52 protein-coding genes and 1 tRNA gene (1 of these 53 running past the window's edge) are annotated in these 57,056 nt (G+C 64.1%); 33 read left to right on the plus strand and 20 right to left on the minus strand.

The window, feature by feature from the left end; all coding sequences use genetic code 11:
* From IGW04_RS18660 to IGW04_RS18690, 7 genes are all read right to left on the minus strand, one after another.
* On the minus strand, positions 1-185 hold a 185-nt coding region (locus IGW04_RS18660; RefSeq protein ID WP_194714602.1), incomplete at its 3' end, for an SDR family NAD(P)-dependent oxidoreductase.
* 52 nt (positions 186-237) lie between these two features.
* Complete coding sequence (locus IGW04_RS18665) at positions 238-1,413, minus strand: acetyl-CoA C-acetyltransferase (RefSeq protein WP_194714603.1); 1,176 nt, start codon at positions 1,411-1,413, stop codon at positions 238-240.
* A gap of 196 nt (positions 1,414-1,609) precedes the next feature.
* A complete protein-coding gene (ypfJ, locus tag IGW04_RS18670; protein WP_194714604.1) occupies positions 1,610-2,479 on the minus strand; it encodes a KPN_02809 family neutral zinc metallopeptidase in 870 nt (289 codons plus the stop codon).
* Between the two features lie 87 nt (positions 2,480-2,566).
* Positions 2,567-3,271 carry a cysteate racemase gene (gene cuyB, locus IGW04_RS18675; protein WP_194714605.1) on the minus strand — a complete coding sequence of 235 codons (705 nt, stop codon included), beginning with the start codon at positions 3,269-3,271 and terminating at the stop codon, positions 2,567-2,569.
* Entirely contained in the window at positions 3,268-4,266 is a 999-nt protein-coding gene (gene cuyA / locus IGW04_RS18680; RefSeq protein WP_194714606.1) for a D-cysteate sulfo-lyase, read from the minus strand. The genes cuyB and cuyA overlap by 4 nt, the downstream gene beginning before the upstream one ends.
* A 203-nt stretch (positions 4,267-4,469) precedes the next feature.
* Positions 4,470-5,105, minus strand: a complete 636-nt coding sequence (locus IGW04_RS18685; RefSeq protein ID WP_194714607.1) for an alpha-ketoglutarate-dependent dioxygenase AlkB family protein — start codon at positions 5,103-5,105, stop codon at positions 4,470-4,472.
* An 18-nt stretch (positions 5,106-5,123) separates the two neighbouring features.
* On the minus strand, positions 5,124-5,339 hold the full coding sequence (locus IGW04_RS18690) for an RNA-binding S4 domain-containing protein (protein ID WP_194714608.1): 216 nt from the start codon (positions 5,337-5,339) through the stop codon (positions 5,124-5,126).
* Positions 5,340-5,564: 225 nt separating this feature from the next.
* Between IGW04_RS18690 and IGW04_RS18695 the strand changes: the two genes are divergently transcribed.
* The 4 genes from IGW04_RS18695 (at position 5,565) to IGW04_RS18710 (ending at position 9,722) form a co-directional block, all read left to right on the plus strand.
* Positions 5,565-5,960, plus strand: a complete 396-nt coding sequence (locus IGW04_RS18695) for a hypothetical protein (protein WP_194714609.1) — start codon at positions 5,565-5,567, stop codon at positions 5,958-5,960.
* A gap of 205 nt (positions 5,961-6,165) precedes the next feature.
* Positions 6,166-7,497: an NTP/NDP exchange transporter gene (locus tag IGW04_RS18700; RefSeq protein ID WP_194714610.1), complete on the plus strand. Its 1,332-nt coding sequence runs from the start codon at positions 6,166-6,168 to the stop codon at positions 7,495-7,497.
* Between the two features lie 7 nt (positions 7,498-7,504).
* Positions 7,505-8,431: an aldo/keto reductase gene (locus IGW04_RS18705; protein WP_228527202.1), complete on the plus strand. Its 927-nt coding sequence runs from the start codon at positions 7,505-7,507 to the stop codon at positions 8,429-8,431.
* Positions 8,432-8,546: 115 nt separating this feature from the next.
* The gene (locus IGW04_RS18710) at positions 8,547-9,722 is read left to right on the plus strand and encodes a YbfB/YjiJ family MFS transporter (RefSeq protein WP_194714612.1); all 1,176 of its coding nucleotides are present in this window, start codon (positions 8,547-8,549) and stop codon (positions 9,720-9,722) included.
* Positions 9,723-9,756: 34 nt separating this feature from the next.
* On the opposite strand, the gene IGW04_RS18715 is transcribed toward IGW04_RS18710, so the two are convergent.
* On the minus strand, positions 9,757-10,467 hold the full coding sequence (locus IGW04_RS18715) for a FadR/GntR family transcriptional regulator (RefSeq protein ID WP_194714613.1): 711 nt from the start codon (positions 10,465-10,467) through the stop codon (positions 9,757-9,759).
* A gap of 208 nt (positions 10,468-10,675) precedes the next feature.
* On the opposite strand from IGW04_RS18715, the gene IGW04_RS18720 reads away from it, so the two are divergent.
* The 9 genes from IGW04_RS18720 to msbA all read left to right on the plus strand — a co-directional run bounded on the left by IGW04_RS18720 (position 10,676) and on the right by msbA (position 20,446).
* Positions 10,676-11,359, plus strand: coding sequence for an amino acid ABC transporter permease (locus tag IGW04_RS18720; protein ID WP_194714614.1), 684 nt, complete (start codon positions 10,676-10,678; stop codon positions 11,357-11,359).
* Positions 11,360-11,370: 11 nt separating this feature from the next.
* Positions 11,371-12,021, plus strand: a complete 651-nt coding sequence (locus IGW04_RS18725; protein ID WP_194714615.1) for an amino acid ABC transporter permease — start codon at positions 11,371-11,373, stop codon at positions 12,019-12,021.
* Positions 12,022-12,088: 67 nt separating this feature from the next.
* Complete coding sequence (locus IGW04_RS18730; RefSeq protein WP_194714659.1) at positions 12,089-12,817, plus strand: amino acid ABC transporter ATP-binding protein; 729 nt, start codon at positions 12,089-12,091, stop codon at positions 12,815-12,817.
* A gap of 52 nt (positions 12,818-12,869) precedes the next feature.
* A complete protein-coding gene (locus tag IGW04_RS18735; protein ID WP_194714616.1) occupies positions 12,870-13,643 on the plus strand; it encodes a transporter substrate-binding domain-containing protein in 774 nt (257 codons plus the stop codon).
* 30 nt (positions 13,644-13,673) lie between these two features.
* On the plus strand, positions 13,674-14,684 hold the full coding sequence (locus IGW04_RS18740) for a zinc-binding alcohol dehydrogenase family protein (protein WP_194714617.1): 1,011 nt from the start codon (positions 13,674-13,676) through the stop codon (positions 14,682-14,684).
* 5 nt (positions 14,685-14,689) lie between these two features.
* Positions 14,690-15,826, plus strand: coding sequence for a mannitol dehydrogenase family protein (locus IGW04_RS18745; RefSeq protein ID WP_194714618.1), 1,137 nt, complete (start codon positions 14,690-14,692; stop codon positions 15,824-15,826).
* Positions 15,827-15,851: 25 nt separating this feature from the next.
* Positions 15,852-17,381, plus strand: coding sequence for a UxaA family hydrolase (locus IGW04_RS18750; RefSeq protein ID WP_194714619.1), 1,530 nt, complete (start codon positions 15,852-15,854; stop codon positions 17,379-17,381).
* A 14-nt stretch (positions 17,382-17,395) separates the two neighbouring features.
* Positions 17,396-18,361, plus strand: coding sequence for a sugar kinase (locus tag IGW04_RS18755; RefSeq protein ID WP_194714660.1), 966 nt, complete (start codon positions 17,396-17,398; stop codon positions 18,359-18,361).
* A 345-nt stretch (positions 18,362-18,706) separates the two neighbouring features.
* Positions 18,707-20,446, plus strand: a complete 1,740-nt coding sequence (gene msbA, locus IGW04_RS18760) for a lipid A export permease/ATP-binding protein MsbA (RefSeq protein ID WP_194714620.1) — start codon at positions 18,707-18,709, stop codon at positions 20,444-20,446.
* Between the two features lie 37 nt (positions 20,447-20,483).
* Here the strand turns inward: msbA and rng are convergent, their stop codons facing one another.
* From rng to IGW04_RS18805, 9 genes are all read right to left on the minus strand, one after another.
* Positions 20,484-21,947, minus strand: coding sequence for a ribonuclease G (gene rng, locus IGW04_RS18765; protein ID WP_194714621.1), 1,464 nt, complete (start codon positions 21,945-21,947; stop codon positions 20,484-20,486).
* Complete coding sequence (locus IGW04_RS18770) at positions 21,944-22,564, minus strand: Maf family protein (protein ID WP_194714622.1); 621 nt, start codon at positions 22,562-22,564, stop codon at positions 21,944-21,946. Before IGW04_RS18770 ends, rng begins: the two co-directional genes overlap by 4 nt.
* Before the next feature lie 42 nt (positions 22,565-22,606).
* Positions 22,607-23,077, minus strand: a complete 471-nt coding sequence (gene rlmH / locus IGW04_RS18775; protein WP_194714623.1) for a 23S rRNA (pseudouridine(1915)-N(3))-methyltransferase RlmH — start codon at positions 23,075-23,077, stop codon at positions 22,607-22,609.
* 12 nt (positions 23,078-23,089) lie between these two features.
* On the minus strand, positions 23,090-23,710 hold the full coding sequence (gene rsfS, locus IGW04_RS18780; RefSeq protein WP_194714624.1) for a ribosome silencing factor: 621 nt from the start codon (positions 23,708-23,710) through the stop codon (positions 23,090-23,092).
* Complete coding sequence (locus IGW04_RS18785) at positions 23,710-24,366, minus strand: nicotinate-nucleotide adenylyltransferase (protein ID WP_228527203.1); 657 nt, start codon at positions 24,364-24,366, stop codon at positions 23,710-23,712. Before IGW04_RS18785 ends, rsfS begins: the two co-directional genes overlap by 1 nt.
* Entirely contained in the window at positions 24,354-25,268 is a 915-nt protein-coding gene (gene hemF, locus IGW04_RS18790) for an oxygen-dependent coproporphyrinogen oxidase (protein ID WP_323744880.1), read from the minus strand. Before hemF ends, IGW04_RS18785 begins: the two co-directional genes overlap by 13 nt.
* Positions 25,269-25,888: 620 nt before the next feature.
* Entirely contained in the window at positions 25,889-26,269 is a 381-nt protein-coding gene (locus tag IGW04_RS18795; protein ID WP_194714627.1) for a hypothetical protein, read from the minus strand.
* A gap of 508 nt (positions 26,270-26,777) precedes the next feature.
* Positions 26,778-28,052 (minus strand): phosphoribosylamine--glycine ligase, encoded by a 1,275-nt coding sequence (gene purD, locus IGW04_RS18800; RefSeq protein ID WP_194714628.1) that lies wholly within the window; start codon positions 28,050-28,052, stop codon positions 26,778-26,780.
* 93 nt (positions 28,053-28,145) lie between these two features.
* A complete protein-coding gene (locus tag IGW04_RS18805) occupies positions 28,146-28,871 on the minus strand; it encodes a YebC/PmpR family DNA-binding transcriptional regulator (protein WP_194714629.1) in 726 nt (241 codons plus the stop codon).
* Between the two features lie 151 nt (positions 28,872-29,022).
* Between IGW04_RS18805 and IGW04_RS18810 the strand changes: the two genes are divergently transcribed.
* The 5 genes from IGW04_RS18810 to IGW04_RS18830 all read left to right on the plus strand — a co-directional run bounded on the left by IGW04_RS18810 (position 29,023) and on the right by IGW04_RS18830 (position 33,513).
* Positions 29,023-30,552 carry a helicase HerA-like C-terminal domain-containing protein gene (locus IGW04_RS18810; RefSeq protein WP_194714630.1) on the plus strand — a complete coding sequence of 510 codons (1,530 nt, stop codon included), beginning with the start codon at positions 29,023-29,025 and terminating at the stop codon, positions 30,550-30,552.
* A 90-nt stretch (positions 30,553-30,642) separates the two neighbouring features.
* A complete protein-coding gene (locus IGW04_RS18815) occupies positions 30,643-31,557 on the plus strand; it encodes a DMT family transporter (protein WP_194714631.1) in 915 nt (304 codons plus the stop codon).
* An 8-nt stretch (positions 31,558-31,565) separates the two neighbouring features.
* Positions 31,566-32,345 (plus strand): SDR family oxidoreductase, encoded by a 780-nt coding sequence (locus IGW04_RS18820; RefSeq protein ID WP_194714632.1) that lies wholly within the window; start codon positions 31,566-31,568, stop codon positions 32,343-32,345.
* Between the two features lie 15 nt (positions 32,346-32,360).
* A complete protein-coding gene (locus tag IGW04_RS18825) occupies positions 32,361-33,335 on the plus strand; it encodes a quinone oxidoreductase family protein (protein ID WP_194714633.1) in 975 nt (324 codons plus the stop codon).
* 7 nt (positions 33,336-33,342) lie between these two features.
* Positions 33,343-33,513 (plus strand): hypothetical protein, encoded by a 171-nt coding sequence (locus IGW04_RS18830; protein ID WP_194714634.1) that lies wholly within the window; start codon positions 33,343-33,345, stop codon positions 33,511-33,513.
* Between the two features lie 27 nt (positions 33,514-33,540).
* Here IGW04_RS18830 and IGW04_RS18835 read toward each other — a convergent pair whose 3' ends face one another.
* Both IGW04_RS18835 and IGW04_RS18840 read right to left on the minus strand, forming a co-directional pair.
* Positions 33,541-35,244 carry a bifunctional protein-serine/threonine kinase/phosphatase gene (locus IGW04_RS18835; RefSeq protein ID WP_194714635.1) on the minus strand — a complete coding sequence of 568 codons (1,704 nt, stop codon included), beginning with the start codon at positions 35,242-35,244 and terminating at the stop codon, positions 33,541-33,543.
* Between the two features lie 103 nt (positions 35,245-35,347).
* The gene (locus tag IGW04_RS18840; RefSeq protein ID WP_194714636.1) at positions 35,348-36,562 is read right to left on the minus strand and encodes a nitrate/nitrite transporter; all 1,215 of its coding nucleotides are present in this window, start codon (positions 36,560-36,562) and stop codon (positions 35,348-35,350) included.
* Between the two features lie 272 nt (positions 36,563-36,834).
* Between IGW04_RS18840 and nirB the strand changes: the two genes are divergently transcribed.
* The 10 genes from nirB to dnaG all read left to right on the plus strand — a co-directional run bounded on the left by nirB (position 36,835) and on the right by dnaG (position 49,823).
* Positions 36,835-39,273, plus strand: a complete 2,439-nt coding sequence (gene nirB / locus IGW04_RS18845) for a nitrite reductase large subunit NirB (RefSeq protein WP_194714637.1) — start codon at positions 36,835-36,837, stop codon at positions 39,271-39,273.
* A gap of 32 nt (positions 39,274-39,305) precedes the next feature.
* Entirely contained in the window at positions 39,306-39,653 is a 348-nt protein-coding gene (gene nirD / locus IGW04_RS18850) for a nitrite reductase small subunit NirD (protein WP_194714638.1), read from the plus strand.
* Positions 39,650-42,451 (plus strand): nitrate reductase, encoded by a 2,802-nt coding sequence (locus IGW04_RS18855; protein WP_228527200.1) that lies wholly within the window; start codon positions 39,650-39,652, stop codon positions 42,449-42,451. Before nirD ends, IGW04_RS18855 begins: the two co-directional genes overlap by 4 nt.
* 78 nt (positions 42,452-42,529) lie before the next feature.
* On the plus strand, positions 42,530-44,035 hold the full coding sequence (locus IGW04_RS18860; protein ID WP_194714639.1) for a leucine-rich repeat domain-containing protein: 1,506 nt from the start codon (positions 42,530-42,532) through the stop codon (positions 44,033-44,035).
* 74 nt (positions 44,036-44,109) lie between these two features.
* Positions 44,110-45,108, plus strand: coding sequence for a DNA-binding protein YbiB (gene ybiB / locus IGW04_RS18865; protein ID WP_194714640.1), 999 nt, complete (start codon positions 44,110-44,112; stop codon positions 45,106-45,108).
* Positions 45,080-45,856 carry a uroporphyrinogen-III C-methyltransferase gene (gene cobA / locus IGW04_RS18870; RefSeq protein WP_407672147.1) on the plus strand — a complete coding sequence of 259 codons (777 nt, stop codon included), beginning with the start codon at positions 45,080-45,082 and terminating at the stop codon, positions 45,854-45,856. The genes ybiB and cobA overlap by 29 nt, the downstream gene beginning before the upstream one ends.
* An 86-nt stretch (positions 45,857-45,942) precedes the next feature.
* The gene (locus tag IGW04_RS18875; RefSeq protein ID WP_194714641.1) at positions 45,943-47,139 is read left to right on the plus strand and encodes a BaiN/RdsA family NAD(P)/FAD-dependent oxidoreductase; all 1,197 of its coding nucleotides are present in this window, start codon (positions 45,943-45,945) and stop codon (positions 47,137-47,139) included.
* 79 nt (positions 47,140-47,218) lie between these two features.
* Complete coding sequence (gene rpsU, locus IGW04_RS18880; protein ID WP_005665410.1) at positions 47,219-47,431, plus strand: 30S ribosomal protein S21; 213 nt, start codon at positions 47,219-47,221, stop codon at positions 47,429-47,431.
* Positions 47,432-47,537: 106 nt separating this feature from the next.
* Complete coding sequence (locus tag IGW04_RS18885; protein ID WP_194714642.1) at positions 47,538-47,987, plus strand: GatB/YqeY domain-containing protein; 450 nt, start codon at positions 47,538-47,540, stop codon at positions 47,985-47,987.
* 30 nt (positions 47,988-48,017) lie between these two features.
* On the plus strand, positions 48,018-49,823 hold the full coding sequence (dnaG, locus tag IGW04_RS18890; protein WP_194714643.1) for a DNA primase: 1,806 nt from the start codon (positions 48,018-48,020) through the stop codon (positions 49,821-49,823).
* A gap of 95 nt (positions 49,824-49,918) precedes the next feature.
* Here dnaG and IGW04_RS26155 read toward each other — a convergent pair whose 3' ends face one another.
* Positions 49,919-50,257: a hypothetical protein gene (locus IGW04_RS26155; RefSeq protein WP_323744881.1), complete on the minus strand. Its 339-nt coding sequence runs from the start codon at positions 50,255-50,257 to the stop codon at positions 49,919-49,921.
* 31 nt (positions 50,258-50,288) lie between these two features.
* Between IGW04_RS26155 and rpoD the strand changes: the two genes are divergently transcribed.
* From rpoD to IGW04_RS26160, 5 genes are all read left to right on the plus strand, one after another.
* On the plus strand, positions 50,289-52,529 hold the full coding sequence (gene rpoD, locus IGW04_RS18895) for an RNA polymerase sigma factor RpoD (RefSeq protein ID WP_323744882.1): 2,241 nt from the start codon (positions 50,289-50,291) through the stop codon (positions 52,527-52,529).
* Between the two features lie 83 nt (positions 52,530-52,612).
* Positions 52,613-52,691: transfer RNA gene (locus tag IGW04_RS18900), tRNA-Ile, on the plus strand.
* Between the two features lie 360 nt (positions 52,692-53,051).
* On the plus strand, positions 53,052-53,942 hold the full coding sequence (locus tag IGW04_RS18905; RefSeq protein ID WP_194714645.1) for a hypothetical protein: 891 nt from the start codon (positions 53,052-53,054) through the stop codon (positions 53,940-53,942).
* A 409-nt stretch (positions 53,943-54,351) separates the two neighbouring features.
* Positions 54,352-55,779, plus strand: a complete 1,428-nt coding sequence (locus IGW04_RS18910) for a hypothetical protein (protein ID WP_194714646.1) — start codon at positions 54,352-54,354, stop codon at positions 55,777-55,779.
* A 339-nt stretch (positions 55,780-56,118) separates the two neighbouring features.
* On the plus strand, positions 56,119-57,056 hold the 5' portion of the coding sequence (locus tag IGW04_RS26160; RefSeq protein ID WP_323744883.1) for an HNH endonuclease. 208 nt of this gene lie beyond the right edge of the window; the window shows 938 of its 1,146 coding nt (coding positions 1-938); the start codon lies at positions 56,119-56,121; its stop codon lies off the right edge, out of view.

The raw sequence follows: 57,056 nt of genomic DNA on the forward strand, positions 1-57,056 counted from the left end.
GCAACGTCGCATGGATAGGCATAGAACTTGTAGCCCTGCTGTTCCATGCTGGACAACCATTCGGCGGACTTGGTGTTGCCCGGCGAGTAGGTTGTCACCACCTGGTAGCCGAGCGCCGCCATCTTCACGCACACCGCTTCGCCGAGGCCGCCCATGCCGCCCGTAATCAATGCAATCCTAGCCATGTCTGCTCCTGTCTTGAATGACGAACCAAAAAGTTGAGGTTGCCGCCGCGTCTCAGCGCTCGACCGCCAGTGCTACGCCCATGCCGCCGCCGATGCACAGGCTGGCCAGCCCGCGCTTGGCATCGCGCCTGACCATTTCATGCAGCAGCGATACCAGGATGCGGCAGCCGGAAGCGCCGATCGGATGGCCCAGCGCGATTGCGCCGCCATTGACGTTGATCTTGCTGGTGTCCCAGCCCATCTGGCGATTGACCGCGATGGCCTGGGCGGCAAAGGCTTCGTTGATTTCCATCAGGTCCAGGTCTTCATGGGTCCAGCCGGCCTTCTGCAGGCACAGCTTGGTGGCTGACACCGGGCCCATGCCCATGATGCTGGGGTCGAGGCCGGCCGAGGAATAGGCCTTGATGCGTGCCAGCGGCGTCAGGCCCAGCTGCTCCGCCCGCCGGGCCGACATCATCATCACCGCGGCGGCGCCGTCGTTCAGGCCGGAGGCATTGCCGGCGGTGACGGTGCCTTCCTTGTTGAAGGCCGGGCGCAGCGCGGCCAGCGATTCCAGCGTGGTGCCATGCTTGGGATACTCGTCGGTGTCGAAGGTGATCGCGCCTTTCTTCTGCGCGATCTGCAGCGGCACGATCTCGTCCTTGAAGCGGCCGGCTTTCTGGGCGGCTTCGGCCTTGTTCTGCGAGGCCATCGCGAACGCGTCCTGGTCCTGGCGCGAGACTTCGTATTTCTTCGCCACGTTCTCGGCTGTGACGCCCATGTGGTACTGGTTATAGACGTCCCACAGGCCGTCCACGATCATGGTGTCTACCAGCTTGGCGTCGCCCATGCGGAAGCCTTCGCGGGAATTGTTGAGCACATGCGGCGATGCGCTCATGTTTTCCTGGCCGCCGGCGATGATGATGTCGGCGTCGCCGCAGCGTATCGCCTGGGTCGCCAGGTGGGTGGCCTTCAGGCCGCTGCCGCAGACCTTGTTGATGGTAAAGCCGGGGATGGCGTCGGGAAGGCCGGCCTTGATGACCGCCTGTCGGGCTGGATTCTGGCCCACGCCGGCGGTCAGCACCTGGCCCATGATCACTTCGCTGATGGCAGCGGGGTCCACGCCGGTCTGCTCGAGCAGCGCCTTGATGACGCTGGCGCCCATGTCGGCGGCGGGAATCTTGGATAGCGTGCCGCCGAATTTGCCGACCGCTGTTCTCAATGCTGCAACAATAACGACATCGTCCATATCTGTCTCCATGAGGTACGGCAAAAGAAACCGTCATGCTGAGGATGACGGTTGCAAATATGATATCCGTACTGCTACAGCGGGTGTGCAGATTTTTTCGATGATCAGTTGATATAGGTAAAGCGCTGCCTATTGCCCTGCTGTTAGGAGATGGTTAATGGAGCCATGCCGGGCCGCCATCCGATGCTGATGAAATTCAGAGCGTACGGGCATCGAAGGTATTGCACGCACTGACCTGGCCGCTTTCCAGCCCGCGTCTGAACCAGCGTACCCGCTGGGCCGAACTGCCGTGGGTGAAGGAGTCGGGCACCACATAGCCCTGCGCCTGCTTCTGCAGGGCGTCGTCGCCGATGGCGGTGGCGGCGTTGAGGGCCGACTCGACGTCGCCGCTTTCAAGGATGCTGCGCGCCTTGTCGGCATTCTTGGCCCACACGCCGGCAAAGCAGTCGGCCTGCAGTTCGACCCGCACCGACAGCGCATTGGCCTGGGTCTGCGACGCATTGCGGCGCAACTGGTCAACCTTGTCCATGATACCCATCAGGTTCTGCACATGGTGGCCCACCTCATGCGCGATCACATAAGCCTGCGCGAATTCGCCGCTGACGCCGAATCGCTGCTGCATGGTCCGGTAGAAGGAGAGGTCGATATAGATCTTGCGGTCGCCAGGGCAATAAAACGGGCCGGACGCAGTCTGGCCGGTGCCGCACGCGGTCTGGGTGCGGCCGGTGAAGAGCACCAGCCGCGGCTTTGCATACGTCTGCCCGGCCTTCTGGAAGATAGTCGTCCAGGTGTCCTCGGTATCGGCCAGCACGGTGGAGACGAAACGGGCTTCCCGGTCGTCCGCCGGCGGCGCCTTGGCGGGGCCCTGGGTGGCTTCCGGGCCGGGGCCGGCGCCGTTGAGCACATTGATCACCGTGCCCGGGCTGACCCCGAAAAAGTAGGAAGCCACCAGCGCGATCACGACGGTGCCGATGCCGACCGAAGCGCCGCCGACACCAAAACCACCGCCCCCGCCGCCGCGGCGGTCTTCCACATTGTCGCTCTCGCGATTGCCTTCCCATTTCATGATCTGTCTCCAGTAAGGCCAGCTATTGCCGCAGTGTAGTCGGGCAAGCGCGATCGGACTGTACGGCACGCCACACAGCAAAGGCGGCTAGGGCTGTTCATGCCAGTGCGCAATGCAGGCCTGCGCCAGCGCCAGCGTCGGGTCGATGCACAGCGGCAGCAGCGGGGAAAGAATGCGCTCCAGGCCAACCGGCACTTCGGTGCAGGCCAGCACCAGCCTGGCAGCGCCAGCCGCCACCAGTGCTTCCCCCATGGTCTGCAGCATGCGGCCGCCGGCATCGAGCTCGCCGCGCTTGACCGCATAGCAGCCCGGAACGAAGAGGGAAGCCATCTGTTCGTGGTCGGGCGTGATACAGGCGATGCCGGCCGGCTCCAGCAGGTCCTGGTACAGCCGGGCCTGCAGCGTTCCCTGGGTGGCGATCAGGCCGACCGGGCCGCTGCCGTGCATATCGCTGCGCAGCGCTTCCAGCGTCACCTGCGCGATATGCAGGATGGGCGCCGCGCTCTGCGCCTGCAGCGCGTCATACCAGTGATGGGCCGTATTGCAGGCAATCGCGATGCAGGTGGCGCCGGCCCGGTTCAGATGGGCTATGCCTTCCAGCATCGCAGGCAGGGGCGACGGTCCGTCGCCGGCCAGCGCGCGCTGCCGGTCCGGCACCTGCGGCACATTCCAGGCCACCACCGGCACATGGTCCTGGTCGCGTGCGGCCGGCGTGTTGACGATGATCTTGGTCATCAGGTCCACCGTCGCCAGCGGGCCCATGCCGCCCAGAATGCCTATCCTGCGGCTCACGGCGCAAACACCCCGCGATAGCCAAACAGGCCGACCGAGCCGCCGGTATGGACGAACACGATGTTCTCGTCCTTGCGGAAATGGCCGCGGCGGATCAGGTCGATCAGGCCGGCCATGCCCTTGCCCGAGTACACCGGGTCGAGGAGGATGCCTTCCATCTGTGCCATCAGCTGCACCGCTTCGATCATGCCCGGCGTCGGTATGCCATAACCCGCGCCGACGTAGTCGCAGTTGGCCTGCACGGTGTCGCGGGCAAGCTGGCCGGGCAGGCCGAGATGGTTCCAGGTGGCCTGCGCCAGCGCATGCACATTGGCTTCCTGCTTCTCGCGCGGCGCGCGCACGCCGATGCCCAGCACCGGTATGCCGCTGTTCATGCCCTGCAGGCCCACCACCAGGCCGGCCTGGGTGCCGCAGCTGCCGGTGGCATGCACGACATGGTCGAGGCGCAACTGGCGCTCGTTGGCCTGCACCAGCAATTCCTGCGCGCAGACCACGTAGCCGAGCGCGCCGATCGCATTGGAGCCGCCGCCCGGAATCAGGTAGGGCTTGTCGCCCTGCTGGCGCAGGCGCTCGCCTACGGCGACGAGTTCATTGTTCATGTCCAGGCCGGCATCGCGGGTTTCCAGCGTGCAGTTGAAGATCCGGTCGAGCAGCACATTGCCATTGTTGTAGTACTCGGGTGCGCCGTCGGCGACGCGCTTTTCCAGCAGGGCGGTGCATTTGAGGCCGAATTTCGCGGCTGCGGCCGCGGTCTGGCGCACGTGGTTGGACTGGGTTGCGCCCTGCGTCACGAGATGGGTCGCGCCCTGCGCCAGCGCATCGCCCACCAGGAACTCGAGCTTGCGGGTCTTGTTGCCGCCGCTGGCAAGGCCGGTGCAGTCGTCGCGCTTGATGTAGATGGTGGGGCCGCCCAGATGCTGCGACAGGCGGGTCAGGGGTTCAAGCGGCGTGGGCGCGTGGGACAGGGTGACGCGCGGAAAGCGGGACAGATGCATGGGTATGAGCCTTTCGAAAAGGAATGGTGGCGGGCGGCTATTTTAGAGCAGATTCGGCCTGACTTAGCTCGCCGATGCCGGCCGTATTGCCCCTGGCACGGCGTTGCGACTCCTCGCCGTAGCCCCGCTACGACTCGTCGTCGCGCCTTGTTCCAGGGGCAATGCGGCTCGGCCCCGACTGAGCCAGTCAGGCCGAATCCGCTCTAATCACCGCGCGCCGATTGTGCGATCTGGCGGAAGGTGAGATTGATGCGCGGCCCCTTTTCACGCCGCTCCTTCGGGATCGCGTGCTGCCAGTTGCGCTGGGTGGCGCCGGCCATCAGCAGCAGGCTGCCGTCGGTAAGGTCTATGCTGACCGGCGCATGTTTGCGCTCGCGGTGCCGCAAGCGGAAGCTGCGCGTCTCGCCCAGGCTCAGGGAAGCGATCACGGGCATGCGCCCCAGCTCGCGTTCATTGTCGCTATGCCAGCCAACGCCATCATGCTGGTCGCGGTAGAGATTGAGCAGCACGCTGTTGTAGCGGTGGCCGGTGGCTTCCTCGATATCGCTGCGCAGGCGCGACAGCAGCGGCGTCCAGGGGCAGGTCGCCAGGGTGACGCCCGAGTAGGTGTAGTCGGTGCCGGGATCGCCATGCCATGAGGTCAGGCGCGGCTGGTCATGGACCTTGCCCCACACTTCGATGCGCTCCTGTCGCCATGGGGTTTCCTCCAGCAGGGTCGCCAGCAGGCTGGTGCATTCACCGGGTGGGTAAAAGCCATGCATGAAGCGCAGGTCGGCATCGGGAATGGCCAGCGGCTCAAGCCCAGATGAAGCGCCGAACAGATCGCTGATGACAGCCATGGCCGCTTCCTGCCTGTGTCAGCCTGTCACCCGTATCACGATGCCGGCCAGGGTGACGACCTGGCCCGCGCGTATCTTGCAGGTCTTGCGCAACTCGGTCTTGCCGTCGACCTTCACGTCGCCGCTGGCAACGATCATCTTGCCGGCGCCGCCGCTGTCGCACAGGCCGCTTAACTTGAGGAGCTGATTGAGCTCGACGTATTCGCCCTCTAGGCGGAAGTCTATGGTTTGCATCGCCGGATTATAAGCCCGTGCCGGGCCGCGGGTGTCTGGCATCGCCAGCGTTCGCGCAGTGCTGGCGTGCTAATTCGCCAAGTGTTCGCTATCGCACCGACATCGCTGGCTTGACTGCGTATCGTTCGTCCTCAAGGTGAACGCATCAACGCGTTTGTATTTTTCGGATCAGCACGCCGCGGCACTGCTGCGGCCTTCCGTAACCAACATAAGGAAATCCCACTGATGAAGAACGTACGCAACCTGATTCTTGCCGCCACCATGATGGCCTGTTCCGCTTCCGTACTGGCGCAAGCCAACCAGGCGCCCAACCCGGTCGGCCCGCCGACCACCGGCACCGGCGCAACCACCACCCCTACCCGCGGCACCGGCGCCCCCTTGTCCACTCCCAATGCCGTGAATGCGACCGCGGTCCAGAGCTCGGGCCAGTCCAACGACCCGTATGTGCAGAAGCGCCAGTCGGACTCGGAAGCCAAGGCCGAATACAAGGAGCGCAAGGCAGAAGCCAAGCGCCAGGCCAAGATGGAAAAGCGCGAAGCCAAGGCTGACCTGAAGGCTGAAAAGCGCGCCTCGACCGCCGAGCGCAATGAAGCGCTGGCGCCGGCCGCCGCAGTCAGGTAACGCAGTTGCAGCGCGGGCGCATGCCCGCGTTCAACCGGATGTAGCCAGGCCGCCGCCTGTCGCAGCAATCGCTGCGGCAGGCGGTGGCCTTTTGTCTTTGGCCGGGACGATATGTGCTGCATGAGGTCGACTGCGGCATCGCCGGGCCGCCGGTATCATGCATGCCATGCCCGCAGTCCCGCCCCCTGACCGCCAAGCTTCCGCGATGCCGCTGCGACTGCTGCGCCGGCTGGTGGAAGTGCGGCCCGGCGAAGCTGCCGCGCTCTTTGCGGGCTTTGCCTATTTCTTCTGCCTGCTCTGCGGCTACTACCTGTTGCGGCCCTTGCGCGATGCGCTCGGCCTGGCCGGCGGCCCGGGTCAGCTGCAATGGCTGTTTACCGCGGCCTTCATCGTGATGCTGCTGCTGGTGCCCGTGTTCGGCCTGCTGGCGCAGCGCTGGCCGCCGCGCCGCTTCGTCGCCGTCATCTACCGCTTCTTTGCGCTGAACATGCTCGGCTTCGGCGCGCTGTTTGCGCTCGGCGTGCAGGAGCTGGCAGTGGCCCGGGTGTTCTTCGTCTGGATCAGCGTCTACAACCTGTTCGTGGTCAGCATCTTCTGGAGCGTGCTGGCCGAGCATTTCAGCAGCGAGCAGGGCCGACGGTTGTTTGGCTTCATTGCCGCCGGCGGTACGGCCGGCGCATTGGTCGGGCCTGCCATGGCTGCGTTGCTGTCCGGCGTGGGCGTGTCTTGGCTAGCCCTGCTTGCCGCGCTGTTGCTTGAGCTGGCGCTGCAATGCTGCCGATGGCTGCAGCGCATGGCGCCGGGCAGCGGCCAGGCAATGCGGCGCCGGCAGCCGCTGGGCGGCGACGTGCTGGCCGGCGCCAGGCTGATCGTGCGCGATCCTTACCTGCGCGGCATCGTGGCCTATCTGCTGCTGCACAGCTTCGCGTCGACTTTCCTGTATTTCGAGCAGGGCCGTATCGTGGCTGCCAGCCTGGCCGATACGGCTGCCCGTACCCGGCTGTTCGCCAGCGCCGACCTGGCGGTGTCCTGCCTGTCGCTGCTGCTACAGGTGGCTGTCACCGGCCGGCTGCTGCGCCGCTTTGGCGTGATGGCTGGCTTGTTGCTGTTGCCGGCGGCCGGCATGGCGGCCTTTGCGGCCATCGCGTTCTGGCCGACGCTGGCGGTGCTGGTGGCGGCGCAGAGCCTGCGGCGGGCGGTTGACTATGCCTTGTCGCGGCCGGCGCGCGAAGTGCTGTTTACGGTGCTGAGCCGGGAAGCCAAGTACAAGGCCAAGAGCGTGATCGAGACCGTGGTCTACCGCGGCGGCGATGCGCTCAGCGGCTGGCTGGCGGCCCTGGCCGCATCGGCCGGCATCGGATTCGGCGGCGTGGCGCTGCTATGGCTGGCGCCCAGCGCCGGCTGGGCCGCGCTGTCGGCCTGGCTGGCGCGCCGGCAGGAACGACTGGCCGCGGCCGGCATCGAACAGGCAGCCATCGAACCCGGCGCGGTCATTCCGCCCGCCACCAGGAGTCCAGATGAAAAACCGACCGCATGAATCCGGCATGAGCCGTGCCCGCTTTCTGCGCCTGGCGGCGGGCGCCACCGCCGCCCTGGCCATCGGCCCCTTGCCATCCCGGGCCGCGTCAACCAGAAAGGAAGACAAGATGCAGACCCGTCCCATACCGTCCAGCGGCGAGCTGTTGGGCATCATCGGCTGCGGCACCTGGCAGACCTTCGATGTTGGCAGCGCCGAAGCGGACCGGCAGCGGCTGGCCGAGGTGCTGCAGGTCCTGTTCGATGCCGGTGGCTCGGTGGTCGACAGCTCGCCCATGTACGGCCGCTCGGAAGCCGTGACCGGCGACCTGCTGAGCCGCCTGCATGCGCACGAGCGGGCCTTCGTCGCGACCAAGGTCTGGACCCGCGGCGGCGACGCCGGCGTGCGCCAGATGGAAGAGTCGATGCGCCTGCTGCAGCATCCGCGCATCGAGCTGATGCAGATCCATAATCTGCTGGACTGGCGCACCCATCTGAAGACCCTGCGCGCATGGAAGGAAGCGGGGCGCATCAAATACCTGGGCATCACCCATTACACCGTCAGCGCATTCGATGAACTGGAAGCCATCATGCGCGCCGAGAAGCTCGATTTCGTGCAGCTGAACTATTCGCTGGACGATCGCGCCGCCGAAGCCAGGCTATTGCCGCTGGCGGCGGAACGCGGCATCGCGGTGCTGGTCAACCAGCCGTTTGGCGGCGGCGGCCTGCTGCGCTCGCTGGCCGGCGCGCCGCTGCCGGCATGGGCAGCCGATATCGGTTGCGCCAGCTGGGCGCAGGTGCTGCTGAAGTATGTGGTCTGCCATCCGGCCGTGACCTGCGCCATCCCCGGCACCAGCCGGCCGCAGCACATGCGCGAGAATGTGGCCGCCGGCATGGGCGCGATGCCGGACGAGGCAATGCGGCGGCGCATGGTGGCCGACTGGCCCAGGCGATGAGCATGGACAGGCGCGGCCCCGCATGCAGGGGCGGCCGGTTCATGCCATCATGCCGTGCTTCAAAAATGGCAAGCACAACAAGTACAACAAGTACAACAAGCGGGGACATTTCTTCATGATCAAAGCTTCATGGGCCGGCTGGGCGCCGTTGGCGCTGTCGGGCCTGCTGGCCAATATGGTCGGCATAGGCATAGGCCGTTTTTCCTATGTGCCGCTGCTGCCGCTGATGATAGACGGCGGCTGGGCCAGCGCCAGCGGCGCGGCGCAACTGGCGGCAGCCAACCTGATCGGCTATCTGCTGGGCGCGCTGGCCGCCCATCCGCTGGCGGTAAGGCTGGGCGGGTCAAGGGTGATACGCGGCGCGATGCTGGCGCTGCTCTTGAGCCTGCTGGGCTGCGCGCCGCAGCCGGCGCTGCCCTGGCTGTGGCTGTGGCGCTGCCTGGCCGGCGCCGCCGGCGGCGTGCTGATCATCCTGGCTGCGCCGCATGTGCTGGGACGGGTGCCGGCCGCGATGCGGGGCCGCGCTGTCGGCATGGTGTTCGCCGGCATCGGCGTGGGCGCCGTGTTTTCCGGCTTCGTGGTGCCGGCCTTCGGCGCTAGCCGGCTGCAGGATGCCTGGCTGGCGCTGGCGGCCTGTTCGGCGCTGGCCATCCTGTATGCCTGGCCCAGGTTCGCCAGCGACGATCTGCCGCGTCCGGCCGCGGGCGGCTCGCTGCTGCCGCGCGGCGCGATGCTGGCGCTGCTGTGCGCCTATCCGCTCGATGCGATCGGCTATCTGCCGCATACGGTGTTCTGGGTGGAGTACCTGGTGCACGGCCTGTCGCTGCCAGCCACCGTGGGCGGCGCCTTCTGGGCCGTGTTCGGCGCCGGCGCGGCGCTCGGTCCGCTGCTGACGGGCATGGTGGCCGACCGCATCGGATTTCGCATGACCGTGGTGGGCTGCATGGCCTGCAAGGCCGCGGCGGTGGCGCTGCCGCTGCTGTCGGCCTCCTTGCCGGCGCTGTTCGTGTCGTCCTTCATGGTGGGGGCCCTGACGCCCGGCCTGGTGGCCGTGGCCTCGGGCCGGGTGGTGGAAATCGTCGGGCCGGCCGCGCATCAGCGCAACTGGGCGATGATGACCTTCCTGTATGCGCTGATGCAGGCCCTGGGCGGCTATGCGATGGCGGCGCTGTACGGCGCGCTGCATTCCTTCAACCTGCTGTTCGCCATCGGCGCCTCGGTGCTGGCGCTGGCGGCATTGATTGCCGCACTGGGCGGCAGGGCCAGCATGCAGGCCAGCGTTCGCGGCTGATCGCGGCCTGTCACGATGCGTGTCACAACGCCTGTCACGACCACTCCTGGCGATTGCTTTCCACCCAGCGGACCTGCGATGCGTGCAGGTGCATGCGCATCGCGGCCAGGGCGTCGAGCGCGTCGCGGCGCTGCAGGGCGCCCAGGATGGCTTCATGTTCGCGCAGCGCCTCGTTCCAGGTCTGGCTGCTCTCGGAGCGCACCCGCAGCTGCGATGAAATCGGGCTGTGCCGCTCGTCGAACAATTCCCGCACCAGCCTCTCCAGCACCGAGTTGCCCGTCATGCCGGCAATGAGCAGATGAAATTCGCGGTCGTGCGCGAGGGGAGAGCGGTTCTGCACGATGGCCGAGCGCATGTCCTTCAATGCGCGCTGCAGGGCAGCCAGCGCTTCCTCCGTCACGCGGGCAGAGGCAAGCATGACCACCGTGCCTTCCAGCGCCGCGCGGGCCTGCATCAGTTCGGTCGGGCTTTCGCCCATCGCGGCGGTGGCATGCGGCGCCTGCTCCAGCGGCGCGCACACATAGACGCCGGCTCCCATGCGCACCTCGACGCTGCCTTCGACTTCCAGCGCAATCAGGGCCTCGCGCACCGACGGCCGGGAGACGCCCAACTGCTGCGCCAGGTCGCGTTCCGGCGGCAGCCGTGAGCCCATCGGGAAGTTGCCTTCCCGGATGAGGGTTCGTATCTGGTCGGCGATCTGCTGGTACAGGCGCCTGTTGTCTATCTGCTTGAGCTGTTCGAGCATGTGCTGTTCCTCCTGCGGTCTGGCAAGGATAATCCAAATTGGTCTTACCAAGGATTTTGTTTTCCAGGAATTTCCGATGATTTTCCAATACTCCTCGAATTGAGCTTGCGTTTTCTGCATAAATCGTTATCCTTGGTAAGGCCAATTACAAGAAAACGGTAAAGAGGCCTGACCGAAGAAATGTTCGGAGCAGGCATGGAGACAAGACATGCGATACGAATTCGACTTCAGCGCGCCGCTGAGCTACTGGCCCGACTTTGTCGCCGGCGCGGCGACCACGCTCGGCCTGTCCCTGGCCGCCACGGTATTCGGCTTCCTGCTGGGCGTCCTGTGCGCCCTGGGCACAACCGGCCGATCCGCCTGGCTGGCCCGCCTGTGCGGCATCTATGTCGAGGCGATACGCAATACGCCGCTCCTGGTGCAGATCTTCATCGTCTACTTTGGCCTGGCTTCGGTCGGTGTCAAGGTCGATGCCTTTACCGCTGCAACGGCGGCGCTGGTGATCAATGTCGGCGCCTATACCGCCGAAATCGTGCGTGCCGGCATCAACTCGATTCATCCGGGGCAGCTGGAAGCGGCGGAATGCCTGGGGCTGTCGCGGCTGCAGGTCCTCACCCGCATCGTTCTTCCGCCCGCCATCGAGCGCGTCTATCCCGCGCTGACCAGCCAGTATGTGCTGCTTATGCTGGCTTCCTCGATCACCTCGCAGATCTCGGCCGAGGAACTGACGGCGGTGGCGAACCGGATCCAGTCCGACACCTTCCGCTCGGTGGAAACCTACCTGATCGTCGCGGCGGCTTACCTGGTGCTGTCGCTGGTGATGCGCCTGGTGTTCTGGGGCGCCAGCTATATCGCTTTTCCGCGCCGGCGCCGCATCGGCACGCCAATCTGAAGGGCGCCATCATGTCTCTGCTCACCGGACCGCAATTGCAATTTTTGTTTCAGGGCCTGTCATGGACCGTGGTGCTGTCGGTCATGGCCTTCATCGGCGGCGGCCTGCTGGGGTTCGCGGTGGCCATACTGCGGGTCTATGGCCCGGCGCCCGTGCGCAACCTGACCATGCTGTATATCAAGCTGGTGCAGGGCACGCCGCTGCTGGTGCTGCTGTCGCTGGCCTATTTCGGCCTGCCGACCCTGGGCCTGCGCATCGAGCCGCTGACTGCTGCCGGCCTGGGGCTGAGCATCTACGTATCGGCCTACCTCGGCGAGATCTGGCGCGGCTGCATCGAATCCGTGCCGCGCACCCAGAATGAAGCGGCCGAATGCCTGGCGCTGAACTGGCGGCAGCGGCTGGCGCATGTGATCCTGCCGCAGGCAATGCGCATCGCCACCCCGCCCACCGTCGGCTTCATGGTGCAGATCGTGAAGAACACCTCGCTGGCTTCGGCGATCGGCTTCGTCGAGCTGGCGCGGGCAGGGCAGGTGATCAACAACGCGACCTTCAAGCCCTTCATCACCTTCATGGTCATCGCGGCGCTCTACTTCGTCCTCTGTTATCCGCTGTCGGTATGGAGCCGTCGCCTCGAAAGGAAATTCCATGTCGCAAATCGTTAATCCCGCATCCGTCATCAACAGTGCCGATTCCATGCCAGGGCCAAACGGCGCTTCCAGGGGAAATCTGATGCCGCCTATCGTCAGGGTCGACGCGATTTCGAAGAGCTTCGGCGCCAACCGGGTGCTGGATGGCGTGTCGTTCAATGTCGCCAAGGGCTCGGTGGTGGCCATCATCGGCCGCAGCGGCTCCGGCAAGAGCACGGCGCTGCGCTGCATCGACCGGCTGGAAACGGTGGACGCAGGCCGGATCGACGTCTGCGGCCATGACATCACCTCGCCCAGGCTGGACCTGCAGCAGCTGCGGCGCGATGTCGGCATCGTCTTCCAGAGCTATAACCTGTTCCCGCACATGACCGTGGAGCAGAACATCATGCTGGCGCCGCGGCTCGTGCTGAAACTCGGGAAGGCCGAACTGCGGGAACGCGCCCGCATGGTGCTGGCCCAGGTCGGCCTGGCCGACAAGGCCGATGCCTATCCTTCCCAGCTGTCGGGCGGCCAGCAGCAGAGGGTGGCGATTGCCCGCTCGCTGGCGATGTCGCCGCAGGTCATGCTGTTCGACGAAGTGACCTCGGCGCTCGACCCCGAGCTCACCGGCGAGGTGCTGCGGGTGATGGAAAAGCTCGCCGCCGACGGCATGACCATGATCCTTGTCACCCATGAAATGGGATTCGCGCGCAAGGTGGCCGAGGAGGTGATCTTCATGCATCGCGGCAAGGTCTGGGAGCAGGGGGCAGGCGCAATGCTGGATGCCCCCAGGACCGAGGAACTGCACAACTTCGTCGCCAGCGGCCTGTAGCGCCGGGCAGCGGTCAAATTTTCAGCAAATCAAACGTTCAGGAGACAGCACCATGCATCAACCTTCCCGCTTTCTGCGCAGCCTGATGGCTGCCGCCATCGTTGTCGGCTTTGCCGGCGTGTCCACCGCCGCCCGCGCCGACCTGCTCGACGATGTGCGCGCCGCCAAGAAGATCCGCGTCGCCATCGACCTCGGTTCGCCGCCGTTCGGCACCACCGACAGCGCGATGAACCCGACCGGTTCCGACGTCGAGACCGCGCGCCTGCTGGCCAAGGACCTGGGCGTGGCGCTCGAGATCGTGCCGACCACCGGCGCCAACCGCATTCCCTTCCTGCAGACCGGCAAGGCCGACGTGGTGATTTCCTCGCTGTCGGTGACGCCCGAACGCGAGAAGGTGATCGACTTCTCCACGCCGTACGCCAAGATCCAGGCCGTGGTCGCCGCGCCGAAGGCAGTGGCGGTGAAGAGCTTCGCCGACCTCGCCGGCAAGCGCGTGGCCACCGCGCGCGGCACCACCAACGACAAGATCGCCACCGAGGGCGCCAAGGGCGCGCAGATCGTGCGCTTCGACGATGACGCCACGCTGATCACCGCCATCACCAGCGGCCAGGTCGAAATCTTCGCCACCTCGCCCGCGATCGTGAAAACCGTCGCCGACAAGATGCCGGCGGCAGGCATCGAGTCCAAGTTCGTGATGAAGGAATTCCCGCTGGGTATCGGCGCGCGCAAGGGCGAGAACCGCATGCTGTCATGGATCAACGAGTGGGTGGCCAGGAACAACGGCAACGGCAGCCTGGCCACCATCTACACGCGCTTCCATGGTTAAGCGCGCATCCAACCCATACAAGGAAGCCACATGCTTACAGTGATTTGCGACACGCCGGGCATATTGCGCGCCGAGGAGCGCGCGATGCCGGAACGCGGCGAGGGCGAGGTGCTGGTGCGCGTCAAGCGCGTCGGCGTCTGCGGCACCGACCTGCACATCTTCAGCGGGAACCAGCCCTACCTGAATTACCCGCGGGTCATGGGACACGAGTTTTCCGGCATCGTCGAGCAGGCGCCGCAGGGCAGCCGCCTGAAGGCCGGCGACACGGTCTACGTAATGCCCTACCTGTCCTGCGGCAAGTGCATCGCCTGCAGGCAGGGCAAGACCAACTGCTGCGTCAACATCCAGGTGCTGGGCGTGCATCGCGACGGCGCCTTCACCGAGTACCTGAGCCTGCCGGAACAGTTCGTCCACAAGGCCGACGGCGTGACGCTGGACCAGGCCGCGATGGTGGAGTTTCTTGCGATCGGCGCCCATGCGGTGCGCCGGGCCAACGTGCAGGCCGGCCAGCGCGTGCTGGTGGTGGGCGCCGGCCCGATCGGCATGGCGGCGATGATCTTCGCCAGGCTGCGCGGCGCGACAGTCGTGGCGCTGGATGGCCGCGGCGACCGCCTGGCCTTCTGCAAGGCGCAGCTGGATGTCAGCGCCACGGTGCAGCTGGGAGACGACGACGAGCAGCAGCTGGCGGCGCTGACCGGCAATGAATTCTTCGACGTGGTGTTCGACGCCACCGGCAATCCGAAGGCGATGGAGCGCGGTTTCAAGTTTGTCGCCCATGCTGGCACCTACGTGCTCATTTCCGTGGTCGGCGCCACCATCAGCTTCTCGGACCCGGAATTCCACAAGCGGGAAACCACGCTGCTGGGCAGCCGCAACGCCACGGTCGAGGACTTTGAAACCGTGCTCGCCGCGATGCGCGCCGGCCAGATTCCGGATGCCGCGCTCAATACCCACCGCATCGCGCTGGCCGACGCGCCTGTCGAGTTCCCCAGGCTGCTCGACCCCGCCATGGGCGTGGTCAAGGCCATCGTGGAGTGCTGAACGTCATGGCCCAGCCCATACTGCAGTTCGGCACCAGCCGCTTCCTGCAAGCCCATGTCGACCTGTTCGTCTCGGAAGCGCTGGCCGCCGGCGGGGTAGGCCAGGCGCTGGGCGGCATCACGGTCGTGCAGACCACCGACAGCCCGGCCAGCGCGCAGCGGGTGGCCGCATTCGCCGCCGGGGATGGCTATCCGGTGCATGTCCGTGGCCTGCGCCACGGCGAGCCGATCGACGCCCGCATCACCTGCCGCGCCGTGCGCGAGGCGCTGCAGGCCGATGCCGACTGGCCGCGCCTGCTGGAGGCGGTGGCCGGCGAAGTGCGCGTGATCGTCTCCAATACGGCCGACCGCGGCTACCGGCTCGACGAGCGTGACACCGCCGCCCTGATCAGCGCGCCAGGCCAGGTGCCGCGCAGCTTCCCCGCCAAGCTGCTGGTGCTGCTGCATCACCGCTGGCGCCATCTGCCCGATGCGCCGCTGTCCCTCTTTCCCTGCGAGCTGATCGAACGCAACGGCGATACCCTGCGCGACCTGGTGGCGCAGCTTGCAAGCGACTGGCAATTGCCGGAAGCGTTCAGCCACTGGCTGCGCGCGCACTGCGTCTGGGCCAATTCGCTGGTCGACCGCATCGTTTCCGAATCGCTGCAGCCAGTGGGTGCAGTGGCCGAGCCGTATGCGCTGTGGGCCATCGAACGGCAGGAGCGCCTGGTGCTGCCTTGCCGGCATGACGCCATCATGCTGACCGACGATCTGGAACATTACGAGCGGCTCAAGCTGTTCCTGCTCAACGCCGGCCACAGCTACCTGGCCGAACGCTGGCTGCGCGGCGGCCGCGGCGCCGACGAGACCGTGCTGCAGGCCATGAACGATCCGGACATGCGCGCCGGGCTGGAAGCGCTCTGGCAGGAGGAAGTGCTGCCGCTGTTCGACGCGCTAGGCAAGGGCGCCGATGCAAGGGCTTACCTGGTCGAGCTGCGCGAGCGCCTGCTCAATCCCTATCTCGCGCATCGCCTTGCCGACATTGCGCAGAACCATGCGCAAAAGAAGCAGCGCCGTTTTGCGCCCGTGGTGGCGCTGGCCGGCGAGCTTGGCCTCGACCTGGCGCAGCCGCGCCTGCGCGCCGCGCTGGCAGCGCAGGACTGATCGCCTTTCTTTTCGAGTCATGACAATGAACGCCGAATCCATGCTGCTCCTCCGCCTGAGCGAAACCGACAACGTGGCTGTCGCCAGGGCCGACCTGGCGCCCGGCCACGCAGTGATGCCCGACAGCCTGCCCATTACCCTGCGCGATGCCGTCCCGGCGGGCCACAAGGTCGCCATTGCCGCCATCGATGCCGGCGCCGCGGTGTTCAAGTACGGCCAGGTGATCGGCGTGGCAAGCCGCCCGATTGCGCCGGGCGAGCATGTGCATGTGCACAACGTCGACATGGTCGCCTCGGCGGCCGGGCATGACGCCGGCAGCGCCTTTGCGCCGGTCGAGCCGATGCATCCGGCGGCCACCTTCCTGGGCTTCGTGCGCGCCGATGGCCGGGTCGGCACCCGCAACTACCTGGGCGTGATCTCCAGCGTCAATTGCTCGGCCACGGTCTGCCGGCATATCGCGCGCGCCATCGAGGAGCGGGCGCTGCGCGACTTCCCGAACGTCGATGGCGTGGTGGCCATCACTCACGGCAGCGGATGCGGCATGTCCGGTTCGGGCGAAGGCATCGAGCTGCTGCGGCGCACGCTGCGCGGTTACGCCGACCATCCCAATTTCGCCGGCGTGCTGCTGGTCGGCCTCGGCTGCGAGGTCAACCAGCTCGCGCCCCTGGTCGAGACGCTGAATGCGCGCGAGCCCGGCCTGTTCGCCTCGCTGACGATCCAGGAAGAGGGCGGCACCCGCGAAGCCATCGATGCCGGCGTGGAAGCGCTGCGCGCGATGCTGCCGATCGCAAACCGCGCCAGCCGCACCGAGGCCAGCGCCAGCCATCTGACGGTGGGCCTGCAGTGCGGCGGCTCGGACGGCTATTCCGGCATCACCGCCAACCCGGCGCTGGGCGCGGCGGTCGATTTGCTGGTGCGCCATGGCGGCACGGCCATCCTGTCCGAGACACCCGAGATCTATGGCGCCGAGCACCTGCTGACCGTGCGCGCCGCCTCGCCCGCGGTGGCCGGCAAGCTGATGGACAGGCTGCGCTGGTGGGAAGACTACACCCGCCTGCACGGCGGCGACATGAACAACAATCCCTCGCCCGGCAACAAGGCGGGCGGCATCACCACCATCCTCGAGAAGTCGCTGGGCGCGGTGGCCAAGGCCGGCAGCACCGGACTGATGGAGGTCGTCGAATATGCCGAGCCGGTCACGGCGCACGGACTGGTCTTCATGGATACGCCGGGCTACGATCCGGTGTCGGCCACCGGGCAGGTCGCCGGCGGCGCCAACCTGATCTGCTTCACCACCGGACGCGGCTCGACCTACGGCTGCAAGCCCGCGCCCTCGCTGAAGCTGGCCACCAACTCAGCCCTGTTCCGGCGCATGAGCATGGACATGGACTTCGATTGCGGCGGCATCCTCGATGGCGAGCTCAGCATTGCCGAGGCAGGCCGGCGGTTTTTCGAGCTGATGCTGGCCACCGCTTCCGGCCGCCGCAGCAGGAGCGAGGAGCATGGCATGGGCGACAATGAATTCCTTCCATGGCAGATCGGAGCCGTAATGTGAATACCCTGCAGGCAATGGATGTAGTGACGGTGGGCGAAGCGATGGCCCTGTTCATCGCCGAGGAGCCCGGCGCGCTCGCCAGCGTGTCGCGCTTTTGCCGCCGCACCGCCGGCGCGGAACTGAATGTGGCGGTGGGCTTGCGCCGACTCGGCTTTGGCGTCGGCTACATCAGCCGGGTCGGCGCCGACAGCCTGGGACGGCATCTCCTCGACTTCATGGACGCCGAAGGCATAGACCGCAGCCATGTCGCCGTCGATGCCGCGCATCCCACCGGCCTGATGTTCAAGTCCCTGGCCACCGACGGCAGCGACCCGCTGATCGAATATTTCCGGCGCGGCTCCGCCGCCAGCCACCTCGGCGCGGCGGATCATCCGCTTGCCTATTGCGCAGCGGCGCGCCGCCTGCACCTGACCGGCATCAGCCCGGCGCTGTCGGACGGCATGCGGGAACTGGTGTTCGCCATGGCGACGCAGGCGCGCCGGGCAGGACAGGGCATCTCCTTCGATCCGAACCTGCGGCCCCGGCTCTGGCCTTCGCACCAAGTCATGGTCGATACGATGAACCAGCTGGCCGCCATGGCCGACCTGGTGCTGCCGGGCCTGTCCGAAGGGCAGTTGCTGACCGGGCGCAAGGACAGGGATGGTATCGCCGACTTCTACCTCGAACGCGGAACGAAGCAGGTTGTCATCAAGCTCGGCGCGGAAGGCGCCTATTTCGCCGACCGGCATGGACGCGGCGTGGTGCCGGGCTTCCATGTGGCGGAGGTGGTCGATACCGTGGGCGCCGGCGACGGCTTCGCCGTTGGCGTGATCAGCGCGCTGCTGGAAGGCGCATCGCTGGACCAGGCGGCACTGCGCGGCAATGCGATCGGCGCGCGGGTAGTGCAGTTCCCCGGCGACTGCGATGGCTTGCCGGACCGTGCGCAACTGGCCGGGGCGCTAGCCGGGCAGCGCTACACGGCAGGCGGGCAGGACAGCTGACGAACCTGCCGCGGTGGCTTGCGGGCAGCCCGGCTGCCTGGCAACCATTGCCCCGGCCTGCGGCGCCTCATCGCTCGGGATGGATATGAAACACGACGCCGCCGCAGCCACTGTGGCGCGCACGCCTCGCGCCGTCTTCGGCTGTTTCCCGAATCCACTATAATCCACCGGTTCGCGACGCTGACCCTGCCCAGGCAGGCCTGTAGCTTGTCAGCCTTGTCCTTTCGTCATGATGACAACCCCGGGTTTCATGCAGCCGCTAGGCGCTGATGGACTCCGCCGGTTTCCATCGCTTGCCACGCCTCTCACCGGACTGCCGTTTTCCATGACCCATCGAGCCGAACCATGAAGATCCCGCCGCACTTCAGGCGGGCCCTGAGTATGTTTCAACCCTATCGCGGCCGGCTGGCGCTGGCCTTCCTGGGGATGATCCTGACCGCGTCCACCGAGCCCATGTTTCCCGCCGTGATGCGGCAACTGCTCGACCGCGGCTTCGTTGGCAAGCCGACGCTGGACCTGTGGATGGTGCCGGTGGCCATCATCGGCATCTTCGTGCTGCGCGGCTGCTCCACCTTCCTCACCACTTACATGATGACCTGGGTCACCAGCATCCTGCTCAATTCGGTGCGGGCCCAGATGTTCGAGCGCATGCTCAACGTGCCGGCCTCCTTCTATTCGACCAGCTCGGTCGGCCGGGTGATCAACGCGATGATGTTCGAGTCGCAGCAGGTGATCGACATGGTGAGGAACGTGCTGACCTCGCTGATACGCGACAGCCTCACCGTGATCGTGCTGCTGGGCTTCCTGCTCTGGCTCAACTGGCGGCTGACCTTCGTGGCCCTGATCCTGCTGCCATTGACGGCGCTGGTGGTGCGCCTGACGGGCCAGCGCATGCGCAAGCTGACCCGCGACTACCTGGAGGTCAATGCCGAGCTGACCCAGGTGATCGAGGAAACCACGCGCGCCAACCAGGTGATCAAGATCTTCGGCGGCCACAAGTATGAAAGCGACCGTTTCGAGGCGCGCGCCAGCCACCTGCGGCGCTACTCGATGCGCATGGCCAGTACCGCGGCCGCCACTGTGCCGGTCACCCAGCTGATGGCGGCATTCGCGGTGGCTATCGTGATCGTGATCGCGCTGGTCCAGTCCGCGCGCGGCGAGTCGACCGTGGGCGACTTCGTTTCCTTCATCACCGCCATGCTGATGCTCTTGACGCCCCTGAAGCGCCTGGCCGAGGTGAATGGCCCGCTGCAGCGCGGCATGGCGGCTTCCGAAGCCGTGTTCGGCCTGATCGACGCGGCGCCGGAGCGCACCACGGGCACGCCGCTGGCGCAGCGGGCCAGCGGCAGGCTGGAGTTCGACGATGTCAGCTTCTCCTATCCCGGCCAGGCGCAGCGGGCGCTGTCCCATATCAACCTCGCCATCATGCCGGGCGAGACCGTGGCCTTCGTCGGCATGTCGGGCGGCGGCAAGTCCACCCTGGTCAGCCTGGTGCCCAACTTCTACAGCGCGAGCGGCGGCGAGATCCGGCTTGATGGCCAGCCCATCGAGGACATCACGCTGGCCAGCCTGCGCGCCCAGATCGCGATGGTAAGCCAGAACGTGGTGCTGTTCGACGACACCATCACCGCCAACATCGCCTATGGCGACGCCAGCCCGGACATGGAGCGGGTGCATGCGGCGGCGCGGGCTGCCCACCTGAGCGATGTGATCCGCGCACTGCCGCAAGGCCTGGACACCATGATCGGCGACAACGGCAGCCGCCTGTCCGGCGGCCAGCGCCAGCGCCTGGCGATTGCCCGCGCCATCTACAAGGATGCGCCCATCCTGATTCTCGACGAGGCCACGTCGGCGCTGGACACCGAGTCCGAGCGCGCGGTGCAGTCGGCGCTGGACGGCCTGATGCAGGGCCGCACCACGCTAGTGATTGCGCACCGGCTGTCAACGGTGGAGCGGGCCGACCGCATCGTGGTGCTGGTCGGCGGCGAGATCGTGGAGATGGGGTCGCACGCGGAATTGCTGGAGCAGAACGGCACCTATGCCAGCCTGTACCACCTGCAGTTCGCCAGCGAGGTGGCGGCCTGATGCAATGCCGCAGTGCCGGGCCGGCATCGCGCCGGCATTACATCAGGATGATGTCGTACTGTTCCTGCTGATAGCCAGTCTGCACCTGCAGCGAGATCTGCTTGCCGATGAAGTCGCCGAGCTGGGCCAGGTTCTGGGATTCCTCTTCCAGGAACATGTCGATCACCACCTGCGAGGCAAGGATGCGGAATTCACGCGGATTGAACTGCTTGGCTTCGCGCAGCAGCTCGCGCAGGATTTCATAGCAGACCGTGCGCGCGGTCTTGACCTGGCCCTTGCCGGCGCAGGCCGGGCAGGGCTCGCAGAGGATATGGGCCAGCGATTCGCGGGTGCGCTTCCTGGTCATCTCCACCAGGCCGAGCGAGGAAAAGCCCGACACCGACACCTTGGTGCGGTCGCGCGCCAGCGCCTTGTGCAGTTCCGCCAGCACCGCCGTCCTGTGCTCGGCGTTTTCCATGTCGATGAAATCGAGGATGATGATGCCGCCCAGGTTGCGCAGCCGCAGCTGGCGCGCGATGGCCTGCGCCGCTTCCAGGTTGGTCTTGAAGATCGTGTCGTCGAAATTGCGGCCATGCACATAGCTGCCGGTGTTGACGTCGATCGTGGTCATGGCCTCGGTCTGGTCGATGATCAGGTAGCCGCCTGACTTCAGATCGACGCGCCGGCCCAGCGCGCGCTGGATTTCCTCCTCGACGCCATACAGGTCAAACAGCGGCCGCTCGCCGGTGTAGTGCAGCAGCCGGGTCAGCACCGAGGGCGTGTAGACCTGGGCGAACTGCTGCAGGTTCACGAAGTTTTCGCGTGAATCGACCTGGATGCTGGCGGTGTCGTCGCCGACGAAGTCGCGCAGCACCCGCTGCGCCAGGCTCAGGTCCTGGTACAGCAGCGCCGGCGCCGGCCGGGCCCTGGCTTCGCGGCTGATCGCCGACCAGGTCTTGCCCAGGTAGTCGATATCGGACTGCAGGTCGGCATCGGACGCATCCTCGGCCATGGTGCGGATGATGAAGCCGCCGCGCTCGTCGGCGGGCAGCAGCGACTGCACCTTCTGCCGCAGCGCATCGCGCTCGGCTTCGTTTTCAATGCGTTGCGAAATGCCGATGTGCGGGTCCTGCGGCAGATAGACCAGCATCCGGCCGGCGATGGAAATCTGGGTGGACAGCCGCGCGCCCTTGGTGCCGATCGGGTCCTTCACCACCTGCACCATCACTGCCTGGCCGTCGAACAGGAGCCGCTCGATGGGCTGGGCCGCGCCATTGCTGCCGTCGTGCGGCCGCGCTTCCCAGATGTCGGCCACATGCAGGAAGGCGGCGCGTTCCAAACCGATGTCGATGAAGGCCGACTGCATGCCGGGCAATACCCTGACCACCTTGCCGAGATAGACATTGCCGGCGCGGCCGCGCAGGTTGCTGCGCTCGATATGCAGCTCCTGCACCGCGCCCTGCACGATCAGCGCCACCCGGGTTTCCTGCGGCGTGACATTGATGAGGATGTCGGTGCTCATAGGATGCGGATGCCCGCCTGCTGCAGCAGTTGCGCGGTCTCGAACAGGGGCAGGCCCATGATGCCGGAATGGCTGCCCGAGATGTGCCGGATGAATTGCGCCGCGCGGCCCTGTATCGCATAGCCGCCGGCCTTGTCGTAAGGTTCGGGCAGCGCGCAATAGGCGCGCATGGTGTCGTCGGACAGTCTGTCGAAGGTGACTTCGGAAGTATGGGTCATCTGCCACAAATCGGCATCGCGGCGCAGCGCGATGCTGGTCAGCACCTGGTGGGTATGGCCGGACAGCAGGCGCAGCATATCCATCGCTTCCATCACATTGGCCGGCTTGCCCAGGATGCGGCCGTCCAATGTCACGGTGGTGTCGGCGGTCAGCACCGGACGCACCGGCAGGCGGCGCGACAGCATGGTGTCGCAGGCGGTCTCCACCTTTTCCCGGGTCACCCGTTCCACATAAGCCAGCGGCGCCTCGCCGGGCAGCACCAGTTCTGGCACGTCCGGTCCGCGCGCGGTATGTTCGCGCAGAAGCAGCAATTCGAATTCAACGCCGATCTGGCGCAGCAGCTCGCGCCGGCGAGGGCTTTTGGAAGCCAGATAGATCTTCTGGTCTATGGGTTTCATGAGTGGTCAGGTTATAGGCAAGTGGCGCGCTGCCTGCTGCGTTCAGACGCGGTGGTAAGGATGATTCTGTGTGATCGACCAGGCCCGGTAGAGCTGCTCGGCCAGGAGCACACGCACCATACCGTGCGGCAGCGTCAGGCTGGAAATCCGCAGCAGCATGTCCGCCCGCTGCTTGAACTGCGCATCCAGACCGTCGGCGCCGCCGATGACGAATGTAACATCAGTGCCGCCTTGTTGCCACTGTGCCAGGTTTTTGGCCAGCTGCGCGCTGGTCAGGTCCTTGCCGCGTTCGTCCAGCGCAACCACCTGCGAGCCCTTGGCGATGACTGCCTCGATCCGGATTCGCTCCATCGCCATCACGGTGTCGGCGCTGCGGCTGCCGGAGCGGTCCACCGGCTTGACTTCCCTGAGCACGATCCGGCAGTCCGGCGGCATGCGCTTGGCGTATTCCGTAAAACCGGTTTCGATCCAGGCCGGCATCTTGTGGCCGACGGCGGCGATGACGAGCTGCATCGACGACCGGCTTTATTCGGCGCGGGCGCGCTTGGCCGGCGCCTTGCGCGCGCTGGCGCTCTTGGGTGCTGCCACCTTGACGGTCTTGCCAGCCGGCGTCTTGGCGGCTTTTTTGGCGACGGTTTTCTTCGCTGCGGTCTTGGCTGCGCCGGTGGCCGACTTGGCCGCGGTCTTGCGCGCGGTCTTCTTCGGCGCTTCGCCATCGGCCGCGGCCTGCTGGGTCACGGTCAGATGGCGGGCAGCCTTCTTCGGCGCGGCATCGTCGCTGGTGGCTGTCTTCTTGGCACGCTTGGCCGCGCCCATCTTGACTTCCTTGTCGCCCCAGATTTCCTCCAGGCGGTAATACGCCCGGATTGCCGGCTGCATGATGTGGACGATCATGTCGCCCAGGTCGACCAGCACCCATTCGCCGGTGTCCTCGCCTTCCAGGCTCAGGATGTTGCCGCCGTTTTCCTTGACCTTGTCGCGCACCGAGGCGGCCAGCGCCTTGGTCTGGCGGTTCGATGTGCCGGAGGCAATGGCGATCCGGTCGAACAGGCTGGTCAGGTGGGTGGTGTCGTACACCACGATGTCTTGCGCCTTCACATCTTCGAGAGCGTCGACGACCAGCGATTGAAGTTTCTTGATATCCATTAGGTTTTATATAGGTGATGTTGTTCGATATAGTCTAGCACCGGGGTTGGCAGCGACTGTTGAGGCCGCTCGCCCCGCACCAGCGCGGTTCGGATTTCGGTTGCGGACGTGTCCAGGGCAAGGTTTTCCGTCAGGAACATCAGGCCATGGGCACTATTGCGCAACTGGTCAGGCGTCGCGCTGCGCCGGCGCAGTTCATGCGCCACTTCCGCTGGCAGCGCTGCCGTGTCGAAGCCGGGCCGCGATGCCGCGCAGACATGGGCCAGGTCGAACAGTGCGCGCCAGTCGTGCCAGGTGTTCAGGTGCAGCAGCTGGTCGGCGCCGATGATGAACACGACCGACGCTTCCGGTCCAACCTCCGCACGCACCGCGCGCAGCGTGTCGACGGTATAGCTTGCACCCTGGCGCCGCAGTTCCTGTTCGTCGATCACCACCGGCACCGGCTGCCTGGCAAATGCCAGGCGCAGCATGGCGACGCGGTCAGCCCCGGAGGCCAGCAGCGGCGCCTTCTGCCACGGATTGCCAGCCGGGATGATGCGCAGTTCATCCGGCGCCAGCAGCCGCACGAAGTAGCCGCCCAGTGCGACATGAGCGTTATGTACGGGGTCGAAGCTTCCGCCCAGCAGCACCAGGCAAGGCCGGCTCACGCGGTCCAGTCCTTGTGCACCAGGAAGTCGGTGTACAGCGCCGCCTCGGGCGTGCCGTCGGCCGGATGCCAGTTGTAGCGCCATTTGACCACCGGCGGCAGCGACATCAGGATGGATTCGGTACGGCCGCCCGACTGCAGGCCGAACAGCGTGCCGCGGTCGAACACCAGGTTGAATTCCACGTAGCGGCCGCGCCGGTAGGCCTGGAAGTCGCGCTCGCGCTCGCCGTAGGGCATGTCCTTGCGGCGTTCCAGCAAGGGCAGGTAGGCCGGCAGGAAATGGTCGCCCACGCTTTGCATCATGCCGAAGCTGTGGCCGAAGTCACGGTCGTTATAGTCGTCGAAGAAAATGCCGCCGACGCCGCGCGGTTCCTGGCGATGCTTCAGGTAGAAATAGTCGTCGCACCATTTCTTGAACCGCGGATGCAGGTCGTCGCCATACGGGGCCAGCGCATCGCGGCAGGTGCGGTGGAAATGCTGCGCATCCTCGGCAAAGCCGTAGTAGGGCGTCAGGTCCATGCCGCCGCCGAACCACCAGACCGGGTCGAAGCCTTCTGCCATCGCGGTGAAGAAGCGCACGTTCATGTGCACTGTCGGCGCATACGGATTGCGCGGATGCAGCACCAGCGATACGCCCATCGCTTCCCAGTGGCGGCCCGCCAGTTCCGGCCGGGCGGCGGCGGCCGAGGGCGGCAGGTTGCGTCCGGTGACATGGGAAAATCCCACGCCGCCGCGCTCGAACACATTGCCTTCCTCGATCAGCCGCGAAACCCCGCCGCCGCCTTCCGGCCGCTCCCAGGTGTCCCTGATGAACTCCTTGCCGTCAACGCCTTCCAGCGCCGCGACGATGCGGTTCTGCAGGCCGAGCAGGTAGGTTTTAACGTTGGAAGGGGAGGGGGAAATCGGGTCCACGGCATGAGGGCGAAAAGTGACGAGTGCGGATTGTACCCTGCCGGGGGATGCGGGGGATGAATTGCGGGAACAGGGCATGCAGGCTTGCGCGCCTCAACAAACCATCTTGGGGAGTTCAGCCTGCACTGGGTCCAACGTTATTTCCCTTCGAAGCGAAACACCACATTACGCTTTTGATAGGAGTGATAAACAGAAAATGGAAATGGTATTTCTGGAAAAATGCTGCAATGGAATAGTCACTGCTAACGTATTTCATCCTGCAGCCATGCACATGATCAGTTGTTGTGCATGCCAATTTCCTTGGGGCAGTCAATTTGCACCTACCTGGTACAACTACAAAAGATATCTTGATCTTAACTTGCTCGGATAAGGTTGTGCCAGGTGCTGCAGCCACATCACGATGAGCTTGTTTTGCAGCACCTATCTGAGGAGAACCACTGGATGCGCAGGCCTGGCATCAATTTCAGGATAAGCCGCGATGAAACGCCTGATAAGTCTTTATATATTTCCGGCGCGGCACCAATGGTGGATCAGCTTCGTCTATCGGAACCAAGTGGCGGCACCAAGTGGCGGCACTATGACGTTAATTTGATGCGCCGGGGTTTTTTGCCTGACCTGGCTCAGAATCTTTGCGTAACTGATGAGGCGGAAAGTGTCCAATTATTTCCTGCATTCAATCCCTGCGGTGTGGCATATGGTGAGTACGGGTCGGCATCCCCGGGGCCAAATCTCTGGTTCATCGACGATTTATAGCGCGGCTGTCCCGTGTTTTCTGCGCGTCCTAAAACTTGCGGGGAAGGGGCATGGTTCGCCCCGAAGGAAGGGTTGCCAGCAGAAGTGGAATTAACAGCTTGCTGCCTTGCGAAAAAATTTCTGTTTTGACATGCGATTTGCAAATTCGGGGCACCATTGCCGACATCGGAATAATGATGATCATTTACCGAATTTCCGGAGTTCATCGGCGCAGCATGTCGATTAACTGATTGTATCGAATTATTCATTTTTGAGTCCTGGATTTAATAATTAATGATCAATTTCTGAAATAACTGGAATTTCAGGATTTTGTCTATTTCATTTCAACTATCCATAGCGTCGGGTAAGTACGGTCTAATGATGCCAGGGTTCAAAAGATTTCAAAACGTCGTGTCGTTTTCAGCGCGCAGTGAGCTGCTTTGGAAAATTGTGCAGCTTGCCTATTTCTAATAATGGCTGGGAGGGGATATTCACTTGCAGGCTGGCAGAATCGACGATCCCATTGCCTTCTTATCCGGATACTGCAGGGTTTTCGGCGGGATTCAAGAAGTGATGTAATTGAAATAAATACCTTGCCTGATCGATTTCATAGTCCCGCTGTTGTGCGCGAGGACAGGCCACCTCTCGGTGAAATAAAGCCTTGCTTGCTGTTTTTGCAGATCGACAATGTTTTTCGAACAGTACGCAGCGTGGGCCTGGAAGTCCCAACAAAAAAGCCGGCTTGCGCCGGCTCTGTAAAACCTTTCTGAAACCCTTTCAACCGTGCCGCTTGATCGCCCGCCAGCCAATGTCGCGCCGGAATTGCGCGCCGTCGAAATGGATGCTGTCCACCGCTGCATAAGCCTGTTTCTGCGCCATCTTGACGTTGTCGCCAAGGCCGACCACGCACAGCACCCGGCCGCCGCTGGCGGTCAGGGTGGCGCCGTCGAGGGTAGTGCCGGCATGGAAGGTCACGGATTCCGGCGTTTCATCCGGAATGCCGCTGATCACGTCGCCCTTCCTCGGCGCATCCGGATAACCGGCGGCCGCCATCACCACGCCCAGCGCGACGCGGCGGTCCCATTCCAGTTTCACCGCGTCCAGGGTGCCGTTGACCGCATGCTCCATCACCGTGACCAGGTCGGTCTTCAGGCGCGCCATGATGGGCTGGGTTTCCGGGTCGCCCATGCGGCAGTTGAATTCCAGCGTCCTGGGCGTGCCCTGCGCATCGATCATCAGTCCCGCATACAGGAAGCCGGTGTAGGGAATGCCGTCCTGCGCCATGCCCTGGACGGTGGGCACGATGATTTCCCGCATTACCCGGGCATGCAGCTCCGGCGTGATGATGGGCGCCGGCGAGTAGGCGCCCATGCCGCCGGTATTGGGGCCGGCGTCGTGGTCCTGCAGGCGCTTGTGGTCCTGGCTGGTGGCCAGCGGCAGGATGTTCCTGCCGTCCACCATCACGATGAAGCTGGCTTCCTCGCCGTCGAGGAATTGCTCGATCACCACGCGCGCGCCGGCGTCGCCCAGGCGGTTATCCGACAGCATCATGTCGACCGCGGCATGCGCCTCGTCGGCGGTCATGGCCACCACCACGCCCTTGCCGGCTGCCAGGCCGTCGGCCTTGATCACGATCGGCGCGCCCTGCGCGTCGATGTAGGCATGGGCGGCGGCGACGTCGGAGAAGGTCTGGTAGGCGGCGGTCGGTATGCCGTGTCGCTGCATGAAGGCCTTGGCGTAATCCTTGGAGCTTTCCAGCTGGGCTGCCTCGGCGGTCGGGCCGAATACTTTCAGGCCCTGCTCGCGGAAGATGTTGACGATGCCGGCCGCCAGCGGCGCTTCCGGGCCGACCACGGTCAGCGCGACATGTTCGCGGCGGGCGAATTCGGCCAGTTCCTTCGGGTCGGTGATGGCGATGTTGCGCAGGCGCTGGTCGAGCGCGGTGCCGCCGTTGCCCGGCGCGACATAGACGATCTGGATGCGTTCGGACTGCGCCAGCTTCCAGGCGAGGGCATGTTCGCGGCCACCGGAGCCTACAACGAGAATTTTCATGAGAGATGTGATGCGTTTGACTGGTGTCGGGGTCGATGGCGGCATGCCATCGTGGCGTGTCCGGCAGCGCTGCCGGACATGGGTGCGTCAGGTTTATTCGTCGATCACGGCGTTGGTGTAGACCTCCTGCACGTCGTCCAGGTTTTCCAGCGCGTCCAGCAGTTTCTGCATCTTCATCGCGTCCTCGCCGGTGAATTCGGTCTCGGTGGAGGGCTTCATCGTGATCTCGGCCAGTTCCGGCTTGAAGCCGGCCTGTTCCAGCTTTTCCTTGATGGCTGCGAATTCATACGGGTCGCACAGCACCTCGAAACCGCCTTCCTCATCCTGCACCACGTCGTCGGCGCCGGCTTCCAGCGCCGCTTCCATCAGCGCGTCCTCGTTCGTGCCGGGCGCGAAGAACAGCTGGCCGCAGTGCTTGAAGAGGAAGGCCACCGAACCCTCGGTGCCCATGTTGCCGCCGAACTTGGAGAATGCGTGCCGCACTTCGGCCACGGTGCGCACCCGGTTGTCGGTCAGGCAGTCGACGATGATCGCGGCGCCGTTCAGGCCATAGCCCTCGTAGCGGATTTCCTCGTAGTTCACGCCTTCGAGGTCGCCGGTGCCGCGCTGGATCGCGCGGGTCACGTTGTCCTTGGGCATGTTGGCGTCGGCCGCCTTCTCCACTGCCAGGCGCAGGCGCGGATTGGCGTTGGCGTCGCCGCCGCCCATGCGGGCTGCCACCGTGATTTCCTTGATCAGGCGGGTCCAGATCTTGCCGCGCTTGGCGTCAGTGGCCGCCTTCTTGTGCTTGATGTTGGCCCATTTGCTGTGTCCTGCCATAACGCTACTTTCCAGAAGAGGTTGCGGGACGCGAAGAACGCAAAATATAAACCGGCGTCCGGTTTAGAATCGGTTCCTGCCATCCCTGAAAAATATCGCCGATTCTAACATACGGCCCTTGTCCCAATTTCCTCAGAACAGGCCCAAAACCATGCCACATCCGCTCCTGATCGCAAAAAACCAGACCCACGAGTTGCTGCTGCTGCCGCAGCTGGTCAACCGGCACGGCAGCATCACCGGCGCCACCGGCACCGGCAAGACGGTGACCTTGCAGGTGATTGCCGAATCGCTCTCGAAAATCGGCGTGCCGGTGTTCATGGCCGACGTAAAGGGCGACCTGTCCGGCCTTGCCAAGGCCGGCGCGCCGAATCCGAAGATCAGCGAGCGCCTGGCGGCGCTGGGCCTGGACGAGCCTCAGTGGGCCGGCTGTCCGACCACCTTCTGGGATGTTTATGGCGAGCAGGGCCATCCGGTGCGGGCGACGATTTCCGATCTTGGGCCGCTCTTGCTGTCGCGCATGCTCAACCTGAACGACGTGCAGGAAGGCGTGCTGCAGCTGGTGTTCAAGATCGCCGACGACAATGGCCTGCTGCTTCTGGACCTGAAGGACCTGCGGGCGATGCTGCAGCATGTCGGCGAGAACGCCGCCTCGTTCCAGACCGAGTACGGCAATGTCTCGGCCGCCAGCATCGGCGCGATCCAGCGCGGGATGGTGGCCATCGAGGAGCAGGGCGGCGACCGGTTCTTCGGCGAGCCCATGCTCAATATCGAAGACCTGATGCAGACCGATGGCAACGGCCATGGCGTGATCAACATCCTGGCGGCCGACAAGCTGCTCAATGCGCCGCGGCTGTATTCCACCTTCCTGCTGTGGATGCTGTCGGAACTGTTCGAGCATTTGCCGGAAGTGGGCGACGTCGACAAGCCGCGCCTGGTGTTCTTCTTCGACGAGGCCCACCTGCTGTTCGACGACGCGCCGCGCCCGCTGCTGCAGAAGATCGAGCAGGTGGTGCGGCTGATCCGCTCCAAGGGCGTGGGCGTGTACTTCGTGACGCAAAATCCGATCGACATTCCCGACACGGTGCTGGGCCAGCTCGGCAACCGGGTGCAGCATGCGCTGCGCGCCTACACGCCGCGCGACCGCAAGGCGGTGCAGGCCGCCGCCGAGACCTTCCGGCCCAATCCGGACCTGGACGTGGTGCAGGTGATCAGCGAAATGGGCGTGGGCGAGGCGCTGGTGTCCTTCCTGGACGCCAAGGGCCGGCCGGAGCCGGTGCAGCGCGCCTTCATCCTGCCGCCGGCATCGCAGATCGGGCCGATCACGCCGGCGGAGAGGCAGGCGGCGCAGGCCGGCTCGCTGGTGGCCGGCGTCTATGAAGCCGCGATCGACCGCGAGTCGGCCTATGAAGTGTTGAAAGGCCGCAGCGCCACCCGCGCGCCGGTGAAGAACGAGCGGGCGGTGCCGGGGCCGACGCCGCCGGCGCCCGCGCCGTCCGGCGGGCCTTCGGTCAGCGACCGGGTGCAGGATGCGCTGGGCGGCTTGCTCGGCGGTGGCGGCGGCAGCCGGCGCAAGGACACGGTGGTGGAAGCCATCGTCAAGTCGGCGGCGCGCTCGATCGGCTCCAGCGTCGGCAGGGAATTGATCCGCGGCGTGCTGGGCTCGCTGCTCAAGCGCAAGTGACGGTTAGCGGTTAGCGGTTCGGAAACCGGCAAGCCTGGCATCGTGCCCCCAGGCAAAGTTCGATTGCCGGTTTTCTTTTACAATTCGTCAATGACTTCTTCCTCCGTTTCACTGCCGGCGCAGCGCCAGGCTTTCCTGGCCGGGCTGGCAATCGCCGTCGGTGGCGCCGTGCTGTTCTCCACCAAGGCGATCGTCGCCAAGCTGATTTACCGTTACCCGGTCGACGCCGTCACCCTGATCGGCTTCCGCATGCTGTTCTCGCTGCCCTTCTTCGCAGTGGTGGCGATCTGGCATGCGCGCCGCTCGCCGGCGCTGTCCGGCAGCGACCGGCTGCGGATCGCCTTTCTCGGCCTTCTCGGCTATTACCTGTCGAGCTTCCTCGATTTCCTGGGGCTGCAATACATCAGCGCCGGCCTGGAGCGGCTGATCTTGTTCCTGACGCCGTCCTTCGTGCTGCTGATCTCGGTGTTTTTCCTGCACAAGAAGATCGGCCGGCTGGAATGGGGCGCGCTGCTGGTGTCCTATTCCGGCACGGTGCTGGTGTTCCTGCACGACGCCCGCACCGGCGGCGCCAACGTGCCGCTCGGCGGCGCCTTCGTGCTGGGCAGCGCGATCACCTATGCGATCTACCTGCTGATGTCGGGAGAACTGGTGCGCCGGGTCGGGCCGATGCGGCTGGTGGCCTATGCGATGTGCGTTTCCAGCTTTGCATGCATACTTCAGTTCCTGGTGTTGAAGCCCATAGTCATGCTGGTGCAACCGGCGCCGGTGTATGGGCTGTCGCTGGTCAATGCGGTGTTCTGCACGGTGCTGCCGGTGTTCCTGACCATGATCGCGGTGGCCCGCATCGGCGCGCCGACGGTGTCCCTGACGGGCATGGTCGGTCCGGTGTCGACACTGTTTCTGGGGGCCTGGGTGCTGGGCGAACCAATTACGGCAATCCAGCTGGCCGGCACCGCGCTGGTACTGGCTGGCATTTATTTACTCTCTAAAAAGAAAGCGTAGGAAGAGACATGGATCTGGGAATCAAGGGCAAGACCGCGCTGGTATGCGGCGCATCCAAGGGACTGGGCAAGGGCTGCGCCGAGGCGCTGGCCGCCGACGGCGTGAACCTGGTGCTGGTGGCGCGCAATGCCGAGGCGCTGGAAAAGACCGCCGAGGAAATCCGCCGCGCCCATGGCGTCAACGTCACCGCGGTGGCGGCCGACATCACCACGCCGGAAGGCCGGGCGCAGGCGCTGGCCGCCTGCCCGGCGCCGGACATCCTGGTCACCAATGCCGGCGGCCCGCCGACCGGCGACTTCCGCGACTGGGGCCGCGAGCAGTGGATCGCCGCGCTGGACGCCAACATGCTCACGCCGATCGAACTGATCAAGGCCACCGTCGACGGCATGATCAGCCGCGGCTTCGGCCGCATCGTCAACATCACGTCGAGCGCGGTGAAGGCGCCGATCGATGTGCTGGGCCTGTCCAATGGCGCCCGTTCCGGCCTGACCGGCTTCGTCGCCGGCATCGCCCGCAAGACCGTGGCGCACAATGTCACCATCAACAACCTGCTGCCGGGGCCGTTCGACACCGACCGCCTGGGCGCCACCATGGCCGGCGCGGCCAAGGCCAGCGGCAAGAGCATCGATGAAGTCAAGGAAGCGCGCCGCAAGCAGAATCCGGCGCAGCGCTTCGGCACTGCGGCCGAATTCGGCGCCTTCTGCGCTTTCATGTGCAGCGCCCATGCCGGCTACATGACCGGGCAGAACATCCTGCTCGACGGCGGCGCCTATCCGGGCACCTTTTAATTCAGGAGCGAGAACATGACCAAAGCGATCAGGATCTTCAAGACTGGCGGACCAGAAGTAATGGAATATGTCGACGTCGAGGTCGGCGAGCCGGGGCCGGGCGAGGCGCGGGTGCGGCACCATGCCTGCGGCCTGAACTATATCGATGTCTACTTCCGCACCGGCCTGTATCCGCAGCAACTGCCGGCCGGCCTGGGCATGGAAGGCGCCGGCGTGGTGGAAGCGGTGGGCGAGGGCGTCACGCATGTGAAGCCGGGCGACCGCGTCGCCTATGCCGCCCGTCCGCCCGGCGCCTATGCCGAGGCGCGGGTGATGCCGGCGGCGGTGCTGGTGAAGCTGCCGGACAACATCGACTTCGAAACCGGCGCGGCCATGATGCTGCAGGGCCTCACGGTGCAGTACCTGTTCCGCCGCACCTTCCCGCTCAAGGGCGGCGAGACCATCCTGTTCCACGCGGCTGCCGGCGGCGTCGGCCTGATCGCCTGCCAGTGGGCGCGCGCGCTGGGCGTGAACCTGATCGGCACGGTAGGCTCGGACCAGAAGGGCGAGCTGGCCAAACAGCATGGCGCAGCCCATGTGATCAACTACAACAAGGAAAACTTCGTCGAGCGCGTCAAGGAAATCACCGGCGGGCGCGGCGTGCCGGTGGTGTATGACTCGATCGGCGCCGATACCTTCACCGGCTCGCTGGACTGCCTGTCGCCGCTGGGCACCATGGTCAGCTTCGGCAGCGCGTCCGGCCCGGTGCCGCCGTTCAGCCTGAACGAGCTGGCTTCGCGCGGCTCGCTGTTCATCACCCGGCCGACCCTGTTCACCTACAGCGCGAAGCGGGAAGACCTGGAAGCAATGGCGGCCGACCTGTTCGACGTGGTCGGCAGCGGCAAGGTCAGGATCGAGATCAACCAGCGCTATGCATTGAAGGATGCGGCACAGGCGCATATCGATCTCGAAGGCCGCAAGACCACCGGTTCCACCATCCTGCTGCCATGAGCACGAGATGAACGAGCAAGGCAGAGAGCCCGGCGGCAATCCGATGAACCATCCGGAAGAGCAGCCTACCGGCACCGACGGCATGCCGAAGTTCGGTCGGCTTCTTATCGTGCTGATCCTGGTGGTGCTGGTGATCGGGCTGGTGACCTGGGCGTCGGAAAAGTATCTGTCGTACTGACCCGCCCACTGCATGGCCTGCGCGCCGTCAGCGCACGGCCATCAGGTACAGCAGCAGCAGGTTGAGCACGATGGACACCGCCGCCACCGCCCGCCACAGCATGGCCGGGTCACGCCGGGCCAGCGGCACCGCCGCCGGAGCGGGCAGCGGCCTGCTGGCGCCCCGTTCCAGCGCCAGCAGGAATTCCTCGGCGGTCTCGAAGCGGTCTGCCGGGTTTTTCGCCACTGCCTTGAGCAGCACATTCTCCAGCCACAGCGGCACGTCCGGCCGATAGCGCGTGGGCGGCGCCGGCTCGCCGAAACGCGGCCGCTGGAAGGGCTCGATCTCGCCGTACGGATACTGGCGGGTCAGCATCAGGTACAAGGTCACGCCGACGGCATAGACATCGGTCTGGCGTGACGGCACCGCGTTGTCATATTGTTCCGGCGCCAGGAAGGACGGCGTGCCGGCCTGCGGCGCCGAGGCGCCGGCGCCGGCTTCCAGGCCGGACTGGGCCACGCCCAGGTCGAGCACGCGCAGCTCGCCGTCGTCGCCCAGATGCACATTGGCCGGCTTGATGTCGCGGTGAATGATGCTGCGCCGGTGCAGCGCGCCCAGCGCGCGCACCAGGCGGCTGCCTTCGGTGACGACTTCCGGAATCGTGAAATGGCGGCCGCCATCCAGGTGCTGCTGCAGCGTCGCGCCGTCATGCCAGGTGCTCAGGTAGTAAAGGCAGCTGCGCTCGGACAGCGTCACCACCTGCGGGAAGAAGCGCGCCACCGCGCGCCGCGCCAGCCATTCCTCATGCGCGAAGGCCGAGCGCTCCGCCGGGTCGTTGTCGCGCTCCGGCTGCAGGGTTTTCAGCACCAGCCTGCGGCCCGTGGCCGGGTCGCGCACCCGGTACAGCAGGGTGGCGCGGGAGGCATGGACCTGTTCCTCCACCACCAGGCCATCCAGGCTCTGGCCCGGCTTGAGCCGTGGCGGCAGCGGCAGGTGCCGTGTGGTGGCCAGCGCGTCGCGCAGGTCAGCCTCGGGCAGGGCGTCGATGCGGATCACCAGTGCGCTCAGGTTGTCGCGCGTGCCGGCCTGCTGCGCCGCCTGCAGCAGGCCTTGCGCGGCGCTTTCCGCGTCGGCTGTGGCCAGCGCCAGCAAGGACAACTGGCGGTTGATTTCATACTCGGTCAGCGCGCTCCACAGGCCGTCGGTCGCCAGCAGGAACACATCGCCGACGCGGCACTCGCCCATGCCGTGGTCGATGGCGATGCGGGTATCGAGCCCGACCGCGCGCGTCAGCACATGCTGCATTTCCGGCTTGTCCCACACATGGTCGGTGGTGAGCCGCTCCAGCCTGCCGGCGCGCAGCAGGTAGAGCCGGGTGTCGCCGACATGCGAGAAATAATAGAAATTGCCGCGCAGGACCAGCGCCGTCAGCGTGGTGGCCATGCCGGCCAGTTCCGGGCGCTTGGTGCCCTGGCTCTGGACCCAGCTGTTGACCGCGGTGATGACCTTTTGCAGGCACTGCGTCACCGGCCAGGTGTCGGGCGTGGCGTAGTAGTCCGACAGCAGGTTGCGCACCGTGAATTCGGCCGCCTCGCGGCCGCCGTCGTTGCCCGACACGCCATCGGCGATCGCGGCGATCAGGCCTTTGGTGCTGCGCTCGGGCTCGTTGGGCGTGACCATGCCGACAAAGTCTTCATTGCTGGCGCGCGGGCCGGGATGGGTGCTGTGGGCTGCGGTAACGGTCAGGGGCATGTTGCTTGGCGCTGGAATGGCGGGCGGGAAGCGAATCGCAGTATGAAGGAAAAACGGCCGGGGCAGCATCCCGCTGCCACCGGCCGCGCAGGCGCCTGATGGATCAGATCCTGGCCGTCGTCATCGCCGCGCTGCCCCAGGTGGTGCGCCAGCGGCCCTTCACCACCGACAGGCCGACCAGCGCCAGCAGCGCCAGCGAGGCGAAGATGGTCAGGCCGAGCTGATAGCTGCCGGTCATCTGCCTGGAAAAGCCGAGGCTGGAGGCGAGATAGAAGCCGCCGACGCCGCCGGCCATGCCGACCAGGCCCGTCATCACGCCGATCTCCTTGCGAAAGCGCTGCGGCACCAGCTGGAACACCGCGCCGTTGCCGGTGCCCAGCGCCAGCATCGCCAGCACGAATACCACCACGGCCATCGCCGCCGAAGGCAGGCCAAAGCTGGCGATGAACAGGAACAGCGCGGCCAGCAGGTACATGATGGACAGGGTCTTGATGCCGCCGATGCGGTCGGCCATGCGCCCGCCCAGGGGCCGCACCAGCGAGCCGGCGAAGACGCAGGCGGCGGTGAAGTAGCCGGCGGTCACCGGCGACAGGCCGTACTGGCCATTGAAGTAGATCGCCAGCGACGAGGCCAGCCCGGAAAAGCCGCCGAAGGTCACGCCATAGAAGAACATGAACCACCAGGCGTCCCTGTCTTTCAACACATGCAGGTATTCCACCAGCGATTTCGGCGGCGGCGCAGAGGGCGCGTCCTTGGCGAAGATCAGGTAGACCGCCAGCGCCACGCCGAGCGGTATCAGGCACAGGCCGAACACGTTCTGCCAGCCGAAGGCCATCGCCAGCGCCGGCGCGAACAGGGCGGCGAAGGCGGTGCCGGAGTTGCCGGCGCCGGCAATGCCCAGCGCCGTGCCCTGGTGCTCGGGCGGATACCAGCGCGAAGCCAGCGGCAGCGCCACCGCGAAGGCCGCGCCAGCCATGCCGAGCAGGATGCCCAGGGTCAGCATGCTGTGATAGCTGTCGAGCTTGCCCAGCCAGGCCCAGGTCAGGCCGGCCAGCACCACCAGCTGGCCGATCAGGCCGGCCTTCTTGGGTTTCAGGTGGTCGACCAGCACGCCCATCACGATACGCAGCAAGGCGCCGGCCAGCAGCGGCGTGGCCACCATCAGGCCCTTTTGCGCTGCGGTCAGCCCGAGATCCTTCGAGATCTGCACGGCCAGCGGGCCGAGTATCACCCAGACCATGAAGCTGAGATCGAAGTAGAAGAATGCGGCCAGCAGGGTAGGGGTATGCCCTGCTTTCCAGAATGAGGTTTTTTGCATGATGCGTCCGATCGGCGTTGAGAAGGCCGGCTGCACCATGCAAGGGATATGCCAGTCGATTTTCGTGCAGCCGATTTTATCTATGAAATGCCGGTGCCGCTTCGGTGTGCGATGCACCATCAAGCGCAGGCTCCTGCACGCCTGCGGTGCGGTTTATGGGCTATCGCGGTGAATTGCGGCGCCTTCCCGGCTGGCACCGGTCTTGCATCCTGCAAGCCCATCAGGTGCTGAAATGGCTTTAATGGAGAAGCCATGGACAGGAAAGGGCTTTAATGAAGAAGCTGAAATTGGTCATGGTCGGCAACGGCATGGCAGGCGTGCGCACGCTCGAAGAGTTGCTCAAGATCGCACCCGATATCTACGACATCACGGTATTCGGCGCCGAGCCCTATGCCAACTACAACCGCATCCTGCTCTCGCCGGTGCTGGCCGGCGAGCAGACCATACAGGACATCATGTTGAACGATGTCGGCTGGTATGCGCAGAACGGCATCACCCTGCATCTTGGCAAGAAGATCACGAAGATCGACCGCGCCCGCCGCAGGGTGGTGGCCGAGGACGGCACGGTGGCCGAATACGACCGTCTGCTGCTGGCCACCGGCTCCACGCCCTTCATGCTGCCGGTGCCGGGACGCGACCTCGCAGGCGTGATTTCCTACCGCGACATCCACGACACCAATGCAATGATCGCGGCGGCCGGGAAGCATAGCCATGCGGTGGTGATCGGCGGCGGCCTCTTGGGCCTGGAAGCGGCCAATGGCCTGAAGCTGCGCGGCATGGACGTGACGGTCGTCCATCTGCCCGGCTGGCTGATGGAGCGACAGCTCGACCCGGTCGCCGGCAGGATGCTGCAGAAGTCGCTGGAAGACCGCGGCCTGAAATTCCTGCTGGCGAAGAACACCCAGGAACTGGTGGCCGACGACAACGGCCATGTGCAGGCGATCCGCTTCACCGACGGCCTGGAAGTGCCGGCGCAACTGGTGGTGATGGCCGTGGGCATCCGTCCCAACACCGCGCTGGCCGAAGCCAGCGGCATTCATTGCAATCGCGGCATCGTGGTCAACGACACCATGCAGACCTACGACCCGCGCATCTATGCGGTGGGCGAATGCGTCAACCATCGCGGCACCGCCTATGGCCTGGTGGCGCCGCTGTTCGAGATGGCCAAGGTCGCGGCGAATCACCTGGCCAGCTTCGGCATCGGCCGCTACCAGGGTTCGGTCACCTCCACCAAGCTCAAGGTCACCGGCATCGACCTGTTCTCGGCCGGCGAATTCATGGGCGGCGAGGGCACCGAGGAAATCGTGCTGTCGGATCCGCTCGGCGGCGTCTACAAGAAGCTGGTGATCAAGGACGACAAGCTGGTCGGCGCCTGCCTGTATGGCGACACGGTCGACGGCAGCTGGTACTTCAGGCTGCTGCGCGAAGGCAAGGATATCGGCGAGATCCGCGACAGCCTGATGTTCGGCGAAGCCAACACCGGCCGGCCCGGCGACACCGGCCATGAAGGCTACACCCTGGCCGCGGCCATGCCCGACAGCGCCGAAGTCTGCGGCTGCAATGGCGTGTGCAAGGGCGCCATCGTCAGCGCGATCAAGGAACAGGGCCTGTTCACGCTGGAAGACGTGCGCAAGCACACCAAGGCCTCGGCTTCCTGCGGCTCCTGCACCGGACTGGTGGAGCAGATCATCATGTTCACCGCCGGCGGCGATTACTCGGCTGCTGCCAAGGCAAAGCCGATGTGCGGCTGCACCGACCATACCCACCAGGAAGCACGCGACGCGATCCGCCAGAACAAGCTGCTGACAGTGGCCGACGTGATGCGCTTCATGGAATGGCGCACGCCCAACGGCTGCGCCAGCTGCCGTCCCGCGATCAACTACTACCTGATCTCGAGCTGGCCGCATGAGGCCATCGACGATCCGCAATCGCGCTTCATCAACGAGCGCTCGCATGCCAACATCCAGAAGGACGGCACCTACTCGGTGATCCCGCGCATGTGGGGCGGCGAGACCAGCGCGGCCGACCTGCGCCGCATCGCCGACGTGGTCGACAAGTATGCGATCCCCACCGTCAAGGTCACCGGCGGCCAGCGCATCGACCTGCTGGGCGTGAAGAAGGAAGACCTGCCGGCGGTGTGGAAAGACCTCGGCATGCCGTCCGGCCTGGCCTATGCGAAGGGCCTGCGCACGGTCAAGACCTGCGTCGGCTCCGAGTGGTGCCGTTTCGGCACCCAGAACTCGACGCTCCTGGGACAGCAGATGGAAAAGGCGCTGGCGCGCATGTATTCGCCGCACAAGGTCAAGATCGCGGTGTCGGGCTGCCCGCGCAATTGCGCCGAGTCCGGCATCAAGGATGTCGGCGTGATCGGCGTCGATTCCGGCTGGGAGATCTATGTCGGCGGCAACGGCGGCATCAAGACCGAGGTCGCGCATTTCTTTGTCAAGCTGAAGACCCATGAGGAAGTGCTGGAATATGCCGGCGCCTTCCTGCAGCTCTACCGCGAGGAGGGCTGGTACCTGGAGCGCACCGTGCATTACCTGGCGCGGGTCGGCCTGGACCATGTGAAGAAGATGGTGCTGGAAGACCAGGAGGGCCGGCGCGCGCTGTACGAGCGGCTGCTGTTCTCGCTCGACGGCCTGCCCGACCCGTGGCACGAGTTCGACCGCGCCCAGGTCGATGCCCGCCAGTTCATGCCGCTGACGGTGTGACCTTTCCAGCATTACTCATCAAAGGAAGCAGCATGTCGAATCAATGGAAAGCCGTCTGCAACGTCGCAGACATTCCCGTGCTTGGCGCACGGGTCGTCAAGCGGGCAACGCAGCCCGACGTGGCGATTTTCCGCAACAGCGAGGATGTCGTGTTTGCCCTGCTGGACCGCTGCCCGCATCGCGGCGGGCCGCTGTCCCAGGGCATCGTGTTCGGCGAGCGGGTCGCCTGCCCGCTGCACAACTGGAGCATCGAGCTCCACTCCGGCTGCGCGGTCGCGCCGGATGAAGGCTGCACCCGGAAGTTCAGCGTGAAAGTGGAGAACGGCCAGGTGTACCTGGACGTCGCGGAACTGAACGCGACGGTGGATGAAGCCGCATGAATGCGCTCTCTCATCCCCCATTCGCCGCCGGCCTGAAGGAAACGAAGACCACCTGCTGCTACTGCGGCGTGGGCTGCGGCGTGATCGTCCAGAGCGACGGCAAGCAGGTGCTGGGCGTGCGCGGCGATCCCGACCATCCCGCCAACTTCGGCAAGCTGTGCACCAAGGGCAGCACGCTGCACCTGAGCGCCGATCCCTTGCTGCAGCAGCAGGCACGGGCGCTGCAGCCGGAGCTGCGCGAAAGCCGCGCGGAGGAACGGCGTCCCGCCTCGTGGCAGCAGACCGGGGAATTCCTGGCGCGGCGCATTGCCGACACCATCGCCCGCCACGGCCCCGACAGCATCGGCTTCTATATCTCCGGACAGCTGCTGACCGAGGACTATTACGTCTTCAACAAGCTGGCCAAGGGCCTGATCGGCACCAACAATGTCGACACCAATTCGCGGCTGTGCATGTCCAGCGCGGTGGCGGGCTACAAGCAGACGCTGGGCGCGGATGCGCCGCCGGCCTGCTATGAAGACATCGACCATGCCGACCTGCTGTTCATCGCCGGCTCCAACACCGCGTATGCCCATCCCATCCTGTACCGCCGCATCGAGGAGGCGCGCCGCGTCAATCCCAACCTGCGCATGATCGTGGCCGACCCCCGCCGCACCGACACTGCGCGCGATGCCGACCTGTTCCTGCAGATCCTGCCGGGCACCGATGTGGCGCTGTTCAACGGCCTGCTGCACATCTGCCTGTGGGAGGGCCTGGTCGATCAGGCCTTCATCGACAGCCATACCGAAGGCTTTACCGAACTGAAGAACGCGGTGCGCGACTACACGCCCAGGCATGTGGCCGGCATCTGCGGCATCAGCGAGGAAGACCTGTCGAAAGCGGCGCGCTGGTTTGGCGAGGCAAAGGCCGCGCTGTCGCTGTATTGCCAGGGCCTGAACCAGTCGTCGTCGGGCACCGCCAAGAATGCGGCGCTGATCAACCTGCACCTGGCCACCGGCCAGATCGGCAAGCCCGGCGCCGGCCCGTTTTCCCTGACCGGCCAGCCCAATGCAATGGGCGGGCGCGAGGTCGGCGGCATGGCCAACCTGCTGTCCGCCCATCGCGACCTGGCCAATCCCGAACACCGCGCGGAAGTGGCCCGGCTGTGGGGCGTCGATGATGTGCCGGCCACGCCCGGCAAGACCGCTATCCCGATGTTCGAGGCGGTGCGCAGCGGCGAGATCAAGATCCTGTGGATCGCCTGCACCAACCCGGCCCAGTCGCTGCCCGACCAGAACCTGGTGCAGCAGGCGCTGCGGCATGCGGAGCTGGTGATCGTGCAGGAAGCCTATCGCTCCACCGCCACCGTGGCCTATGCCGACGTGCTGCTGCCGGCCACCACCTGGAGCGAGAAGGAAGGCACGGTCACCAATTCCGAGCGCCGCATCACCCGCTTCAAGCCGGTGCTGCCGCCTCCCGGCGAGGCCCGTCACGACTGGCGCATCGTGGTCGACGTGGCGCGCCGCCTGGAAACGCTGATGGGCCGCGAGCGCAGCCTGTTCCCATATGAAAGCCCGGAAGCGATCTGGAACGAGCACCGCGAGACCACGCGCGGCCGCGACCTCGACATCACCGGCCTGTCCTATCGCATCCTGGAAGAGCAGGGGCCGCAGCAATGGCCGTTCCCGGAAGGCGCGACCAGCGGCCGCGAGCGACTGTACGAGGACGGCCGCTTCCCCACCGCCAGCGGACGCGCCCGCTTCGTGGTCACGCCCTACAAGCCGGTGGCCGAGCCGGTCGATGCGCGTTACCCGTTCCGCATGACGACCGGCCGCCTTCGCGACCAGTGGCATGGCATGAGCCGCACCGGCACCGTGGCGCAGCTGTTCTCGCATGCCGCCGAGCCGGCGGTGGTGCTGGCGCCGATCGACATGGAGCGCCGCCTGTTGAAGGAGGGCGACCTGGTGCATGTGACCAGCCGCCGCGGTTCCCAGCTGCTGCCGGTGGCGGGCGGCGACGACATGCGCAGCGGCCAGGCCTTTGTCGCGATGCACTGGGGCCAGGAATATGTGTCCGGCCGCAGCGCCGACGGCGGCGGCAGCCATGGCGTCAATGCGCTGACTCTGCCGGCGCTGGACCCGTATTCCTTCCAGCCCGAACTCAAGCATGCGGCGGTGAAGATACTCAAGGCCGAGCTGCCCTGGCGCTTCCTGGTGTTCGGCTGGGCCGCGCCGTCCGAGGTGCTCAGGCTGCAGGCCGCGCTGCGGCCCTACATGAAGCGCTTCGCCTATGCGTCCTGCACCCTGTTCGGGCGGGAGCGGACCGGCGTGCTGTTCCGCGCGGCGGATGACTACCCGGCCGAGCCGGCGCTGATCGCCGAGATCGAGGCGCGCTTCGGCATCGAGGGGGCGCAGGTATTGCGCTACGACGACCGGCGGCGCGGCAATGCCCGCCATATCCGGCTGGCCGGGGGCCGGCTGGAAGCAGTGTCGCTGGCCGGCGATATCGCCGCCGAGAACTGGCTGCGCGAATATCTCGATGGCGGGCAGCCAGTGGCCGCGCTGGGGCGGCTGCTGCTGTCGCCGTCTTCCACCGCGCCGCAGGGCTTCAAGGCACGCGGCCGCGTGGTCTGCAACTGCCACAACGTGGCCGAGTCGGAAATCATCGATGCGCTTGCCGCGCAGGCATCCGGCACGCCGCAGGAAGCGCTGTGCAGCCTGCAGCAAAGACTCAAGTGCGGCACCAGCTGCGGCTCCTGCGTGCCGGAGTTGAAGAAAGTCATCCTGCATGAATCCATGGCCAGGGCGGAGGCTATCTGAAGCAAGTTTGAGCCATGCCTAATGTGCCGAACCCGTCGTTGGCCTGCGTAACCCAGGCCGTCCAACAACGGAGGGAACATGGATAGCTCAGGCATCGCGCTCAAGCGTACTCATGAGGTCAATGCCGATGACGTCGGCGTCAATGAAGCATCGCCCAAGGTCGGGCAGGTCAAGCGACGCCGCACCGACGAAGCAGGCCAGGCCCGCCTGCCGGTGCTGACATCGCTGCATCCCGATGGCGCCGATGCGCCCGGCCCGCTGATGGCGGTCCCTATGGAACTGCTTGGCGAGATCGTCGGCTGGCTGACCGAAGAGCACTTGTCCTGTCTGGTCAGGACATCCAGGCCTATCTACAGCGCCGTGCAGCGCCTGCAGCTTGCGCTGCCGGCTTCCTATCGGGAAGGAGGCTTGCCACTTCAGGCGAAGCAGCAGCGCGTCATGACGTCGGTCAACCTGCAGGAGCGTCAGGCGCTGGACTGGAGGGATTGCCTGGAGCGCCTGCGCGGCGAGTACGTTGCGCCTGCACAGTCCCGCGGGCTCATCAGCGACTATGCACGCGGCCTGGGCGAGCGCTACCGGCATGTCAGCGTCCTCCTCGACGAGCCGGGCCTGAGCCAGATCGCCGCCGGCCTGCTCGCCAGCAATGGTTGGCGGCACCTGGAAATGGTGGCATGTACCTCGGCTTCGGCCCAGATCGCGTGCTTTCTCCACCTGATCGTAGCGGGCCTCAAGAGCCAGCAGCCTGCGGAACGGCGTCAACTCAGCCTGCACATCGGCGCCGCTCTGGAGCCCGTGGTGGTTGAAAAACTGACGGCGACCCTGTCGACCCTGCTGGCAAGCGACACGCCGATGGATGTCACCGGACTTCAGATCAAGGCATTGATGGTGCAGCCGCTTGCGCAATTCCTGCGTGCCAACCCATGCCTGCAACGCCTGTCGCTTGACCTGCGGGACGATACAACAGGTGATTGCGCAAGCCGGGTGCTGAGCCTGCTGGAGGGCTGCGCCGCCCAGCCTGGCGGCCTGATCCTGCAGGGCCTGGGTGCCGGGATGGACTATGCAAGGCTTGCCGCCTTGCTGCTTGCCAGGCCTTCCATCAAGTCGCTCTCCCTGGCGGGGAAAATCCCCGAGGAGACGCCAGGCTGCCCTCTGCTGGCCAGCCTGCTCCATCCTGGCTCGCTGGCCAAGCTGGGCCTTTCCCAGCTGACCCTGCGGGCGGAGCATCTGGCCAGCCTGGCGCCGGTACTTGCCGCGCAAGCCGGCTTGCACACGCTGAAGTTCCGGTGCTGCGCTTTCCCCGACGGCATAGATCCGCTGACCCGGGGTCTTGCCGCCAACCGCTCCATCGTCCGCATGGAACTGGTCGACTGCACCATCGCCGGCAACGCCGGGAACAGCACGGTACAGGGAGAGGTGTTGAAGGCCTTCCGGCACAATGCCGTCATCCGGCAACTCAAGATCGGCTACCGTGACCTGCAGAGTTTCCAGGCCGAGATGGCGGAGCTGCGGCGGGATAGTCCACAGCTCAAGGTGATCCGCTATTCGCCTTTCCGGGCAGGCGTCAGCGCCACGCCGCATTCCTGAATCCTGTCCGGCAACAGGGCCGGGCAGCCGATCAGGGTCGCGCGCAGGGCGGCCGGCATAGTAAGCTTGCGGCCATGAATACTGAAACTGCTTCCTTCCCCGCCGCCCGCTTCATCAAGGAGATCGGCCGCGGCAAAAAAGGCGCGCGCAGCCTGTCGCGCGACGATGCCCGCGATCTGTACGCCGCCATGCTGGACGGCCGCGTTTCCGACCTCGAAATGGGCGGCCTGATGCTGGCCATGCGCATCAAGGGCGAATCGGTCGATGAAATCGCCGGCTTCCTGGATGCCGGCGAAGCGTCGTTCGAGCCGCTCGCCGTCCCGGCCGCCGGCTTCGCGCCTATCGTGATCCCCAGCTATAACGGCTCGCGCCAGATGCCCAATCTCACGCCGCTGCTGGCCCTGCTGCTGGCCCGCGCCGGCGCGCCGGTGCTGATCCATGGCGTGGTCGCGGATCCGGGCCGGGTCACCACAGCCGAGATCCTGCACGAGCTGCAGGTCGCATCGGCCGGCAGCCCGGCGCAGGCCGCTGCGCTGTTTGAGCAGGGCCTGCCGGCTTTCATGCCTGTCGATGCGCTGGCGCCGAAGATGGCGCATCTGCTGTCATTGCGGCGCGTGCTGGGCGTTCGCAACTCCACACATACGCTGGTAAAGATCATGCAGCCTTTCGCCGGCGCGGCGCTGCGGCTGGTGTCCTATACCCATCCGGAATACCTGACCATGCTGAGCGAGTATTTCAGCCATGCCGCGCCGGTGGGCAAGGGCGACGCCTTCCTGATGCGCGGCACCGAAGGCGAAACCGTGGCAAACGCCAAGCGGGCCCAGCAGATCGAATGGTTTCATGACCATCAGCGCACCACCCTGGTGCAAAGGCAGGCGCCGGTCGATGAGATGCCGCCGCTGCCTGCCCAAAGTGATGCAGCCACGACCGCTGCGTGGATCAGGGCTGCGCTGGACGGCCGGGAGCCGGTGCCGGCGCCCATTGCCGAGCAGGTGGAACACTGCTTGCATGTAGCGAGGCTGTTACAGCACAAGCAGGGTGGGCATGATGAGCGCAGCATCGAAGGCAGGTAGCACAGGCAAGGTATTTCTGGTCGGCGCCGGCCCCGGCGACCCCGAACTGCTCACCATCAAGGCCGTCAGGGCGATCGCCGCAGCCGACGTGGTCTTGCTGGACGACCTTGTCAACCGCGAAGTGCTGCAGCATGCGCGGCCCGATGTACGCATCGTCGAGGTCGGCAAGCGCGGGGGCTGCCGGTCCACGCCGCAGGAATTCATCGAGCGGCTGCTGGTGGCGGAAGCGCGCGCCGGCCACCGCGTGGTGCGCCTCAAGGGCGGCGACCCGTTCATCTTCGGCCGTGGCGGCGAGGAATGCGCCACGCTGCGCGCCGCCGGCATCGAGGTCGAGGTCATCAACGGCATCAGCAGCGGACTGGCAGCGCCCTCGGCCATCGGCGTGCCGCTGACACACCGGGCCTACAGCCAGGGCGCCATCTTCATCACCGGCCATGGCAAGACCGAGCACGACAATCCCGACTGGGCCACGCTGGCCCGGCTGGACCTGACGCTGGTGATCTACATGGGCGTGGCCCGCTGCGCGGAGATCCAGGCAGCCCTGCTGGCTGGCGGCAAGCCTGCCGACACGCCGGTCGCGGTGGTGCGCTCTGCCACCGGCGCCGCCCAGGCCCGGCTCATCACCACGCTGGGCGCGTTGCCTGCCGCGCTTGCGGCTTCCGGCCTCGGCAGCCCGAGCATCATCGTCATCGGCGACGTGGTGCGCTGCGCCGCCGGCGCGGCGCTGCCGCAAGCGGTTGCGGCCTAGGCTGGCAGCTCGCCCCCTCACCGGCACGCAGTACGCCGGCAGGCCAATGCCGCTACAATCGCGGCTTCGTTTTCTGAAGTCCTGCCATGTCCCAGCATTTTGATGTCGCGGTAATCGGCGCCGGCGCGGCCGGCATGATGTGCGCCAGCGTCGCCGGCCAGCGCGGCAAGCGGGTGGTGCTGGTCGACCACGCGACACGCCTGGCGGAAAAAATCCGCATCTCCGGCGGCGGCCGCTGCAATTTCACCAATATCGACGCCGGCCCGCAGAATTTCCTGTCGGAGAATCCGCATTTCTGCCGCAGCGCCCTGTCGCGCTACACGCCGCAGGATTTTCTCGGCCTGATGAAGCGCCATGGCATTGCCTGGCATGAGAAGCACAAGGGCCAGTTGTTCTGCGACCGTTCCGCCGAGGACATCATCGCCATGCTCAAGGCGGAATGCGACGCCGGCGGCGTGGCATGGCGCATGCCGACCAGGGTGCAGTCGCTGCGCAGGGAAGGCGAGGACTTCGTCATTGCCACCGAGGGCGGCGAGCTGCGGGCCGGGTCGGTGGTGATCGCCACCGGCGGCCTGTCGATCCCGAAAATCGGCGCGACCGACTTTGCGTTCCGCATTGCCCGCCAGTTCGACATTCCCTTGATCGAGCCGCGCCCGGCGCTGGTGCCGCTGACCTTCGACCTGGCCGCCTGGCAGCCTTTCGTGCCGCTGGCCGGCATCGCGCTGCCGGTCGACATCGAAACCGGCGCAAAGAAAACCCGCATGCAGTTCCGCGAAGACCTGCTGTTTACCCATCGTGGCCTGTCCGGCCCGGCGGTGCTGCAGATTTCCAGTTTCTGGAAGGACGCGGCGACGCTGTCGCTGAACCTGCTGCCGGAAGTCGACGTCGGCGACGAACTGCTGCGCGACAAGGGCGCCATCCGCAAGAACCTGGTGAACCATCTGTCGCAGTGGCTGCCGTCGCGCTTGGCCGAAGGCCTGCTGACGGCGAACGGTTTCGATCCCGCCGCCCGTCCGGCCGACATGCCGGACAAGCAGTTGCGCCGGCTGGGCGACACCCTGAATCGCTGGACCATCACGCCGAACGGCTCCGAAGGCTACCGCAAGGCCGAAGTCACCCGCGGGGGCGTCGATACCCGTGCGCTGTCGCAGCAGAGCATGATGGTCAATGAAGTGCCCGGCCTGTATTTCATCGGCGAGGCGGTCGATGTCACCGGCTGGCTCGGTGGATACAACTTCCAGTGGGCATGGGCGTCCGGCGTCGCTGCCGGGAAAGCAATTTAAATCGTACAAACAGCTTTCTTTTGAAAAAAAGGGCTGTTATACTCGCCGTCTTCCCATTCCAAACCTTTGGTTTTTGTACATGACCACTATTCGCCTTAAAGAAAACGAGCCGTTCGAAGTCGCTATGCGTCGCTTCAAGCGCACCATTGAGAAAACCGGCCTGTTGACCGAACTGCGGGCGCGCGAGTTTTATGAGAAGCCGACCGCTGAGCGCAAGCGCAAGCTGGCCGCTGCAGTGAAGCGCCACTACAAGCGCATCCGCAGCCAGCAATTGCCGAAAAAACTGTACTGATTACCTGCCGCACACGCTGCGGTTGAGGTGGCAACCCGCTCCGGAAAGTCCGCAGCGGGTTTTGGCATTTATTGATCCGCTCGTCGGATCGTTGAAAAGGATCATCATGGGCCTGAAGGAAAAAATCACCGAGGACATGAAGGCGGCCATGCGCGCCAAGGATGCCCAGCGCCTTGGCGCCATCCGCCTGCTGACTGCCGCCATCAAGCAGAAGGAAGTCGACGAGCGCATCGAGCTCGACGATGCCCAGGTGCAGACCATCATCGACAAGATGATCAAGCAGCGCCGCGACTCCATCAGCCAGTTCGAAGCAGGCGGCCGCCAGGACCTCGCCGATGCCGAGAAGAGCGAGCTGGCAGTGCTGTCGGCCTACATGCCGGCCGCCTTGTCGGAAGCGGAAGTCCAGGCCGAGGTTGACGCGGCAGTGGCCTCCACCGGCGCCGCCGGCCCGCAGGACATGGGCAAGGTGATGGCCGTGCTCAAGCCGAAACTGGCCGGACGCGCCGACATGACAGCCGTTTCCGCGCTGGTGAAATCGGCTCTTGCCAATCGCTGATAACGGCCGGCCTGCGGCTATGATGCCGTCGTGATTCCGCAATCCTTCATCCAGGACCTGCTCGCCCGCGTCGACATCGTCGACGTGGTGGGCCGCTACGTCCAGCTGAAAAAGGGCGGCGCCAACTACATGGGCCTGTGCCCATTCCATAACGAAAAATCCCCGAGCTTCACCGTCAGTCCGGCCAAGCAGTTCTACCACTGCTTCGGTTGCGGCGCCCATGGCACCTCGATCGGCTTCCTGATGGAATATTCCGGCCTCGGCTATGTCGAGGCCATCAAGGACCTGGCGCAGAACGCCGGCATGACGGTGCCGGAAGACGAAAGCCGGGTGCCGTCGGCCAGGCGCGCCGAGGCCCAGGCGAAAAGCCTTGCGCTGTCGGAGGCGATGTCGCGCGCATCCGACTTCTACCGCCAGCAGCTGCGCACCGCGCCGCAGGCCATTGCCTATCTGCAGAAGCGCGGCCTGACCGGCGAGATTGCCGCCCGCTTTGCGATGGGCTATGCGCCCGCCGGCTGGGACAGCCTGCGGGCAGCCTTTTCCGACTATGCCGATCCGGCGCTGGTGGAAGCCGGCCTGGTGATCGACCGGGCCGCGGAAGAGGGTGGTGCGCCGCACAAGCGCTACGATCGTTTTCGTGACCGCATCATGTTTCCAATTCGCAACACCAAGGGCCAGGTGATCGCCTTTGGTGGCCGTGTCATGGACAGTGGCGAACCGAAATACTTGAATTCGCCCGAGACGCCCCTATTTCAGAAAGGCAGCGAGCTATACGGTTTGTTCGAAGCGCGGCAAGCGATCCGGGAAGCCGGATATGTACTGGTCACTGAGGGATATATGGATGTTGTGGCACTAGCCCAGCTTGGATTTCCACAGGCAGTGGCGACCCTGGGTACTGCCTGTACACCGGTCCATGTGCAGAAACTGCTGCGTCAGACCGACCATGTCGTGTTCAGCTTCGACGGCGATGCCGCTGGCCGCCGCGCCGCTCGCCGCGCGCTGGATGCCTGCCTGGTCCACGCCGGCGACAGCAAGAGCATGCGGTTCCTGTTCCTGCCGGCCAGCCACGATCCGGACAGCTATATCCGCGAACACGGCGCCGAGGCATTCGAGGAACTGGTGCGTGAAGCGATGCCGCTATCGCAGTTCCTGCTCGGCGAAGTCAGCGCCGAAGGCGAACTCCACACCGCCGAGGGGCGGGCCAGGGCGCAGTTCCATGCCAAACCGATGCTGCAGGCAATGCCGCCGTCATCCTTGCGCCTGCAACTGGTACGTAGCCTGGCCAATCTCACGCAAACCACGCCGGCCGAGATCGAAGCGCTGTTTGAACTGAGCAATCCGGTGGCTGTCGCACCGCAACGCGCAGCACCGCCCCGTGCGGGAAGCCGTTCGGCGCCCGAAGGGCTGGAAAAGAAGGTGATCCGATTGTTGATCGCCCAGCCAGTACTGGCCGCCGAGATGGACCAGGCGTCGCTGCAGGCGCTGGCCCAGGTGTCGCCCGACAGCGGTGCGCTGCTTTCCCAGTTGATCTCGGAGGCGCGGGCCATGGGCGGCCAGGCCAATTTCGCCGGACTGGCAGAGCGCCTGCGCGCCGCCGGCCCGGAGTTCGACGCCCTGATCAGTGTGATTGCGGCCGATACCGAATATGATGTCGAAAGCGCAAGAGCGGAACTGGCCGGCGCGGTGCGGCAGACACGTTTGAAGCTGTTGAATGCGGAAATGGAAAGGCTGGCTGCCGGCGCCATGACGCCTGAATCGCATGCGCGTTACCGCCAGTTAATGACGGAACGCGAGGAGTTGAAGCAGCAGGCGGCAGCCGAGGCGAAATTGCGCTGACATTGGCAATGTTGCTTGTGCGATAGTATGCTATGTTATTATTTAAAGCTTTTTATTCAAGATCTTAGGCGTTTTGTAGGTCTGGTTTCAGCAGTTCATGAAATACCATAGCGCTGCACTTTTGCGCGATACGCAATCAATCTGATGTAGGGCGAAAGTCCGCAAACTGTTGGTTTTGATTCCATGGCGAACGCAATGAAGAAACCCGTGAAACACCAGGCGGCCCCGGCAACCGAGGCCAAGACAGCGCCGGGCATACCGGCGGACAAGGTTGGCGCCAGTGCGCCAAAAGCGGTTTCCCGTGCAGCCACGGCGTCTTCCGCCAGCACATCATCCCCAGCAAAACGAGCATCCACTCCCAGGCCGGAAACAGCGGCGGCCAAGCTAGGCAAGGCAAGCCGGCAAGTGGAAAAATCTTCATCCAAAGCGGCCATAGAGCCGGCTTCTGCGCAATTGAAAGCTCCCGTGACAACCAAGAAAACCGAATCCAAAGCTGCCGGAAAGACCGCCAAGCTGGCAGCGCCTGTCGAGACCAGGCAAGAGACATCCGTATCCCCAGCCATGGGCGCTGTCAGCCAGACCACCGACGCGGCGACGCTTGCCGCGATCGACACCTCCGGCTACGTGCTTCCGAGCGTGAAGGTGCCAGGCCGCCGCGGCCGCAAGCCCAAGGATTTCCAGCCCGAGAACGAGGAAGTCGCCGCGCTGAATGCGGTCGAGCGCGCCGAACTGAAGGCGGCCGACAAGGCCAAGGCGCGCGATCGCAAGGCCAAGGAAAAGGCGCTGTTGAAAGATGCGTTCTCGTCCGACACCGAGGCGAGCGAGGAAGAACTCGAGCGTCGCCGGCAAAAGCTCAAGACCCTGATCAAGCTCGGCAAGGAGCGCGGTTTCCTGACCTATTCGGAAATCAATGACCACCTGCCGGAAAACATCGTCGACCCGGAAGCGATCGAAGGCATCATCGGCACCTTCAATGACATGGGCATCGCGGTCTACGAACACGCGCCCGACGCGGAACAACTGCTGCTGTCCGACAGCGTGGCATCTGCCGCCAGCGACGACGACGCCGAAGCCGCGGCCGAGGCGGCGCTGTCAACGGTCGACTCCGACTTCGGTCGCACCACCGACCCGGTGCGGATGTACATGCGCGAGATGGGCTCGGTCGAACTGCTGACACGGGAAGGCGAGATCGAGATCGCCAAGCGCATCGAGGACGGCCTGAAGGACATGATCCAGGCGATTTCCGCCTGCCCGACCACGATCTCCGAAATTCTTGCCGCCGCCGACCGGATTTCCAAGGACGAGACCAAGATCGACGAAATGGTGGATGGCCTGGTCGACGAGAACCAGACCGAAGCAGCGCCCGCGCCGGCTGTCGTTGCCGCTGATGCCGACGACGAAGACGAGGAGGAGGGCGACGAGGAAGAGGACGAGGAAGAAGAGGAAACCGGCACTGCCGCCGGCGCCGCGGGCTTCTCGGCCGAGCAGCTCGAGCAGCTCAAGCGCGACGCGCTGGGCAAGTTCGGCGTGATTGCCGAGCAGTTCGACAACATGCGCAAGGCGTTCGAGAAGGAGGGCTACAACTCCAAGGCCTACGTCCGGGCGCAGGAAGCCATTTCCAATGAGCTGCTGGGCATCCGCTTCACCGCCAAGGTGGTCGAAAAGCTGTGCGACACGCTGCGCGGCCAGGTCGATGAAGTGCGCCACATCGAGAAGCAGATTCTGGACGTGGCCGTCAACAAGTGCGGCATGCCGCGCAATCATTTCATCAAGGTCTTCCCGGGCAATGAAACCAACCTGGACTGGATCGATGGCGAAGTCGCTGGCAATCATCCCTACAGCGTGGTGCTGGGCCGCAATGTGCCGACCATAAAGGAACTGCAGCAGAAACTGATCGACCTGCAGGCCCGCGTGGTGCTGCCGCTGCCCGACCTGCGCAACATCAACAAGAAAATGGCCGCCGGCGAAATGAAGGCGCGCAAGGCAAAGCGTGAAATGACCGAGGCCAACTTGCGCCTGGTGATCTCGATTGCGAAGAAGTACACCAACCGCGGCCTGCAATTCCTGGACCTGATCCAGGAAGGAAATATCGGCCTGATGAAGGCAGTGGACAAGTTCGAATACCGTCGCGGCTACAAGTTTTCGACCTACGCCACCTGGTGGATACGCCAGGCCATCACCAGGTCGATTGCGGACCAGGCGCGCACGATCCGCATCCCAGTGCACATGATCGAGACCATCAACAAGATGAACCGCATCTCGCGGCAGATCCTGCAGGAAACCGGCGCCGAGCCGGATCCGGCAACGCTGGCGGTCAAGATGGAAATGCCGGAAGACAAGATCCGCAAGATCATGAAGATCGCCAAGGAGCCGATCTCGATGGAAACCCCGATCGGCGACGATGACGATTCGCATCTGGGTGATTTCATCGAGGACAACAACACGCTGGCGCCTTCCGACGCGGCTCTGCATGCGTCGATGCGAGGCGTAGTGAAGGACGTGCTGGACTCGCTGACGCCCCGCGAAGCCAAGGTGTTGCGGATGCGTTTTGGTATCGAGATGTCGACTGACCACACCCTGGAAGAGGTGGGCAAGCAATTCGATGTCACACGCGAGCGGATCCGTCAGATAGAAGCCAAGGCCCTGAGAAAACTGCGCCATCCGTCGCGCTCTGACAAGCTGAAGAGTTTCCTCGAAGGCAGTTAATCCATCCCACTTTTCGTTGTACAATGCTGCCGGCCCTGAATAAGGGCCGTGCAGTTTTGGCAAGCCACCCTTGCCAACCAATTGGGCCTCTAGCTCATGCTTGGTTAGAGCAGCGGACTCATAATCCGTTGGTGCCGTGTTCGACTCACGGGAGGCCCACCAATATAATCAAAGGGTTACAGTGATTTTTCCTGTAACCCTTTTTCTATTCTGAAATTAAGGGCACATTGAGGGCACAGATTTGATCGTTCATGATCCTTCTGGCTCCCAGTCTATAATCCCCTTTGGATGGCAATGTGTAAGCACCGAGGGCATGGATTTTGTACGCAACCAAAGTCTTCCTCGGAGGTAATAGTCATATAGGCCTGCCAAAAAGTGAAAGTAGGCATGACATTTACTTGATTGACTCTGGCCGCCTCTTTGCTCGTTTTCTATGTCCTATAATCCGCTTGAATCTAATTGAATCCGCCTCAATCAAGGTGGTACTTCCGCGCCAAGTGTGCAGACGAAGACTACAAGCTCATGAATCAGACATTGGATGACTACACAACTCAGGATCTGTTGGCCTTTTATTGTCGCGTGCAACCCGTACTGAAAGAGTGGATTGCTAAGCCGGTATGGACGGCAAGAGAAACCGCTATGCTGTGTGCTGGCTATATCCCCCATGAGTCCCTGGAGGATGGAAGTTCTATAACGCCCCATTTTCAAGAATCAATCTCGTACGGCACCCTCATAGATCCGCACGGATACGTGCCTCCAAATCACGAACTTCACAACGTTTACCTTGAACTGCTAAGCGGCAAGCAGGCAGCTTCTCCATACGACATGGTGAATTTGCTTCGGCCGGCAATATCCACGGCGTACTCCCGGATAAATACCGGACAAGAATACAAATGGGCTACATCGAAAAGGCTGTTCACTCTCAAAGCACTTAGAGAGTTTCAGTGGTTCCTCATCATTGGAAATGCGGTAGGTTTACAGGTGCCGGCCATTGTTCCCTTTGACTTACTTAATGGGTTGCGTGACCAATTGGTCTGTCCGCCCGTAAGTAAATCATCGACTGAACAGTCATGGACCGAACCGAAAAAGGGCGAACAGCCAGACATTTCATACATCATGGCGGGAGCTCAGTCGGTGCAAGAGCCGGAGGTTAAGCAGCGAAAGTTCCGAGAGCGACAGCTCCCACAAGCGACGCCAGAAGTACGCGGATATCACACTACCGAGGAAGTGGCTGGGCTAACCAATCTGTTGCCTGCTACGTTAAACAAGTACGCCCGCGCAGGAACGACTGTAGAAGGTTTCACGCCCTTTAAACGTCAAGGTGGAAAGGCTTGGCAATGGCGGAACGATCGACAACACGCTGAGTACGACGCTAGCGCCAACACAGATAAACCAAAGCATAGATCCAAATAAAAAGAATTAGCCAGCGCCTGAGCGCTGGCCTTTATGCCCTTGGCCCGACCAGAAGGGCTTACAGTTTCCCCGCCACCCTTTTGTCGGCGAGCGTTGTAACCTTTCATATTCCGTCATAATTCGTCTATTTCCACTGTCCTCTTTTTCCGTTTTATTTCCGTGTAAATTCGCATAAATCCATTATTGATCGGCAATCGGAACCAATGACTCCAGACTTATGGAAACCAGACTTATGTGCAAATCGTTATTGTAGGCTATGATTGGCCTCTTACATATGTGCATTTAGGCATGAACTGGTACCGCCTGTGCGGCGATGTCAGGTTCCGCGACTGCGGTGTCGATGCTTGGTGCACGCGGGGGATAGCTCCATTGGTACGGGTTGCCGTATAAACCACTTTTTTAGGGGATTATGGAGACGGAGAAAAAGGCCAGGCCATTTGGCAGTAGTGGCATTAGCATTTCAGATGTCTACCGGTATGCCGACGGTATAGAAGCGGAGGTGACGCAGGAGGTTATTCAGCTCATACGGGAACCGGTCCGTGACAAGGAAGGGTGGTATCTGGTGCAGACCCCGCCGAAGACGTTGACGTTGGTAGATGAGGTTGTCCGCTACATTGCCGCGAATCACCAGAAGTCGCGCTCGTACTGGGGTGCAAAGTTCTCTCTGGAGCCGTTGCTGCTAGATAGAGATCCCTTCGAAAAACCGAAATGGAACTTGGTTTTTGCGCGGAACGCGACCGCCCTGAACTTTTACATGATTCTCCGGGCCTTTTACGTCTTGCTTTGCTTCCCTGAATATGCGGCATCGAAGTATTGCGCCAGTATCGAGGCCGCGAAGCAGGCGATCTTAAGCGTCTATCGCTCTGGCTTTGTGGAGTTGCCTCCGACGGGATTTTCATTGCCTGAGGGCGTTTCCGAGGCGGAAATGAGAAGTGCCATTACGGAACTGATTTGGCCAGCGGCGGAACGATTTAATCTGGTGGTGGATAAGATCGCCGAGATCGTGAGTGCCTCGGGTTACCGTTCCAGAGTGGCGCGGGAGTTGGCGAAGCTCCGAATCCGGCGCAGCAGCGTGACCTCGCTGATTAACGGGCTGCTGAAGCACCACGGCCGCCTGACAGTGGTGGCAGTAAGGCTGTCGATTCGCCAGAGCCCTGGCTGCGCTTATATTGGCGAGACCATCCAAAAGGCGATGAATCGCCTGATTGCGGATCGGCGCAATGATGACCTTCTGAAGGAATCGGTCGGCTACTTCTGGGTGTTGCAGGAGAGTTTCAAGACGAGTTTCCGGCAGCGTTTGTCGACGATACAGACGCAGAATCTGGAGGGCGGCGCCATTACGTTGCATTACGACCTTGTGATGTTTTTTGATGCAAAGCGATTTGGCGAGGTGAAAGCGATAGCCACGCATCTCGGTGCCTGCTGGAAAGTCATTGCCGGGGAAGCTGCCTCATATCGGATACTCAACGGAAAGAATTTAAGTCCATATCCCGCCGACGGGGTGAGTTGGCGAGAAAAAATTACTGGCAGATTTCCAATGGAGGCTGAGTTTGTAGGGCTCGTCAGGAACGGATCAATCCAGGCGTCGAATCTCCGGGCTGTAGCAGCCAAGATGGTATTTTCCGCTGTGTTGCGCAAGCCATCTGATCAATCGCCAACCCTTATAAAAAGTAAGACAAGGCGCTTTGGAAAAAGCGATCTGCTAACAGGCTGTGGATTTGATAAGGCGGGTAGGGGAAATAATTCTGGGCATTCTGGTGCGAAACATGAGCGAAAAAGGCGACCAAAATATGTGGCTCCAGATTTTGGAGGTCGGCTCGATCAAGATGCTCGTTAGAACAGGAAACAGCCTGCATTGAGTCTAGATGTAACTGTCCAGAAAAGATGCGTGATACGCGACGTTTCGTGGCTCAACCGCACTGCCGTAGTGTCACTTTTGCTTTTTTTTTGTAATGCGTGCTGATTCTTGAACTGTTGACCACCCATTCTGGAGGAACTAACTAGATAGGCGTTGTTTCGTTAGAGCTGGCCGCTTTGGTATGTGGTAACAATCGGCCATTGCCGCCGTTCACCCTCGACCATTACGCGACCATTCGGCCGGTTTCCGCCCAACGAGCGGAGAGTTATTATCAAAAACGCGAAATTATCCGCTAGAATTGCCCGATGACCATCTGTTGTGAACATCAACGAGCGACGATGGTTTTTTGCGAGAACGAAAAGAATAATGGCGCTTTTTATTCAAAAACCGATTTTCTGGAACACAAGTCATTATCTGACTCCATCGGGCGCCCTTGCCACCAGCGGGTACCCTAAGGCGAAGGGCTACGGTTACGAGGAGTGGAATAATTCTCCACGCATGCTGCTTACGGATGGACAACAGCGCTACCGCGTGTTTCACACCGAAGGTCTAGGTGTGGCGCCACTTGATGAAAATGCGGGACAGACGTTCATCTTCATGACCGTCTCGCACGCTGGCATCCAGCAGCTTGTCGGTATTGCAGGGAACGCAATCGGTCTCTCGCTCGACCACTATCGACCGCAACGTGAGAAGATCGTCCAAAAGCTATCACTGCACGATCTGTGGAAAGATGCTTGGGCGATTCCAAACGTGCAAAAGCAGCATCAAAACAGCCAGCGACAATTCCTGAAAGATTGGGAACGGGATCTACACTGGATTCCCAATTGGATGTGTCCAGACGACTTTTATTGGTGGCTCGAAGAACCGGTGACGCTCGATTCGCGGGCGATAACGGGGAAGGGTAAGCTGCTCGGAATGTTCGGTAGCTACACAGCGCTCGACCTTCCAACTGTCGGCCGTTTGCTTGATGCGATCCCCGTAAGGCAGCGTAAAGAAAAGTGGACTCGCCTCACCGACGCGATTCAGTGCGCTCCGACAAGAACCTTGGCGACTGAGGACATGTCCGACGGCAGCGAACCAATCACGACCGTTCTCACGAGGGTCAACGCTCGACGCGGCCAAGGCCAATTTAGAGAAGATTTGATGCAAGTGTGGGGCGGCGCTTGCGCCGTCACAGGAATGGAATGCCGCGAAGTGCTTAGAGCTTCCCACGTAAAGCCGTGGGCCGCATCCACATCTAAGCAACGGCTCGATAT

The organism is Noviherbaspirillum soli (assembly GCF_015352955.1).
In the GTDB taxonomy this organism is placed as follows: Bacteria; Pseudomonadota; Gammaproteobacteria; order Burkholderiales; family Burkholderiaceae_D; genus Noviherbaspirillum_A; species Noviherbaspirillum_A soli.

Bases quoted from the DNA above. Each gene is read 5' to 3' on its own strand.
- IGW04_RS18665 (WP_194714603.1), bottom strand. From the start codon at position 1,413: ATGGACGATGTCGTTATTGTTGCAGCATTGAGAACAGCGGTCGGCAAA.
- ypfJ (WP_194714604.1), bottom strand. From the start codon at position 2,479: ATGAAATGGGAAGGCAATCGCGAGAGCGACAATGTGGAAGACCGCCGC.
- cuyA (WP_194714606.1), bottom strand. From the start codon at position 4,266: ATGCATCTGTCCCGCTTTCCGCGCGTCACCCTGTCCCACGCGCCCACG.
- IGW04_RS18685 (WP_194714607.1), bottom strand. From the start codon at position 5,105: ATGGCTGTCATCAGCGATCTGTTCGGCGCTTCATCTGGGCTTGAGCCG.
- IGW04_RS18690 (WP_194714608.1), bottom strand. From the start codon at position 5,339: ATGCAAACCATAGACTTCCGCCTAGAGGGCGAATACGTCGAGCTCAAT.
- IGW04_RS18695 (WP_194714609.1), top strand. From the start codon at position 5,565: ATGAAGAACGTACGCAACCTGATTCTTGCCGCCACCATGATGGCCTGT.
- IGW04_RS18700 (WP_194714610.1), top strand. From the start codon at position 6,166: ATGCCGCTGCGACTGCTGCGCCGGCTGGTGGAAGTGCGGCCCGGCGAA.
- IGW04_RS18705 (WP_228527202.1), top strand. From the start codon at position 7,505: ATGAGCCGTGCCCGCTTTCTGCGCCTGGCGGCGGGCGCCACCGCCGCC.
- IGW04_RS18710 (WP_194714612.1), top strand. From the start codon at position 8,547: ATGATCAAAGCTTCATGGGCCGGCTGGGCGCCGTTGGCGCTGTCGGGC.
- IGW04_RS18715 (WP_194714613.1), bottom strand. From the start codon at position 10,467: ATGCTCGAACAGCTCAAGCAGATAGACAACAGGCGCCTGTACCAGCAG.
- IGW04_RS18720 (WP_194714614.1), top strand. From the start codon at position 10,676: ATGCGATACGAATTCGACTTCAGCGCGCCGCTGAGCTACTGGCCCGAC.
- IGW04_RS18725 (WP_194714615.1), top strand. From the start codon at position 11,371: ATGTCTCTGCTCACCGGACCGCAATTGCAATTTTTGTTTCAGGGCCTG.
- IGW04_RS18730 (WP_194714659.1), top strand. From the start codon at position 12,089: ATGCCGCCTATCGTCAGGGTCGACGCGATTTCGAAGAGCTTCGGCGCC.
- IGW04_RS18735 (WP_194714616.1), top strand. From the start codon at position 12,870: ATGCATCAACCTTCCCGCTTTCTGCGCAGCCTGATGGCTGCCGCCATC.
- IGW04_RS18740 (WP_194714617.1), top strand. From the start codon at position 13,674: ATGCTTACAGTGATTTGCGACACGCCGGGCATATTGCGCGCCGAGGAG.
- IGW04_RS18745 (WP_194714618.1), top strand. From the start codon at position 14,690: ATGGCCCAGCCCATACTGCAGTTCGGCACCAGCCGCTTCCTGCAAGCC.
- IGW04_RS18750 (WP_194714619.1), top strand. From the start codon at position 15,852: ATGAACGCCGAATCCATGCTGCTCCTCCGCCTGAGCGAAACCGACAAC.
- IGW04_RS18755 (WP_194714660.1), top strand. From the start codon at position 17,396: ATGGATGTAGTGACGGTGGGCGAAGCGATGGCCCTGTTCATCGCCGAG.
- msbA (WP_194714620.1), top strand. From the start codon at position 18,707: ATGAAGATCCCGCCGCACTTCAGGCGGGCCCTGAGTATGTTTCAACCC.
- rng (WP_194714621.1), bottom strand. From the start codon at position 21,947: ATGAGCACCGACATCCTCATCAATGTCACGCCGCAGGAAACCCGGGTG.
- IGW04_RS18770 (WP_194714622.1), bottom strand. From the start codon at position 22,564: ATGAAACCCATAGACCAGAAGATCTATCTGGCTTCCAAAAGCCCTCGC.
- rlmH (WP_194714623.1), bottom strand. From the start codon at position 23,077: ATGCAGCTCGTCATCGCCGCCGTCGGCCACAAGATGCCGGCCTGGATC.
- rsfS (WP_194714624.1), bottom strand. From the start codon at position 23,710: ATGGATATCAAGAAACTTCAATCGCTGGTCGTCGACGCTCTCGAAGAT.
- IGW04_RS18795 (WP_194714627.1), bottom strand. From the start codon at position 26,269: ATGAATAATTCGATACAATCAGTTAATCGACATGCTGCGCCGATGAAC.
- purD (WP_194714628.1), bottom strand. From the start codon at position 28,052: ATGAAAATTCTCGTTGTAGGCTCCGGTGGCCGCGAACATGCCCTCGCC.
- IGW04_RS18805 (WP_194714629.1), bottom strand. From the start codon at position 28,871: ATGGCAGGACACAGCAAATGGGCCAACATCAAGCACAAGAAGGCGGCC.
- IGW04_RS18810 (WP_194714630.1), top strand. From the start codon at position 29,023: ATGCCACATCCGCTCCTGATCGCAAAAAACCAGACCCACGAGTTGCTG.
- IGW04_RS18815 (WP_194714631.1), top strand. From the start codon at position 30,643: ATGACTTCTTCCTCCGTTTCACTGCCGGCGCAGCGCCAGGCTTTCCTG.
- IGW04_RS18820 (WP_194714632.1), top strand. From the start codon at position 31,566: ATGGATCTGGGAATCAAGGGCAAGACCGCGCTGGTATGCGGCGCATCC.
- IGW04_RS18825 (WP_194714633.1), top strand. From the start codon at position 32,361: ATGACCAAAGCGATCAGGATCTTCAAGACTGGCGGACCAGAAGTAATG.
- IGW04_RS18830 (WP_194714634.1), top strand. From the start codon at position 33,343: ATGAACGAGCAAGGCAGAGAGCCCGGCGGCAATCCGATGAACCATCCG.
- IGW04_RS18835 (WP_194714635.1), bottom strand. From the start codon at position 35,244: ATGCCCCTGACCGTTACCGCAGCCCACAGCACCCATCCCGGCCCGCGC.
- IGW04_RS18840 (WP_194714636.1), bottom strand. From the start codon at position 36,562: ATGCAAAAAACCTCATTCTGGAAAGCAGGGCATACCCCTACCCTGCTG.
- nirB (WP_194714637.1), top strand. From the start codon at position 36,835: ATGAAGAAGCTGAAATTGGTCATGGTCGGCAACGGCATGGCAGGCGTG.
- nirD (WP_194714638.1), top strand. From the start codon at position 39,306: ATGTCGAATCAATGGAAAGCCGTCTGCAACGTCGCAGACATTCCCGTG.
- IGW04_RS18855 (WP_228527200.1), top strand. From the start codon at position 39,650: ATGAATGCGCTCTCTCATCCCCCATTCGCCGCCGGCCTGAAGGAAACG.
- IGW04_RS18860 (WP_194714639.1), top strand. From the start codon at position 42,530: ATGGATAGCTCAGGCATCGCGCTCAAGCGTACTCATGAGGTCAATGCC.
- ybiB (WP_194714640.1), top strand. From the start codon at position 44,110: ATGAATACTGAAACTGCTTCCTTCCCCGCCGCCCGCTTCATCAAGGAG.
- cobA (WP_407672147.1), top strand. From the start codon at position 45,080: ATGATGAGCGCAGCATCGAAGGCAGGTAGCACAGGCAAGGTATTTCTG.
- IGW04_RS18875 (WP_194714641.1), top strand. From the start codon at position 45,943: ATGTCCCAGCATTTTGATGTCGCGGTAATCGGCGCCGGCGCGGCCGGC.
- rpsU (WP_005665410.1), top strand. From the start codon at position 47,219: ATGACCACTATTCGCCTTAAAGAAAACGAGCCGTTCGAAGTCGCTATG.
- IGW04_RS18885 (WP_194714642.1), top strand. From the start codon at position 47,538: ATGGGCCTGAAGGAAAAAATCACCGAGGACATGAAGGCGGCCATGCGC.
- IGW04_RS26155 (WP_323744881.1), bottom strand. From the start codon at position 50,257: ATGGCCGCTTTGGATGAAGATTTTTCCACTTGCCGGCTTGCCTTGCCT.
- IGW04_RS18905 (WP_194714645.1), top strand. From the start codon at position 53,052: ATGAATCAGACATTGGATGACTACACAACTCAGGATCTGTTGGCCTTT.
- IGW04_RS18910 (WP_194714646.1), top strand. From the start codon at position 54,352: ATGGAGACGGAGAAAAAGGCCAGGCCATTTGGCAGTAGTGGCATTAGC.